General features: G+C 58.7%; 51 protein-coding genes, 1 tRNA gene and 1 pseudogene (1 of these 53 running past the window's edge). 32 read left to right on the plus strand and 21 right to left on the minus strand.

Annotation, left to right across the window (positions count from 1 at the left end; all coding sequences use genetic code 11):
• Positions 1-126: 126 nt before the first annotated feature.
• A pseudogene (locus ACXAH0_RS22225) lies at positions 127-660 on the plus strand (formylglycine-generating enzyme family protein); the annotation flags it as partial.
• Positions 661-1092: 432 nt separating this feature from the next.
• On the opposite strand, the gene ACXAH0_RS22230 reads toward ACXAH0_RS22225, so the two are convergent.
• Positions 1093-1166: transfer RNA gene (locus ACXAH0_RS22230), tRNA-Gln, on the minus strand.
• Between the two features lie 284 nt (positions 1167-1450).
• Between ACXAH0_RS22230 and ACXAH0_RS22235 the strand changes: the two genes are divergently transcribed.
• From ACXAH0_RS22235 to ACXAH0_RS22250, 4 genes are all read left to right on the plus strand, one after another.
• Positions 1451-3160, plus strand: coding sequence for a Ppx/GppA phosphatase family protein (locus ACXAH0_RS22235; RefSeq protein WP_475195126.1), 1710 nt, complete (start codon positions 1451-1453; stop codon positions 3158-3160).
• A complete protein-coding gene (locus tag ACXAH0_RS22240; RefSeq protein ID WP_475173050.1) occupies positions 3157-3864 on the plus strand; it encodes an RlmE family RNA methyltransferase in 708 nt (235 codons plus the stop codon). The genes ACXAH0_RS22235 and ACXAH0_RS22240 overlap by 4 nt, the downstream gene beginning before the upstream one ends.
• 181 nt (positions 3865-4045) lie before the next feature.
• Complete coding sequence (guaB, locus tag ACXAH0_RS22245; RefSeq protein WP_475173048.1) at positions 4046-5548, plus strand: IMP dehydrogenase; 1503 nt, start codon at positions 4046-4048, stop codon at positions 5546-5548.
• Between the two features lie 49 nt (positions 5549-5597).
• Entirely contained in the window at positions 5598-6887 is a 1290-nt protein-coding gene (locus tag ACXAH0_RS22250) for an RsmB/NOP family class I SAM-dependent RNA methyltransferase (RefSeq protein ID WP_475173047.1), read from the plus strand.
• A 188-nt stretch (positions 6888-7075) separates the two neighbouring features.
• Here the strand turns inward: ACXAH0_RS22250 and ACXAH0_RS22255 are convergent, their stop codons facing one another.
• A complete protein-coding gene (locus tag ACXAH0_RS22255; RefSeq protein WP_475195130.1) occupies positions 7076-8284 on the minus strand; it encodes a tetratricopeptide repeat protein in 1209 nt (402 codons plus the stop codon).
• Between the two features lie 250 nt (positions 8285-8534).
• Here ACXAH0_RS22255 and guaA point away from each other — a divergent pair, with 250 nt between their 5' ends.
• From guaA to ACXAH0_RS22270, 3 genes are all read left to right on the plus strand, one after another.
• Positions 8535-10091 (plus strand): glutamine-hydrolyzing GMP synthase, encoded by a 1557-nt coding sequence (guaA, locus tag ACXAH0_RS22260; protein WP_475173044.1) that lies wholly within the window; start codon positions 8535-8537, stop codon positions 10089-10091.
• Positions 10092-10164: 73 nt separating this feature from the next.
• Positions 10165-10698: a hypothetical protein gene (locus ACXAH0_RS22265; RefSeq protein WP_475195133.1), complete on the plus strand. Its 534-nt coding sequence runs from the start codon at positions 10165-10167 to the stop codon at positions 10696-10698.
• Positions 10699-10769: 71 nt separating this feature from the next.
• Positions 10770-11156, plus strand: coding sequence for a hypothetical protein (locus ACXAH0_RS22270; RefSeq protein ID WP_475195134.1), 387 nt, complete (start codon positions 10770-10772; stop codon positions 11154-11156).
• Between the two features lie 7 nt (positions 11157-11163).
• On the opposite strand, the gene ACXAH0_RS22275 is transcribed toward ACXAH0_RS22270, so the two are convergent.
• Positions 11164-11805 (minus strand): MarC family protein, encoded by a 642-nt coding sequence (locus ACXAH0_RS22275; protein WP_475173040.1) that lies wholly within the window; start codon positions 11803-11805, stop codon positions 11164-11166.
• Positions 11806-12019: 214 nt separating this feature from the next.
• On the opposite strand from ACXAH0_RS22275, the gene gyrA reads away from it, so the two are divergent.
• Positions 12020-14836 (plus strand): DNA gyrase subunit A, encoded by a 2817-nt coding sequence (gyrA, locus tag ACXAH0_RS22280; RefSeq protein ID WP_475195135.1) that lies wholly within the window; start codon positions 12020-12022, stop codon positions 14834-14836.
• A 129-nt stretch (positions 14837-14965) separates the two neighbouring features.
• Here gyrA and ACXAH0_RS22285 read toward each other — a convergent pair whose 3' ends face one another.
• Complete coding sequence (locus ACXAH0_RS22285; RefSeq protein WP_475173036.1) at positions 14966-15379, minus strand: phosphopantetheine adenylyltransferase; 414 nt, start codon at positions 15377-15379, stop codon at positions 14966-14968.
• A gap of 475 nt (positions 15380-15854) precedes the next feature.
• Here ACXAH0_RS22285 and coaD point away from each other — a divergent pair, with 475 nt between their 5' ends.
• The 5 genes from coaD (at position 15855) to tgt (ending at position 19889) form a co-directional block, all read left to right on the plus strand.
• On the plus strand, positions 15855-16361 hold the full coding sequence (gene coaD / locus ACXAH0_RS22290) for a pantetheine-phosphate adenylyltransferase (protein ID WP_475173035.1): 507 nt from the start codon (positions 15855-15857) through the stop codon (positions 16359-16361).
• A 38-nt stretch (positions 16362-16399) separates the two neighbouring features.
• The gene (locus ACXAH0_RS22295; RefSeq protein WP_475173033.1) at positions 16400-16939 is read left to right on the plus strand and encodes a peptidylprolyl isomerase; all 540 of its coding nucleotides are present in this window, start codon (positions 16400-16402) and stop codon (positions 16937-16939) included.
• A 44-nt stretch (positions 16940-16983) separates the two neighbouring features.
• The gene (locus tag ACXAH0_RS22300) at positions 16984-17457 is read left to right on the plus strand and encodes a peptidylprolyl isomerase (RefSeq protein ID WP_475195136.1); all 474 of its coding nucleotides are present in this window, start codon (positions 16984-16986) and stop codon (positions 17455-17457) included.
• Positions 17458-17658: 201 nt separating this feature from the next.
• Entirely contained in the window at positions 17659-18729 is a 1071-nt protein-coding gene (queA, locus tag ACXAH0_RS22305; RefSeq protein ID WP_475195137.1) for a tRNA preQ1(34) S-adenosylmethionine ribosyltransferase-isomerase QueA, read from the plus strand.
• A gap of 8 nt (positions 18730-18737) precedes the next feature.
• A complete protein-coding gene (gene tgt / locus ACXAH0_RS22310) occupies positions 18738-19889 on the plus strand; it encodes a tRNA guanosine(34) transglycosylase Tgt (RefSeq protein WP_475173027.1) in 1152 nt (383 codons plus the stop codon).
• A 14-nt stretch (positions 19890-19903) separates the two neighbouring features.
• On the opposite strand, the gene ACXAH0_RS22315 is transcribed toward tgt, so the two are convergent.
• Both ACXAH0_RS22315 and galU read right to left on the minus strand, forming a co-directional pair.
• Positions 19904-20341, minus strand: coding sequence for a DUF4864 domain-containing protein (locus ACXAH0_RS22315; protein ID WP_475195140.1), 438 nt, complete (start codon positions 20339-20341; stop codon positions 19904-19906).
• Positions 20342-20616: 275 nt separating this feature from the next.
• Positions 20617-21510: a UTP--glucose-1-phosphate uridylyltransferase GalU gene (gene galU, locus ACXAH0_RS22320; protein ID WP_475195142.1), complete on the minus strand. Its 894-nt coding sequence runs from the start codon at positions 21508-21510 to the stop codon at positions 20617-20619.
• 379 nt (positions 21511-21889) lie between these two features.
• Between galU and kdsA the strand changes: the two genes are divergently transcribed.
• The gene (gene kdsA / locus ACXAH0_RS22325; protein ID WP_475195144.1) at positions 21890-22735 is read left to right on the plus strand and encodes a 3-deoxy-8-phosphooctulonate synthase; all 846 of its coding nucleotides are present in this window, start codon (positions 21890-21892) and stop codon (positions 22733-22735) included.
• A gap of 137 nt (positions 22736-22872) precedes the next feature.
• The gene (gene eno / locus ACXAH0_RS22330; protein WP_475195146.1) at positions 22873-24147 is read left to right on the plus strand and encodes a phosphopyruvate hydratase; all 1275 of its coding nucleotides are present in this window, start codon (positions 22873-22875) and stop codon (positions 24145-24147) included.
• Between the two features lie 506 nt (positions 24148-24653).
• On the opposite strand, the gene ACXAH0_RS22335 is transcribed toward eno, so the two are convergent.
• The 4 genes from ACXAH0_RS22335 to ACXAH0_RS22350 all read right to left on the minus strand — a co-directional run bounded on the left by ACXAH0_RS22335 (position 24654) and on the right by ACXAH0_RS22350 (position 30405).
• Positions 24654-25325: a DsbA family oxidoreductase gene (locus ACXAH0_RS22335; RefSeq protein WP_475195150.1), complete on the minus strand. Its 672-nt coding sequence runs from the start codon at positions 25323-25325 to the stop codon at positions 24654-24656.
• A gap of 104 nt (positions 25326-25429) precedes the next feature.
• Positions 25430-26617, minus strand: coding sequence for a PleD family two-component system response regulator (locus tag ACXAH0_RS22340; RefSeq protein ID WP_475195152.1), 1188 nt, complete (start codon positions 26615-26617; stop codon positions 25430-25432).
• 260 nt (positions 26618-26877) lie between these two features.
• Complete coding sequence (locus ACXAH0_RS22345) at positions 26878-28509, minus strand: AMP-binding protein (RefSeq protein ID WP_475184640.1); 1632 nt, start codon at positions 28507-28509, stop codon at positions 26878-26880.
• A 24-nt stretch (positions 28510-28533) separates the two neighbouring features.
• Entirely contained in the window at positions 28534-30405 is a 1872-nt protein-coding gene (locus ACXAH0_RS22350; protein ID WP_475195208.1) for an extracellular solute-binding protein, read from the minus strand.
• 322 nt (positions 30406-30727) lie between these two features.
• Here ACXAH0_RS22350 and ACXAH0_RS22355 point away from each other — a divergent pair, with 322 nt between their 5' ends.
• On the plus strand, positions 30728-31282 hold the full coding sequence (locus tag ACXAH0_RS22355) for an invasion associated locus B family protein (RefSeq protein WP_475195153.1): 555 nt from the start codon (positions 30728-30730) through the stop codon (positions 31280-31282).
• 140 nt (positions 31283-31422) lie between these two features.
• Here ACXAH0_RS22355 and hspQ read toward each other — a convergent pair whose 3' ends face one another.
• From hspQ to ACXAH0_RS22370, 3 genes are all read right to left on the minus strand, one after another.
• A complete protein-coding gene (gene hspQ / locus ACXAH0_RS22360; RefSeq protein ID WP_475195155.1) occupies positions 31423-31746 on the minus strand; it encodes a heat shock protein HspQ in 324 nt (107 codons plus the stop codon).
• Between the two features lie 111 nt (positions 31747-31857).
• The gene (locus tag ACXAH0_RS22365) at positions 31858-32889 is read right to left on the minus strand and encodes an HpcH/HpaI aldolase/citrate lyase family protein (protein ID WP_475195158.1); all 1032 of its coding nucleotides are present in this window, start codon (positions 32887-32889) and stop codon (positions 31858-31860) included.
• Between the two features lie 108 nt (positions 32890-32997).
• Complete coding sequence (locus ACXAH0_RS22370) at positions 32998-33966, minus strand: lysophospholipid acyltransferase family protein (protein ID WP_475195161.1); 969 nt, start codon at positions 33964-33966, stop codon at positions 32998-33000.
• Positions 33967-34194: 228 nt separating this feature from the next.
• On the opposite strand from ACXAH0_RS22370, the gene ACXAH0_RS22375 reads away from it, so the two are divergent.
• On the plus strand, positions 34195-35148 hold the full coding sequence (locus ACXAH0_RS22375) for an AEC family transporter (RefSeq protein ID WP_475184618.1): 954 nt from the start codon (positions 34195-34197) through the stop codon (positions 35146-35148).
• A 17-nt stretch (positions 35149-35165) separates the two neighbouring features.
• On the opposite strand, the gene ACXAH0_RS22380 is transcribed toward ACXAH0_RS22375, so the two are convergent.
• Positions 35166-36389: a UbiH/UbiF family hydroxylase gene (locus ACXAH0_RS22380; protein WP_475195163.1), complete on the minus strand. Its 1224-nt coding sequence runs from the start codon at positions 36387-36389 to the stop codon at positions 35166-35168.
• Between the two features lie 214 nt (positions 36390-36603).
• Between ACXAH0_RS22380 and ACXAH0_RS22385 the strand changes: the two genes are divergently transcribed.
• The 14 genes from ACXAH0_RS22385 (at position 36604) to ACXAH0_RS22450 (ending at position 53282) form a co-directional block, all read left to right on the plus strand.
• Positions 36604-37524, plus strand: coding sequence for a DUF2182 domain-containing protein (locus ACXAH0_RS22385; protein WP_475195166.1), 921 nt, complete (start codon positions 36604-36606; stop codon positions 37522-37524).
• A gap of 184 nt (positions 37525-37708) precedes the next feature.
• A complete protein-coding gene (locus ACXAH0_RS22390) occupies positions 37709-38425 on the plus strand; it encodes a CDP-alcohol phosphatidyltransferase family protein (RefSeq protein ID WP_475184604.1) in 717 nt (238 codons plus the stop codon).
• Positions 38426-38577: 152 nt separating this feature from the next.
• The gene (locus tag ACXAH0_RS22395; RefSeq protein ID WP_475195168.1) at positions 38578-39555 is read left to right on the plus strand and encodes a quinone oxidoreductase family protein; all 978 of its coding nucleotides are present in this window, start codon (positions 38578-38580) and stop codon (positions 39553-39555) included.
• Between the two features lie 14 nt (positions 39556-39569).
• Positions 39570-40505, plus strand: a complete 936-nt coding sequence (locus tag ACXAH0_RS22400) for a LysR family transcriptional regulator (protein ID WP_475195170.1) — start codon at positions 39570-39572, stop codon at positions 40503-40505.
• A 115-nt stretch (positions 40506-40620) separates the two neighbouring features.
• Positions 40621-40971, plus strand: a complete 351-nt coding sequence (uraH, locus tag ACXAH0_RS22405; RefSeq protein ID WP_475195173.1) for a hydroxyisourate hydrolase — start codon at positions 40621-40623, stop codon at positions 40969-40971.
• A 3-nt stretch (positions 40972-40974) separates the two neighbouring features.
• The gene (xdhA, locus tag ACXAH0_RS22410) at positions 40975-42456 is read left to right on the plus strand and encodes a xanthine dehydrogenase small subunit (protein ID WP_475195175.1); all 1482 of its coding nucleotides are present in this window, start codon (positions 40975-40977) and stop codon (positions 42454-42456) included.
• The gene (gene xdhB, locus ACXAH0_RS22415) at positions 42440-44791 is read left to right on the plus strand and encodes a xanthine dehydrogenase molybdopterin binding subunit (RefSeq protein ID WP_475184576.1); all 2352 of its coding nucleotides are present in this window, start codon (positions 42440-42442) and stop codon (positions 44789-44791) included. Before xdhA ends, xdhB begins: the two co-directional genes overlap by 17 nt.
• Positions 44791-45786 carry a xanthine dehydrogenase accessory protein XdhC gene (gene xdhC / locus ACXAH0_RS22420; RefSeq protein ID WP_475195178.1) on the plus strand — a complete coding sequence of 332 codons (996 nt, stop codon included), beginning with the start codon at positions 44791-44793 and terminating at the stop codon, positions 45784-45786. Before xdhB ends, xdhC begins: the two co-directional genes overlap by 1 nt.
• Positions 45787-45862: 76 nt before the next feature.
• Positions 45863-47407, plus strand: coding sequence for an ABC transporter ATP-binding protein (locus tag ACXAH0_RS22425; protein WP_475195210.1), 1545 nt, complete (start codon positions 45863-45865; stop codon positions 47405-47407).
• Positions 47407-48495 carry an ABC transporter permease gene (locus ACXAH0_RS22430; protein WP_475195181.1) on the plus strand — a complete coding sequence of 363 codons (1089 nt, stop codon included), beginning with the start codon at positions 47407-47409 and terminating at the stop codon, positions 48493-48495. The genes ACXAH0_RS22425 and ACXAH0_RS22430 overlap by 1 nt, the downstream gene beginning before the upstream one ends.
• Positions 48488-49402 carry an ABC transporter permease gene (locus ACXAH0_RS22435; RefSeq protein ID WP_475195182.1) on the plus strand — a complete coding sequence of 305 codons (915 nt, stop codon included), beginning with the start codon at positions 48488-48490 and terminating at the stop codon, positions 49400-49402. The genes ACXAH0_RS22430 and ACXAH0_RS22435 overlap by 8 nt, the downstream gene beginning before the upstream one ends.
• A 96-nt stretch (positions 49403-49498) precedes the next feature.
• A complete protein-coding gene (locus ACXAH0_RS22440; RefSeq protein ID WP_475184562.1) occupies positions 49499-50563 on the plus strand; it encodes a BMP family ABC transporter substrate-binding protein in 1065 nt (354 codons plus the stop codon).
• A 234-nt stretch (positions 50564-50797) separates the two neighbouring features.
• Positions 50798-51301, plus strand: coding sequence for a putative pterin-binding protein (locus ACXAH0_RS22445; protein ID WP_475184556.1), 504 nt, complete (start codon positions 50798-50800; stop codon positions 51299-51301).
• A 7-nt stretch (positions 51302-51308) separates the two neighbouring features.
• Positions 51309-53282 (plus strand): putative bifunctional diguanylate cyclase/phosphodiesterase, encoded by a 1974-nt coding sequence (locus tag ACXAH0_RS22450; protein ID WP_475195184.1) that lies wholly within the window; start codon positions 51309-51311, stop codon positions 53280-53282.
• 82 nt (positions 53283-53364) lie between these two features.
• Here the strand turns inward: ACXAH0_RS22450 and ACXAH0_RS22455 are convergent, their stop codons facing one another.
• The 7 genes in view from ACXAH0_RS22455 to ACXAH0_RS22485 are tightly spaced (at most 22 nt apart) and all read right to left on the minus strand, a layout consistent with a single transcriptional unit that may run on beyond the window.
• Positions 53365-53580 carry a hypothetical protein gene (locus tag ACXAH0_RS22455; protein ID WP_475184547.1) on the minus strand — a complete coding sequence of 72 codons (216 nt, stop codon included), beginning with the start codon at positions 53578-53580 and terminating at the stop codon, positions 53365-53367.
• Complete coding sequence (locus tag ACXAH0_RS22460; RefSeq protein ID WP_475195186.1) at positions 53577-54056, minus strand: hypothetical protein; 480 nt, start codon at positions 54054-54056, stop codon at positions 53577-53579. The genes ACXAH0_RS22455 and ACXAH0_RS22460 overlap by 4 nt, the downstream gene beginning before the upstream one ends.
• Positions 54057-54060: 4 nt before the next feature.
• Positions 54061-55299 carry an agmatinase family protein gene (locus ACXAH0_RS22465; protein WP_475195188.1) on the minus strand — a complete coding sequence of 413 codons (1239 nt, stop codon included), beginning with the start codon at positions 55297-55299 and terminating at the stop codon, positions 54061-54063.
• Positions 55300-55321: 22 nt separating this feature from the next.
• Positions 55322-56122, minus strand: coding sequence for an ABC transporter ATP-binding protein (locus tag ACXAH0_RS22470; RefSeq protein WP_475184542.1), 801 nt, complete (start codon positions 56120-56122; stop codon positions 55322-55324).
• The gene (locus ACXAH0_RS22475; RefSeq protein WP_475184539.1) at positions 56119-56940 is read right to left on the minus strand and encodes an ABC transporter permease; all 822 of its coding nucleotides are present in this window, start codon (positions 56938-56940) and stop codon (positions 56119-56121) included. The genes ACXAH0_RS22470 and ACXAH0_RS22475 overlap by 4 nt, the downstream gene beginning before the upstream one ends.
• Entirely contained in the window at positions 56931-57632 is a 702-nt protein-coding gene (locus tag ACXAH0_RS22480) for a hypothetical protein (protein ID WP_475195191.1), read from the minus strand. The genes ACXAH0_RS22475 and ACXAH0_RS22480 overlap by 10 nt, the downstream gene beginning before the upstream one ends.
• Positions 57625-57671: the end of an isopenicillin N synthase family dioxygenase gene (locus tag ACXAH0_RS22485; RefSeq protein WP_475195192.1), read on the minus strand. It continues 1009 nt past the right edge of the window; 47 of the gene's 1056 nt are visible here — the last part of the coding sequence; its start codon lies off the right edge, out of view — the gene reads right to left on this strand; the stop codon is at positions 57625-57627. The genes ACXAH0_RS22480 and ACXAH0_RS22485 overlap by 8 nt, the downstream gene beginning before the upstream one ends.

Below are 57671 nucleotides of genomic sequence, written 5' to 3' on the forward strand. Positions count from 1 at the left end.
CTTCCGGCCCGGATTTCTGTCTCATCTTCGCTCCCTTGGCGGGCTACGATGTGCCAGAAATCCTCCTTAAGCAATTTCGCCGATATGTCTCATGGTTGCTGACGGGGAACACCGAGCCGTTTTGAGGGCAAGGATCGACCGGTTGAGAATGTGAGCTGGACGGACGCGCGAGAGTTCGTGTCGAATATGAAAAGCCACTTGCCCGGCATCGACTTGCAATTGCCGAGCGAAGCAGTATGGGAATACGCCTGCCGGGCAGGCACCAGGGAAAGCACCTATGCGGGCCAGCTTACGATAAATGACCAAACGTCCGACAGATCCGTTTTGGACAAGATCGCCTGGTTCAGACAAAACTCGGACGGCGAAACGCATTCGGTTGCCTTGAAAGAGCGGAATGCTTTCGGGCTTTATGACATGCTGGGCAATGTCTGGGAGTGGTGTGAGGACTATTGGCATGACAGCTATGAGGGCGCTCCAAAAGATGGCGCTGCCTGGCTTGAGCAGGCTTCTTCAGAGTCCGATGGCGAGCCGTACCGGGTGATCCGGGGCGGGTCCTGGTACGATGGGGCACGGGGCGTGCGCTCGGCGTTCCGCAACGGGGTCGAGCCGTCGAGCCGGAACGACGTTCTGGGCTTCCGCTGCGCTGCGAGGTCGGGCTGAGTTCAGGCAGGCAAGGATCCCGGGGCGCTGAACCGGGACGGTTCACGCCCTTGGGATCAACCGGGGCTCAAGCGGCGCGGAGCGCAGCTTGACAGGCATCAGAGTTTGGCTTGAGTGCGCGGAAAATTCGCGGCCTGCGGCCGCGTTGCTCTTGGACAGACCCATAGCGCAAAAGGAAAACCAGATGGATCAGAACGGCACTGAGGGGATGCCTCGAGTTCTCACGGGTGGAATCTGCTTTCGCATGCGTTTCAACCATTTTAGGCAGCGCGTGACGCTAACACATGTCGCAGATATGTTGCATGGAGTCTCCGGCACCCCCGAGAAAACGGCGGAGATCCGGGGAATTTGGCGGAAGTCGTTTGCGACATGCGCAACAAGAAATCCGACTGACTAATTTCTGGAACTTATTGATTTCATTCACGAAAGAGTTGGCTGGGGAACCTGGATTCGAACCAGGACTAACGGAGTCAGAGTCCGCGGGTCTACCGTTAACCTATTCCCCAACTTGGCCAGTTCAGATCCGGCCGCGTGACGAAGCGAGGAGCGAAACCTTCCTCAGCGCCGTCCGGTGGATCGCGTATACATCTAACGTTGTTCGATGATCAAGTGCCGTTTTCGACTTTTTTGTGAAATTTTAAAATGGCGCCCAAAAGCCGGCGCGTAAGGATGATTTCAAACGGGCGCTTTCCGACGGACTGTCAACCTGTTACAGTTTTGCCAACGACAGAACTGGCCAGAGATTCTGCGGCCCTGAGACCGGGCGCGGCTTGGCCTGAAAGGTAAAGAAGTGACTGAGTCAGGTCAGGAACCGCCCGGAACCGGGCGACGTGCCGCTGACGTGTCCGGTGAGACCAAGGCTCAAAGCGAGCCAAAGAGAGGCAACAGGCGGCGGCGCAAGCGCCGGTCTGCCCAAGAGACCAACGGGGATACGCCCGGCCAGGCACAACAGCCGGCGGCAAGTCCCCGGTCAGGAGAAATCCTGGCAGGCCTCACCCTCTCCGGACCCGTCGACAAAAGCGAGCTTGCCAAGGGGCGTCCCGGGCAAGACGGGGGGGCTTCATCCGGCCCGTCCAAACCGCGTAAAAAACGCCGCCACCGCCCTCAGGAACTGCCGCAGGACGCGTCCGCAGGCTCGGGGCTCCATGACAGGAGCGTGGCCGGTGCTTCACAGGGGCTTGCCCAAAGGACTGGTCCGGACCAGGCAACCAGCCCAAAGGGGCGCAAGGCCGCCAACCGAAGGGGCAGGCGCCGCTGGCAAGCTGGAAAAGGCAAACCGGCAGAGGGCGTGCCGCCAGAAGGCGTTGACAGCGCAACAGTACAAGTCCCGAAGGCGTCCCCGGAGACTGCAAACGGCACGGCCAGCGATCTTGCGGCCAAACCGGCCCGGAAACATCGGGACGGAGGGGCGGGTCCGGGACACCGGCGCGGCCCAGGACACCGGGCCAGGGCTAATAACGGATCGGCGCCCCTCTATGCGGCGCTTGATCTGGGCACCAACAATTGCCGTCTGCTGATTGCCCGTCCCGAAGACCGGGGCTTCCGTGTGGTCGATGCCTATTCTCGGATCGTCCGGCTGGGGGAAGGGGTTGGCTCGAACCGGCAGCTCAGCGCGGCGGCGATGGACCGGGCCATTGAGGCCCTGGCCAATTGCCACAAAAAACTGGCAGAAAAGGGGGTCACAAAGTCCCGGCTCATTGCGACCGAAGCCTGCCGGGCGGCAGAGAACGGTGCCGATTTCATTGACCGGGTGCAGGTGGAAACCGGACTGGCCCTGGAAATCGTTAACCGGGAAACGGAAGCCCGGCTCGCGGTCGCCGGATGCGCATCGCTGGTGGATCATGACGCGGATGGGGTAATCCTGTTCGACATTGGCGGCGGCTCGTCCGAGATCGTCTGGCTTGATCTTCGCAACCGCTGCGGTGCGAAGGGCTATGCGTTGACCCGCTTCATCCGGTCCTGGATTTCGCTTCCCGTCGGTGTGGTCAATCTGGCCGAGCGGCATGGCGGCGTTCATGTGACCCCGCAGATCTTTGAAGCCATGGTGGCTGATGCCGCCGGGCATCTGGCAGGCTTCGGGCTGGCAGACACCCTGTCGGAGGCCATTGGGTCTGGAAAGGTGCACATGCTCGGCACGTCCGGCACCGTTACCACTCTGGCCGGTGTGCATCTGGGATTGCGGCGCTACGACCGGCGCCGGGTGGACGGCACCTGGCTCGACGACCGCGACGTGTCCACGATGATTGATCAGTTGCGGGACATGCCGTATGAGGCGCGCGTGGAAAATCCCTGTATTGGTGCGGACCGCGCTGATTTGGTTTTGGCAGGCTGCGCGATTCTGGAAGCAATCCGCCGCAAATGGACCTGCTCCAGGCTGCGCGTGGCCGACCGGGGATTGCGTGAAGGCATTTTGACAGAATTGATGGCCGCCGACGGGGTCTGGAGCCAGAAAAGGTCCGGCAAACGTTCGTCCCGGCGGCGGCAGAGGAACAGAGCATGAGCCGTTCAAAAAAGGGATCGGGCGACCGGGGTCTGCACGTCAAGGTAAAGACCGCAGCAGGGCGCCGGGAATCGTCCACGCGCTGGCTGGCGCGCCAGTTGAACGATCCTTACGTGCGCCGGGCCAAGGCAGATGGCTACCGCTCGCGCGCCGCCTATAAACTCATCGAAATTGATGACAAGCACAAGCTTTTGAAACCTGGTTACCGGGTGGTGGATCTGGGATGCGCCCCCGGAGGCTGGTGCCAGGTGGCTGTTGAGCGCGTGAAGTCCACCTTGGATGCGCCCAAAGTGGTCGGCATTGATTATCTGGATATGGACCATGTGCGTGGCGCGACTTTCTTGAAAAAGGATTTTCTCGACGATGATGCGCCCGCGGCGCTCATGGAAGCCCTGGACGGGCATCGGCCGGATGTGGTTCTGTCCGATATGGCTGCACCGACCACCGGCCACAAACAGACGGATCATTTGCGCACGACCCATCTGTTCGAAATCGCCATTGATTTTGCCCGGCGCAACCTGGTGCCCGGCGGCTCGTTTCTGGCCAAGGTGTTCCGTGGCGGAACGGAACATGCGCTGCTGCAGGATTTGAAGCGCGAGTTCAAGTCGGTGGCGCATCTGAAGCCCCCGGCAAGCCGCAAGGAAAGCCCGGAACTTTATGTGATCGCAAAAGGCTTTCGCGGCAGCGATCTCGACCCGGATTAAACACCGGATGCGGGAGCGGACCGGAAAGGTGCCAGGCGATGTGCAAACGGCTCTTTTCATTCTGTCACCTGCATGTTATTGACCCGCGCCAACTTCTCCGGCACAGCCGACGCGACTCGCCACACGCAGACCTGGCAACAGGGACTGCGCGCTGAACTATTTTTCAAAAGGGGAATTGGCCATGGTGTCCTTCTTTGTTCCGTCTACCGGACAGCAAGCTCTGACTTTCGATGATGTCCTTCTGATCCCCGGCCATTCGGAAGTCATGCCAGGCGAGGTCGACCTGAAAACCAAGGTCACCCGGGACCTTGAGCTGAACATCCCGATCCTGTCTTCGGCCATGGACACGGTGACCGAAGGCCGCCTGGCCATCGCCATGGCCCAGGCTGGCGGCATCGGGGTTATCCACCGCAATCTGACCCTCGACCAGCAGGCCGAGGAAGTGCGGATGGTGAAGAAGTTTGAATCCGGCATGGTCGTCAACCCCCTTGTGATCGGGCCCGACGCCCCCTTGAAAGACGCGCTTGATCTGATGAAGCGCTTCGGCATTTCGGGTGTTCCGGTGGTGGAAAATGGCGGCACTGGCGGGCAGATCACCGGCAAGCTGGTTGGCATTTTGACCAACCGCGATGTGCGCTTTGCCTCCGACGACCGGCAGAAAATCCACGAACTGATGACCCGCGACAATCTGGTCACCGTTAGCGACAATGTCAGCCAGGAAGACGCCAAGCGCCTGTTGCATCAGAACCGGATTGAGAAACTGCTAGTGGTGGATGAGGACCGCAATTGCATCGGCCTCATCACCGTAAAGGATATGGAAAAGGCTCAGCTCAACCCCAATGCGTCCAAGGACGCCCAGGGGCGGCTGCGGGTCGCTGCAGCGACCACCGTTGGCACGGAAGGCTTTGAACGGGCCGAGCGTCTGATTGATGCCGGGGTGGACATGGTGGTGGTTGATACCGCCCATGGCCATTCCCAGAAGGTCCTGGACATGGTCACCAGGGTCAAGAAACTCTCCAATGCGGTTCAGGTGCTGGCGGGAAATGTGGCAACCTCCGAGGGCACCAAGGCACTGATCGATGCGGGCGCGGATGCGGTCAAGGTCGGGATCGGACCCGGCTCGATCTGCACCACCCGGATTGTGGCCGGTGTCGGCGTCCCGCAGCTCACCGCCATCATAGAATCCGTCAATGAAGCCCAGAAACAGGGTGTGCCTGTGGTGGCTGATGGCGGCATCAAATATTCCGGCGACCTTGCCAAGGCTATTGCGGCAGGCGCTGGATCGGTCATGGTCGGCTCCCTGTTGGCCGGCACCGAAGAAAGCCCGGGTGAGGTCTATCTGCACCAGGGACGATCCTATAAATCCTATCGCGGCATGGGCTCTGTCGGCGCAATGGCCCGTGGCTCCGCAGACCGGTATTTTCAGGCCGAAGTGCGCGACAGCCTCAAGCTCGTGCCTGAGGGCATTGAGGGGCAGGTGCCCTACAAGGGTGCGCTTGGCAGCGTTTTGCACCAACTGGCCGGGGGCTTGCGCGCGGCGATGGGCTATGTGGGCGGCAAAACCATTCGGGACTTCCAGGAAAAGGCCCGGTTTGTCCAGATTTCCGGTGCTGGGCTTCGCGAAAGCCACGCCCATGACGTGACCATCACCCGCGAAAGCCCAAACTATCCATCAAACGTTTGATCCGCTCATAAGGCCGGATCGCAAGGCATTTTGAAATCGAAGGTATGACATGAAAGATGGCGGACGCCTCGCGGCTGCAATAGAGGTCCTGAGTGAGGTGGATGCCCGTCACAGACCGGTTCAGATTGCCTTGAAAGACTGGGGCACCTCACACCGCTTCGCCGGTTCCGGCGACCGGACGGTGATCGGAAATCTTGTCTTTGACGCCCTGCGCAACCGGGCCTCGCTGGCCGCCCGCATGGGAGAGAACGCTCCTCGCGCGATTGTTCTGGCGACTTATGCGCTCACCTGGGACAAAGGTGTTGAGGCACTGATGGCAGCGCTCCAGGACCCTCACGCACCAGAAGCTCTGAGCACCGAGGAAAAGACCCGGCTGGAGGCCACAGACCCCGTCGAAATGAGCCCCTCTGCCCAGGCAGATGTTCCCGACTGGCTGTGGCCGGACTTCCAGTCGGTCTTTGGAGAGGCGGCGGTTGCTGAGGGCAGGGCGCTTGCCACACGGGCACCCGTGGATCTGCGCACCAACACGCTGAAGGCAGAGCGCGACAAACTGATCAAGCGGCTGTCCCACACGGGCGCAATTGGAACGGAGCTTTCCCCCATCGGCATCCGGATCGAAGCCAAGCCGGGTCTTGGCCGCATGCCCCACGTGCAAGCGGAAGAAGGCTACCGCAAAGGCTGGTTTGAATTGCAGGATGAGGCCAGTCAGCTGGCAGCGATCCTGGCGGAAGCCGCACCGGGGCAGCAGGTGCTCGACTATTGCGCGGGTGGCGGCGGCAAAACCCTGGCCCTGGCTGCAGCCATGGAGAACAAGGGCCAGCTCTACGCCTATGATGCGGACCGCCTGCGCCTTGCACCAATCCATGAACGGCTGCAACGGGCGGGCGTGCGCAACATTCAGGTCCGCGATCCAGCCAGCTCCTCGCTGGACGATCTTGACGGCCAGATGGATCTCGTCTTCATCGACGCGCCCTGCACGGGAACCGGTGTCTGGCGCCGCAGACCGGATTCCAAATGGAAACTGTCCGAAAAGGCGCTCACAGACCGCATCAACGATCAAAAACATGTACTTGTGAATGCAAGTAAATACGTAAAACCGGGCGGTCGCCTCGTCTATGTGACCTGTTCCGTTCTGGCGCAGGAGAACCAGGCCCAGGCGGACTGGTTTTTAACCCAGAACACCGCTTTCAAACCCGTCTCCGTAAGCGGGATCTGGAAGCAGCGCCTGCCGGAGAAACAAGCCCCCCGCTATGTGAGCGACACGGGCGCCATTCTGCTGACCCCCGCCTCCAGCGGAACCGACGGATTCTATGTTGCCATGTTCGAGCGGACCGCTTGACAGCGTTCATCACACGTGAAGCCCACGATCGCGCGGACTCATAGGGGCGGATATCCGCCGACACTGCTTTTGAAAAGATACGGCGCGGCAGCGCGCCGGCTTCAACAGGTTTGAAACCGTTTCGGCATTTTCGCTGACGTCTTTGATCTCCAGCCGCAAAAGGCAAACCAGTTAATAAGCGACTGGCCTTAGCTGCGGGACCGGTCCCGGCGTTGAAGTCCGAGCACATTGGGCAGTACATCGTCTTCCAGAACAGCTACAGGTTCCTTGGGCTCTGTGTATACCTCAGGGGATGGCTCTGATGTTAGCGGTTTCTGGGTCTCGTCTGGAACGTGCTGCGCTTCGGCTTCGGCGCCCCCCAAGGCCGGTGACGCGTCAACAGATAGGGACGGATTGTCCTGCCCCGGTTCCTGCGCGGCTTGCGGCTCTGAGGCAAGCAGGGCCGCTGTGAAGGCTCTGACATCGGGAGCAAGGCCTTCGCCCTTTGACAATCCGGTCAACACAGAGCGGGCCTGGACCATGTGTTTCAGGGCCGCCAGTGCAGCGCCGAGCGCGTTCAACGGCTCCGGGGTCTCCGGAGCCAGATCATGGGCCGTCAAAGCCGCGGCCAAGGCCTCGGTCTGCCGGCCGAGTTTCCGGCACAGCACGCTGCGTTTGACAAGACGCTCTGCAGACTTTGGCTCCAGCTTCAGCGCCGCATCAAGGGACTCCAGGGCGTCTTCCAGCGCCCCGGAACCGGCCAAGGCATCGGCAAGAAACTCAAGCGGTTTGGGGTCGGACGGCGCAAGCGCATGGGCCCGCAACATCAGCTCGACCACGTCCTGATAGCGTTTGCGCTGCAAAAGCACCCCGGCAAGACCCAGATAGGGTGCCAGATTTGAAGGGTCCAGCTTAAGCGCCTTTCGGTAGGCAGCGATGGCAGCCGTCGTCTGACCGGTTTTCGACTGCACTTCTGCCAGAAGCGCCTGAACCGCCGCGACCTCTGGCAAAAGTGTGACCAGCCGCTTCACCAGTCCGGCGGCCTCCTGAACCCTGTCCTGATTGAGATAGATGCTGATCAGGCCATAAAGCGCATTCCGGTTGTCCGGGTCCTGCGCCAAGACATCCTGAAAGTTCTGGACTGCAAGATCTACCTCGTTGAGCAACAGCTGACAATTGCCCAGGCTGGCGCGGGCCTTGAGATTGTCAGGTTCGGCAAAGACAATCCGGCGCAGCTGCGACTGGGCTTCATCCAGATGACCGGATTTCAGAAGGGCGGAGGCGGTGCGATAGGCAATTTCGGTATCCTGCGGCGACAGTTCCTGGGCTTTCAGGTAAGAGACAAGGGCCTTGTCAATGTCACCGGACTGTTCCAGTGCAAGGGCTTCTTCATAGGTTGAGCGCGCGGTAGCGGTCATTTTTGTTCCGGCAAACTGATGACGCGACTCATGCCCGATCCGTCAATATGGAGTTGATAACGTTTCGGTAAGCTTAGTGGAGCGCCGCTCCGGGTTCAAAACGGAAATTTCACCGTACACAGCTTGTCACCACTCCAAGACGGTTTACGGACCAAAAGGCTGTCGGTATTGCGCGAAAAATCCTGTGCGGGGTCCCTCAAAGTGTACAAACCGGCTTCAATTTGGCGGTGAACCCGGTTAGAAGCGGCCCATGACTGATCATGATCGCCTCCTCATCATCGACTTCGGGTCCCAGGTCACCCAGCTCATTGCCCGCCGCCTGCGCGAACTGAACGTCTATTGCGAAATTCACCCGTTCCAGAATGTGACTGACAGCTTTCTGGAACACTTTCGTCCAAAGGCAGTCATCTTCTCCGGAGGTCCTTCGTCGGTCTTCGCCGAGGGCGCGCCGATGCCTCCGGAAACGGTGTTTGATCTAGGTGTGCCGATCCTGGGGATCTGCTACGGCCAGCAGGTGATGATGCACTGCCTTGGCGGCAAGGTGGACCGGGGGCAGGGCACAGCCGAATTCGGCCGCGCCTTTGTGACGCCGAAAGAGGCAAAACTGCCCTTGCTCGACGGCTGGTTCCTTGAGGACAAGGAGCAAGTCTGGATGAGCCATGGCGATCACGTGAGCGAAATCGCACCAGGCTTTGAGGTCTATGGGACTTCGCCGAATGCGCCATTTGCTATCACTGCAGACCTCGCACGGCATTTCTATGCAGTTCAGTTCCATCCGGAGGTGCATCACACGCCCAATGGGCGCAAGCTCTATGAGAATTTTGTCCGTCTGGCCGGGTTTTCGGGGGATTGGACCATGGGCGCCTACCGCGAAGATGCGATTGCCAAGATCCGGGACCAGGTAGGCGCCAAGAAGGTCATCTGCGGCCTGTCCGGTGGTGTCGACAGTTCCGTGGCCGCCGTGCTCATTCACGAGGCCATTGGCGACCAACTGACCTGCGTCTTTGTCGATCATGGTTTGCTGCGTCAGAACGAGGCGGACGAGGTGGTCTCCATGTTCCGGGATCACTACAATATTCCGCTTATCCACGCGGATGAATCCGAGCTGTTTCTCTCGAACTTGGACGGCGTCTCCGACCCGGAGCAAAAACGCAAGACCATCGGCAAACTCTTTATCGACGTCTTCCAGAAATATGCGAACGAAATCGATGGAGCCGAGTTCCTCGCCCAGGGCACGCTTTATCCCGATGTGATTGAAAGTGTCAGTTTTTCCGGTGGTCCGTCTGTAACCATCAAGTCCCACCACAATGTCGGCGGACTGCCGGAAAAAATGGGATTGAAACTGGTGGAACCGCTGCGCGAACTGTTCAAGGACGAGGTGAGGGCACTTGGCCGGGAACTTGGTCTTCCGGACAGTTTCATCGGCCGCCATCCGTTCCCCGGACCGGGTCTTGCCATCCGCTGCCCAGGCGAAATCACCCGCAGCAAGCTCGATATTCTGCGCAAGGCGGATGCGGTCTATATCGACCAGATCCGCAAACACGGTCTTTACGACGAGATCTGGCAGGCCTTTGTCGCCATCTTGCCGGTGCGCACCGTTGGTGTGATGGGCGACGGCCGCACCTATGACTATGCCTGCGCCCTGCGCGCCGTCACTTCGGTCGACGGCATGACAGCGGATTATTACCCATTCTCCCATGAATTCTTGGGAGAAACGGCCACACGTATCATCAACGAGGTGGAAGGCATCAACAGGGTCACCTACGACATCACCTCTAAGCCTCCCGGCACCATCGAGTGGGAGTGATCCCGCACCGGATATGGGCTTTGAACGGCAAATCAGCTTCGTTCGAAACGGGGTGGCCAGCTAGGCAACGCTCATGGCACCATCACCGGTCAGTCTAACCCCCGATTGCAGCGCCTGCGCCTCGCTTTGCTGTGTGGTCTTTGCCTTTGATCGATCTGAATCCTTCGGGATCGACAAAGGGGCCGGAGAGGTCTGCCCGAACCTTGCGCCAACAGGGCTTTGTTCGATTTTCGAGACGCGGGAGCAAGCCGGTTTCAAAGGCTGCATCACCTATGATTGCCAGGGTGCCGGTCAGCGGGTGACCCAGGAAGTGTTTGGCGGCCGCGACTGGCGCGACGATACGGCTCTTATTCCGGCGATGGGCGAGGCGTTGTCCGTCTTGAGGCGAATCCATGCTCTTCTGGGTCTTTTGGAAACAGCCGCCAGCTTGCCCCTGGCCCCCAACCATGTATCGGCACTCACGACGCTGCAAGAGCACTTGTCTTCAGATGGCTGGACGGAACAGAGCCTGCGTGCATTTCAGCTGGAGACGGCAGAACGGGAGGTGCATTTACTATTGCGGGACCTTGCCGCCTACGTTCAGTGCCCCTCCGACGCGCATTCCTGACGGGATCGTGACTTTCGGATTCGAACAAAAGCTTCAAGGATTGGAGCGATCTGAACCCGAAAGGACCCTCGATGATCCATCGACTGACACCTGCCGCGTCCTGCGGTATTGCCCTTTCCCTGGGGCTCTCATTCTCCAGTGCCGCCGCCTTGGCAGATGATGTGGATATTCTGGCGGCCAAGGCCAGTAAGACCGGTGAAACATGGACCTTTTCGGTAACGCTGGAACATGCAGATACCGGTTGGGACCATTATGCGGATCTGTGGCAGGTGGAGACGCCGGAGGGAGAGGTTCTTGGGCAGCGCGTTCTTCTGCACCCCCATGTGGACGAGCAGCCCTTTAACCGGTCCTTGTCAGGCGTTCCCGTTCTTGAAGGACTGGATCATGTCATCATCCGCGCGCGGGACACGGTGAATGGCTTTTCGGACAAGACGTTCGAACTGGAACTGCCGGAATAAACCCGTCTTACGCCTGGACCTGAACAAGCGCCAAGACACCATCGGCCACGAACTGCACCGAGAGGGCGGCCAGAAGGACACCCAGAAGCCGGGTGATCACCAGTTGGGCGGTGTCCCCCAGGAGCCGTTCCATTTTGTCTGCCAGCAGAAACGCGCCCATGCAGCTCAGCAAAATGACGGCAATCACGCCGCCAAGTCCCACATAGGTCATGGTGTCCGGCGCCTGGCTGGACAGAAGAATGATGGCCGAGATGGTGGCCGGGCCGGAGATGAGCGGGATTGCCAGAGGAAAGATGGCGATCTCATTGACTGATCCGTGATGGCCTTGGGATTCGACCGCCTTTTCAGCCGTTTCCGCCTTGCGCTCCTGCCGTTTGCCAAAAATCATTTCTATGGCAATCAGAAACAGAAGAATTCCGCCCGCCACCCGGAAGGCCGACACCGAAATGCCCAGGACATTGAGCACGGTCTGGCCGGAGACATAGAAAACCAGCAGAATTCCGGCCGCCGTCAGTGTGGCGCGCACGGCCACCCGGCGCCTGTCCGCCGCGCTCATGCCGGCGGTCACAGCCAGGAACATCGGGGCCAGACCGACCGGGTCAATCGTGACAAAAAGCATGGCAAATGCGTTGATGAAATAGTCCAGCATCCAGTGCTCCCGCTTTGCTTTTCCGCCTCCGGGCAAGAGGTGATTCCAGTGCTTTGGCTGCGAGGGCAGCACCGTTCTGCCAAATCATTTTAGCCGCCTGTGTACAGAGGTCATAACATATTGATATTGAACACAGAATACTTAGGCGGAAAAAGGCTGCGAATTTGGTGCAAAGCCTTGAATCGGCTATAAAAGAAGCAGCTATAACAATGAAATGAGTTCATCCTTGGCTGACCAGGACAACAGCACCCCTTCTGACGGTTTGCCGTCCGATATCAAACCGGTCTCCATCGTCGACGAAATGAAGCGCAGCTATCTCGATTACGCAATGAGTGTGATCGTGTCCCGCGCGCTTCCCGATGTCCGCGACGGGCTGAAACCGGTCCATCGCCGCATCCTCTATTCGATGCATGAAAACGGCTATGAGTGGAACAAGCCCTACCGCAAGTCGGCCCGTGTGGTCGGGGATGTGATGGGTAAATACCACCCCCATGGCGACAGCGCGATCTATGATGCCCTGGTGCGGATGGCGCAGAACTTTTCGCTGCGGCTGCCGCTGATTGACGGGCAGGGCAATTTCGGCTCCATTGACGGTGATCCGGCCGCGGCCATGCGCTACACCGAGTGCCGCCTGGAAAAAGTGGCTCACAAGCTTCTGGACGACATCGACAAGGAAACAGTCGATTTTCAGGAGAACTACGATAATTCGGAAAGCGAGCCCGTTGTCCTTCCGGCAAAATTCCCCAACCTTCTCGTTAACGGAGCAGGCGGCATCGCCGTGGGGATGGCGACCAACATCCCGCCGCATAATCTCGGTGAAGTGATTGATGCGGCCATCGCCATTATGGAAAATCCAGCGATGACCTTGGCCGAGCTGATGGACATCGTCCCAGGCCCGGATTTCCCGACCGGGGGCACGATCCTGGGCCGGTCCGGCATCCGCAATGCCTATGAAACCGGGCGCGGATCCATCGCCATGCGGGCGAAGGTCGACATCGAAGAGGTGCGCAAGGACCGCAACGCCCTGATCGTTTCGGAAATCCCGTATCAGGTCAACAAATCGACCATGATCGAGAAAATCGCCGAACTGGTGCGCGATAAGCGCATTGAGGGTATTTCCGACATCCGCGACGAGAGTGACCGCTCCGGCATGCGGGTGGTGATCGAATTGAAACGGGACGCGGTGCCCGATGTTGTGCTGAACCAGCTCTACCGTTTCAGCCAGCTGCAGACCTCGTTTGGCGCCAATATGGTGGCCCTGAATGGCGGCAAGCCGGAGCAGATGAACCTCTCCGACATGCTCACCGCCTTTGTCGCTTTCCGGGAAGAAGTGGTTCAGCGGCGCACCCGCTATCTGCTCAAGAAAGCCAGGGACCGGGCCCATATCCTGGTCGGCCTTGGCATTGCTGTTGCCAATATCGATGAGGTTATCCACCTGATCCGCACCGCACCCGATCCGGCAACCGCCCGGGCGCAATTGATGGAGCGGGACTGGCCAGCCCATGATGTCGAACCGCTGATCCAGCTGATCGACGATCCCCGCCACAAGGTTCAGGAAGACGGCACCTACAAGCTGTCGGAGGAGCAGGCCCGGGCCATTCTGGATCTGCGTCTGCAACGTCTGACAGCCCTTGGCCGCGATGAAATCGACGACGAGTTGAAGAAGATCGGCGCCGAGATTTCCGATTATCTGGACATTCTGCGCTCCCGTGCCCGGATTCAGGAGATCGTCCGCACCGAGATGCTGGAGATCAAGGAAGAATTCGCGACACCCCGGCGCACGGAAATCGTGGAAGGCGGCGCGGATTTTGATGATGAAGACCTGATCCAGCGGGAAGACATGGTCGTCACCGTCTCCCATGGCGGCTATATCAAACGCGTGCCGCTGGCTACTTACCGGGCGCAGCGCCGGGGCGGCAAGGGCCGGTCCGGCATGGCAACGAAGAACGAGGATTTCGTCACCCGGTTGTTCGTGGCCAACACTCATACGCCGGTTCTGTTCTTCTCCTCCAGGGGCATTTGCTACAAGATGAAAGTCTGGCGTCTGCCGCTTGGCGGCCCGACGTCACGCGGCAAGGCTTTGGTCAACATGCTGCCTCTGGAACAGGGCGAACAGATCACCTCCATTCTGCCGCTGCCGGAAGATGAGGACACCTGGGCAAATCTTGATGTGATGTTCGCCACCGTGCGCGGCACGGTCCGGCGCAACAAACTGTCCGATTTCGTCAACATCAACCGGAATGGCAAGATCGCCATGAAACTGGACGAAGGCGACGGCATTGTCAGTGTCGACACCTGTTCAGAACATGCGGACGTCATGCTGACCACAAATTCCGGCCAGTGTATCCGGTTCCCCGTCACGGATGTGCGTGTTTTTGCAGGCCGCAACTCCGTCGGGGTGCGTGGCATTCGTCTGGCTGATGAAGACCGGGTCATCTCCATGCAGATCCTGCATCACATCGATGTGGATGCCGAGGAGCGGGCTGCTTATCTGAAGCTCTCCAGAGCCATGCGCGGCGAAACCGACGAGAATGGCAATGGCGCCGATGAAGACGGTGTCGTGGCTGGAGATCTGCCTCAGGAACGCTACGCCCAGATGAGCGCAGCTGAGCAGATCATCCTAACGGTTTCGGAAAACGGTTATGGCAAAAGGACATCGTCCTTTGAATACCGAGTGACGGGCAGGGGTGGCAAAGGCATCACGGCCATGGCTGTGAACGACCGCAATGGTGGGCTGATCGCCTCCTTCCCGGTCGAAGACAGTCATCAGATCATGCTGGTTACCGATGGCGGCCAGTTGATCCGCTGTCCGGTCGACGGGATCCGGATTGCCGGGCGCGCCACCCAGGGTGTGATTGTGTTCAAGACCGCCTCAGATGAAAAAGTGGTTGCCGTTGAAGGCATCTCGGAAGTCGACGACGAGGATGATCTGCCCGAAGGCAGCGAAGAAGGTGGCAACGCTGAAGGCAATCCGGACGACGGGACCCAGGAGGCTGGAGATGGCAGCGGACCCGAAACACCCGAGAGTTGAGCAGCCAGCGCTGAGACCAAGGCGCTGAAGACGGCAACAGCGGCCAGAGAAATCTGCGCCGCTGTTTGTCGTTCTGGGAGGTCTGTTTGGATGACCTTGCCGCGTTCTATGGTTTCAGACAGGTTTGCACTAGTTGGACGGATAGCGCGCCAGAATGGTCTCATTCACGGTTGGAGTTGCTTTCTCAACTGTCACAAAAGACACCGTACGGACTTTACCCGCACCGGTCAGGGCGGCGGCGCAGTCGTCGCTCCATGCACCCCAGGTCTGGGCTGCGCAGTTTTTCGCACGTGCCTTGCCATGTACCCGGTCCGTTTTGGTCGATGCAAGGCCTTGGGTCGCCAGACTGGTCAGGCCTTCCGCATGAGATGCATTGCTCGGGTGCAGAGTGATCAAACCGGCTGCAATCACAGTGGCCAGCGCAACAACAAAGATGGCCACCATCTTGATCTGCGAAGACGGATGAAACGCCTTGCCTTCGAATTGAAACGAGTGCCCGTTTGCCTCACGCTTGTGTGCGGGGATTGTCTTGAAACTCCTCATGGTCCTGGCTCCTGCTCACGCCCTTGTTTCGATGCGTGCACCTTGGACCAGCTCTGTAAAGTGAGATGTGATCGCCATCACAAAAGTGCGCCTGTCGCCAAAGCCACCTGAAAGCCGGCTGTTTGCAGCCGCTTCCGCCCACAAAACTCTAACCACGGCGACAAGACAATCCGGATGCATCCCGTTCAGGAGACCCGAGAGAATGTGGACCAGACTTGTCTTCGGCAAAGGCCGTGCATGGGCTGCCTGTTGGCAAGCTGACAGACAATCGGCGAGACACCTGCAAAATTTAACCGGCAGACGGCATACACTGGATGACAGCTGAAGAAATAGATCCTTTTGGTTGACAACGTCGCCGCCACCCTGGCCTGGCCATGCCGGATAATACAGTTCCTTGTGAGTGTGCACGGCAGAGACAGATATTCTCTTTGGGTTTTTCTTGTCGCCGGTTCACATGGAGGGTATGGAATTGGCCATGACACGCATTGCGCTCTATCCAGGGTCTTTTGATCCGGTGACAAACGGACACATGGATATTCTCCATCAGGCACTGGCCCTGGCGGACAAGGTCGTGGTGGCGATTGGCATTCACCCCGGAAAATCGCCGCTGTTTTCCTTTGAAGAGCGCGTCGGCCTGATCCATGCATCCGCCGAAGCGGAATTTGCCGCAGATGAAGCCCGGCGGATCGAAGTGATTTCCTTTTCAAATCTGGTCATAGACACGGCCCGGGAGCAGGGGGCGGCCTATCTCGTGCGCGGACTTCGGGACGGCACGGATCTGGATTACGAAATGCAGATGGCCGGGATGAACGCCACCCTCGAACCCGATATTCGCACCGTGTTTTTGCCAGCTTCGCCCAATGTCCGCCACATCACCGCCACCTTGGTGCGTCAGATCGCCAAAATGGGTGGCGAAATTGCCGCCTTTGTGCCGGCGCCGGTGGCGGACCCTGTGCGCGAACGCGCCAGACCCGCGCCGTGAACACATTGCTTTTCTGTTCTGACAATCAGGAGTTTCCAGTGTCTCGCATACTCGCTCTTTGCTCGCTTCTGGCGGCACTACTGATCCTGCCGGCCGTGACAATGGCCCAGGCTGCCGATCTTGAAAACACGCTATATCTCGATCTCAAGGATGGACGTGTCGTCATTGAGCTGCGCCCGGATCTTGCCCCCAAACATGTGGAGCGGATCAAGAAACTGACCCGGGAAGGGTTTTACGACGGCATTGTCTTTCACCGGGTGATTGACGGTTTCATGGCGCAGACCGGCGATCCGACCGGTACCGGAATGGGCGGCTCCGATCTGCCCGATCTAAAGGCGGAATTTTCCAAGGCGCCGTTCAGGCGCGGAACCCTTGGTATGGCCCGCGCCGCCAGCCCGGACAGTGCCAATTCCCAGTTTTTCATCATGTTCAATGACGGCGACTGGCTGAACGGCCAATACACTGTTTTCGGGCAGGTCGTTGACGGGATGAAATATATCGACAATATCACCCGCGGCGAGCCGCCTGCGAATCCCGACAAGATCATCAAGATGCAAGTCGCCGCAGACACGCAATAACACCGATATCACTGGCCCGTTTAAAAGACCTCAAGGAGTACGACATGGCCGAAATCAAGGATGCTGAACACACCCTTCTCATGGAAACGAGCCAGGGCTCCGTTGTGATCGAAATGAAACCGGACCTGGCACCCGGCCACGTGGCCCGGATCAAGGAGCTGGTGCGGGAGGGCTTTTACGACGGTATTGTCTTTCACCGGGTGATTGATGGGTTCATGGCCCAGACCGGCTGCCCGCAAGGCACCGGCACGGGTGGCTCCGGCCAGAAACTGAAGGCCGAATTTAGCAAAGAAAAACATGTGCGCGGCACCTGCTCCATGGCCCGTGCCATGGACCCGAATTCCGGCGACAGCCAATTCTTCATCTGCTTCACCGATGCACCCTGGCTAGACGGTCAGTATACGGTCTGGGGCAAAGTGATCGACGGCATGGACAATATCGACAAGATCAAACGCGGTGAGCCGGTCTCCAATCCGGACAATATCGTGTCTTTGAAAGTCGCTGCCGACGCAGCCTAAAGACAAAAGATCCTGACGTTTCAAACAGCGCGGAGGGCTTCTTCGCGCTGTTTTTGCTTTCAAAAGCCGCCCCTTCAAGCGGCTCAGCGGTTGACCGCCTTGTGTTGCGCCTTTAAGAGCCGCTCACTGGCTGCCTGGCAAATTGCAGACTTGGCCGCTTTTGGTCCACCAGCCTCTGAAAATTCGATTGGCATCTGCCCCATGCGCGTAGACGATTTTGATTTTGAGCTTCCCAATGAGCGCATTGCGCTGCGGCCCGCCCGGCCGCGCGATGCGGCCCGCATGCTGGTGGTTCGGCCCGGAGACGCAGCCCCCTTGCGCGACGCAGGTGTGCGGGATCTTCCAGCCCTGCTGCAGCCCGGAGACGCGCTTGTCTTTAACGACACGAAAGTCATTCCGGCACAGCTGGAAGGAAAGCGGCTGCGCGCTGACATCAGCGCAGGGATCAGCCTGACCCTTCACATGCGCACCGGTCCGGACCGCTGGCGCGCCTTTGCCCGACCGGCAAAGAAATTGCAGCTCGGCGACAAGCTGGTGTTCGAGGGACCCAAAACGTCTCTGACGGGGGAAGTTGCGGACAAGACGGACAGCGGCGAAATCCTGATTCTGTTCGACGCCTCAGGGCCGCAGCTGGATGAGGCCATCGCAGCTGTCGGCCACGTGCCGCTCCCCCCCTATATTGCCCATAAACGGTCTGAAGACGCTGAAGACCGGCGCGACTACCAGACAATCTTTGCCACGAAGGACGGGGCTGTGGCCGCTCCGACAGCCGGGCTGCATTTTACCCCGGAGCTCCTGACAGCCCTTGATAAACGCGGAATCGAACGCCACCGGGTCACGCTTCATGTGGGTGCCGGCACCTTCTTGCCCGTCAAGGCGGACGACACCAGCGACCACAAGATGCATGCCGAATGGGGGCAGGTGCCGGAAGAAACGGCAACAGCCCTTCAGGCGGTCAAGGCACGGGGCAACAAAGTCGTCAGCATCGGTACGACCTCCTTGCGGATCCTTGAAAGCGCTGCGCAAGAGAGCGGTCACATCGTCCCCTTTGCAGGGGAGACTTCGATTTTCATCACGCCCGGCTACCGGTTCAAGGTCATCGATGCCTTGATGACCAATTTTCACCTGCCCAGATCAACCCTGTTCATGCTGGTGTCGGCCTTGTCAGGCCTGGAGACAATGCGCCAGGCCTATGCCCATGCCATTCAGCAGCACTACCGGTTTTACAGCTATGGCGATGCGTCTTTGCTGTTTCCCAAGACGACGCCCTGAGGACCCTCATGCCTGAAACTCAAAAGCAATTCGGCTTCAAACTTCTGGCCAGGGATGGCATGGCGAGGCGCGGCGAGATCACCACGCCCCATGGGGTGGTGCGCACACCGGCCTTCATGCCTGTTGGAACCCAGGCAACCGTCAAGGCCATGTATCCGGGACAGGTGCGGGAGACCGGCGCGGACGTGGTGCTGGGCAACACCTATCACCTGATGCTGCGGCCAACGGCAGAGCGGGTGGCCAAACTAGGCGGCCTGCACACCTTCATGAACTGGCCGCATACGATCCTCACCGACAGCGGCGGGTTTCAGGTCATGTCCCTGGCACAGCTCCGGAAACTGGATGAAGATGGTGTCCGGTTCCAAAGCCATATTGACGGGCGCAAATACCATCTGACTCCGGAACGGTCCGTGGAAATCCAGGGGCTTTTGGGCTCAGATATCCAGATGCAGCTGGATGAGTGCATCAAGCTCCCGAGCCCGAAGGAAGAAGTGCAGCGGGCCATGGAACTGTCGCTCAGGTGGGCCGAGCGCTCAAGAACCCAGTTCGAGGCCATGGGCGGTCCAGCGAAGGGGCAAGGGCTCTATGGCATTGTGCAGGGCGGAGACCAGCCGGATCTGCGTATCCGTTCAGCGGAAGAACTCGGTAAGCTTCCCTTTGAAGGCTATTCGGTGGGCGGGCTGGCGGTGGGCGAACCGCAAGAGGTCATGCTGGCCATGCTCGACATCACCACCCCTGTCATGCCTGAGGACAAGCCGCGCTACCTCATGGGCGTGGGAACCCCGGACGATCTTCTGGAAAGCGTGAAACGGGGGATAGACCAATTCGATTGTGTCATGCCCACCCGGGCCGGACGCCACGGGCTGGCCTATACCCGCTATGGCAAGGTGAACCTGAAAAATGCGCGCCATCAGGAAGATCCGCGCCCACTGGACGAACTCAGCGACTGTCCGGCAACCTGCACCTACAGCCGTGCCTATCTGCACCATCTGGTGCGGGCTGGCGAGGGCCTTGCCGGGATGCTGCTCACCTGGAACAACATCGCCTATTACCAGCAGTTGATGAAGGGTATGCGCGAAGCGATCGAAGCCGGCACGTTCGAGGATTTCTATGCCCGGACCAAGGAAGACTGGGCCCGGGGCGACATTCCCGCACTCTGATCCGTCTGAAAGCCTCAGGCTGCAAACCCGTCGGATTTGGTCAGGTAGCAGCCTGAAATGCGCCAGCTGCCGTCATCCTGTTGCTCGAAACTATAGAGCGCGAGCCAGTTCTGACCCTTGGGTCCCACCACATAGACTTCCTGGGTTGGGCCAAACTGGGTCATTTTGGAGCGTCCGAAGGTGACGCTTTTGGGGTTATAGACCGGCTGATAACCTTGCCGGACCATTTCCATGAAGAGTTCGGGGGATTGAAACCGCTGTTTCAGTCCATTGGTGGCAAATGAAAAGGCGGCACGGGCATTGCCCGAAGCAAAGGCGCTCATCTGATCCTTTATGATGGATTGAAACGTCCGGCTATCCACCTTGTCTTCAGCCAGGCCTGATCCGCACATCACCAGCACCGCAACGGATGCGCCTGCCAGGATCTTCCGCAAATGCTTGTACACCGCCATTGCCGTCTCCTTTTCAAAGGTTACTTGAAAAGTTTACGATGATTGCAGGCATGCGGATCGAAAAGCTTGGCTTTATCCACCATTGTGACCGCTTAAATTTCAGACTGTTTATGCTGAAAAACCAGTCGTTTTTAAATTCACCTCGTAAGTTCTTTGACTTAGCCGGATCATAATAGATCCTGCCGGGACAGAAGGCCATCTTGCAGAACGGCATGAAAACGGCCGGACTGACGGATCAGTCCGGCCGTTTCTTTGAAAGAGGGTCAGAACCCTTCTTATTCAGCGGCCAAAGGCTGCTGAATCATGCCCTGCATGAACGGCACCAGCTCTTCGGCAAGTTTGGGATCGTCCATTCCGAAAGCAATGTTTGCACTCAAGAACCCGGCCTTGTTGCCACAATCGTAACTGCGGCCTTCAAACTTCAGGGACGAGAAGGCCTGCTTGGACATCAGAGAAATCATGCTGTCGGTGAGCTGGATTTCCCCACCGGCGCCGGTTTCCTGACTGGCCAGAAGCTCGAAGATTTCCGGCTGCAGAATGTAGCGGCCCGTGATCATCAGGTTGGATGGTGCAGTTCCCGGGGCCGGTTTTTCAACCATGTTGGAAATCCGGCTGGAATTGGCGTTGATCGTTTCGGCCAGCTCAACAATGCCGTATTGATGAGTCTGATCTTCGGGAACTTCTTCCACCGCAATGATGTTGCCCCCCGTCTGATCATAAAGATCAACCATCTGCTTCAGGCAGCTCACCTTGGATTTAATGATCACATCGGGCAAGAGGATCGCGAAAGGTTCCTCCCCGATAATGTCCCGGGCGCACCAGATGGCATGACCGAGTCCAAGTGGGGCCTGCTGGCGGGTGAAACTCGTGGAGCCGGGCTGAGGACGGTGCTTTTCAAGCAGCTCCAGCGCGGCCGTCTTGTTGCGCGCCTTGAGCGTATCCTCCAGCTCATAAGCCATGTCGAAATGGTCTTCGATCACATGCTTGTTTCTACCGGTAACGAACACAATGTGCTCGATTCCGGCCGCCCGGGCCTCATCGACAACATATTGAATGATCGGCCGGTCGACGATTGTAAGCATTTCCTTGGGCACGGCCTTTGTGGCCGGCAAAAATCTGGTGCCTAGCCCGGCGACAGGCAAAATGGCTTTACGAATGGGCTTGTTCATATCAGGCCTTTCGATACTGATTGGCAAAGGTCACTCCCCCAATCTGGTCACAAACTGACCTTGGGGACAATAAACTCAGGGTTCTTGGCAGGTTTAGATCAGCACCGGGACACCCAAAATGGGATCACGGTTAATTTCAACATGGCATTACCCCCGCATAGTCAACCATGGCAGCCTAGCATGAAACTATGGCAAGTGTGTGAGATAAGCCGGAAAGTATCTGATTACAAAGACTTTTAAACGTTTGAAACAAGTTTCATCCTGGCAACAGAGCTGCGGTTGCAGCGTACGCAAAAGAAGGCTATGGAACACCCAATTGGTGCCGAGCGGCAATTGGATACACGGACGGTCACCGCCGTCGAGACATGCAAGGTGAGGAATGGCCGAAGCAAACCGCATTGTTGCAGTTGGAAACGTCTCTTTTGACAATGAAGCGCCGTTCAGCCTCATCGCCGGGCCTTGCGCGCTGGAAAGCAGAGCCCACGCGCTTGAATGTGCTGCCGCCATCAAGGAAATTACCGGAAGGCTCGGCATCAAAACCGTCTACAAATCCTCCTTTGACAAGGCCAATCGGACTTCCTTGAGCGGAGGACGCGGAGTGGGGCTGAAGGAAGCCCTTCCGATCTTCGCCGAAATACACGAGACCTTTGGAATGCCTGTGGTGACGGATGTCCATTCCGCAGAGCAATGTGCGCCCGTCGCGGACGCAGTCGACATGCTTCAGATCCCGGCCTTTTTGTGCCGTCAGACAGATCTCCTGATCGCTGCCGCCCGCACCGGCAAGGCCGTGAATATCAAGAAAGGGCAATTCCTGGCCCCCTGGGACATGAAAAACGTTCTGGCAAAAGTCACCGGATCCGGAAATCCCAATGTGCTCCTGACCGAACGGGGAGCGAGCTTTGGATACAACACCCTCGTCAGCGACATGCGCGCTCTGCCCATCATGGCGGAAACAGGTGCCCCGGTTGTCTTCGACGCAACCCATTCGGTTCAACAGCCGGGCGGGCAGGGGGGCTCGACCGGCGGTGACCGGACGATGGTGCCGGCTCTGGCCCGTGCGGCGGTGGCTGTCGGCATTGCCGGTCTCTTTATCGAAACGCATCCGGACCCTGACAAGGCCCCGTCTGACGGGCCCAATATGGTGCCGATGCATCAGCTTGAAGATTTGCTGCGCAAGTTGCAGGCCATTGACGCCGTGGTCAAGACGACACCAGCTGCCAGTTAAGTTCAGAACCATGCCGCCGCGCGGGTTTTCAGGGAGCTGAAAGGCTCCAATATCAACACCGGCGCGCCGGTCCATCATGTGCAGGCCTTTCCGCCGGCGCTCAGTCTATAAGGTCCATGCGACAGGGGAGTTTTTCCATGACCGCCATCATCGATATCGTCGGACGTCAGATTTTTGACAGCCGCGGCAATCCGACTGTTGAAGTCGATGTCTTCCTGGAAGACGGTTCATTCGGCCGGGCAGCGGTCCCCTCCGGCGCCTCCACCGGCGCCCATGAAGCGGTCGAGCTGCGCGATGGCGGTGACCGCTATATGGGCAAGGGGGTTGCCAAGGCGGTGGAAGCCGTCAACGGCGAAATTTTTGAAACGGTTGGCGGTTTGGACGCCGAGGACCAGCTCCAGATAGACCAGGCCATGATCGGTCTGGACGGAACAAGCAACAAGGCGCGCCTTGGCGCCAATGCCATTCTCGGCGTGTCCCTGGCCGTTGCACGGGCTGCGGCCCAGGCATCCGGCCTGCCACTTTACCGCTATGTCGGAGGCACTTCAGCCAGAACCCTGCCGGTTCCGATGATGAACATCATCAATGGCGGCGCCCATGCGGACAATCCGATCGATTTCCAGGAATTCATGATCATGCCGGTGGGCGCAGACTCGTTCGCTGACGCAGTGCGCATGGGCTCGGAAATCTTCCACACCCTGAAGAAATCCCTGAATGCGGCTGGCCACAACACCAATGTGGGAGACGAGGGCGGTTTCGCCCCCAATCTGGAATCCACGGATGCGGCCATCGGGTTTGTCATGACAGCCATCGAAACCGCAGGCTACAAGCCGGGTGAAGATGTGTATCTTGCTCTGGATGCTGCCTCGACCGAATTCTTCAAGGACGGAAAATACGTTCTGGAAGGCGAAGGCAAGACGCTCGCACCTGAAGAAATGGCCAAATATCTCGGGGATCTTGTATCCCGCTATCCGATTATTTCCATTGAAGACGGCCTTGCAGAAGACGACTGGGATGGCTGGAAAGCCACGACGGATCTGATCGGCAATACTTGCCAGCTCGTCGGCGACGATCTGTTTGTCACCAACTCCGAGCGCCTCAACAAAGGCATCGATCTTGGGGTCGCAAATTCCATTCTGATCAAGGTCAACCAGATCGGCACCCTCTCAGAGACCCTCGACGCTGTCGAAACTGCCCATAAAGCCGCCTATACCGCCGTCATGTCGCACCGCTCGGGGGAAACGGAGGACGCAACCATTGCTGATCTGGCTGTTGCGACCAATTGTGGTCAGATCAAAACCGGTTCTCTGGCCCGCTCCGACCGGCTCGCCAAATACAATCAGCTGATCCGGATTGAGGAAGAACTCGGGCCGCAGGCAGTCTATGCCGGCCGCTCCGTCCTGAAGGGCTAAAGCCCCGTCCCGTCTCGGCCAAAGATGCCCGATATGAAAAGCCCCGCTCCGGCGGGGTTTTTTTGCCTTTTGCATCGCTGGCCGCAGCTCGGGCAGATGGCGTAGACTTGACGAAGCCAGAAGATTTGGCGCCAGAACGATGGATCATACCAATCAAATTCGATAGAGACCTACTTGATGGCATTTTCCAGCTTGCAGGCAAGGCGCGGTGTGCAAGATGGCCTTGGTTGGCCGTTCAGACATCGCAACACCGTCAGACGGGTTGGAAAACACAACCAAAGGCTGCTGCCCGCCCCCTTTCGATCAGAGAATCGTTCGCTCGTGAACAGACCAAAAAGCTCTAGCCGCTGTAAGAGCGATCAGCTATGAGACCTCATGCGCCAACGGATAAGAAGCGGATGATCTTGTTGCAGATCTTGCCCTATATCCGTATTGCGCCTTGATCTGTGCTTCGCCGAAAAACCTCCAACACCGGTCAGATCGGTCTCTATCAATTGTGGATGGTATTACTCCATCCCGGCATCCGGATCGGTGCGCGTCTCTTGCGCATGCAGGATGGCGGCTGCAAGGGTTTCCGCCTTCTCTGCCCCTGCCAGCACGAAACGGCCGTCAATAATGAAACAGGGTACGCCTGAGACGCCCATCTCCTGTGCCTTTGCGATTTGAGCCTCGGTCTTGTCCAGATCCGTGTCCATCTCCAGCAGCTGCTCGACCAGGTCCGACTGCATCCCGGCCTCTGCGGAAATCCGGACCAGGGTCTCCGCCTGTGTCAGATCTTCCCCTTTGACGAAATAGGCATGGAACAGCCGTTCCACCACATCATGTTGCACATCATCAGCACGGGACCACAGGATCAAACGGTGGCAGTCCAAGGTGTTGGGCGAGAGTTTGATGGCGTCGAAGGCGAAATCAATACCGTCCTCCCGGCCGGCCTCCCGGATCCGGCTGTAAACCTCTCTGGACTGGTCCGGTCCGCCGAATTTGTCGTTCAGATATTGCTGCCGGTCCTTGCCTGTACGGGGCAGGGTGGCATCCAGCTGAAACGGGTGCCAGCGCACCTGCACAGGCACCTGAGGCAAGGATCTCAATGCCGCATCCAGCCGGCGTTTGCCGATATAGCACCAGGGACACATGACATCCGATACCACATCAACCGTCAGCGGAGGCGTTTCATTCATAGAAGATCCAAGCGTTGTTCACGGCCAAGCCCGTTGGCCAAAGTTATGATATTCCCCATTCTTGACCTTACCAAAGCCAACAGGAAACAGAGGTATCTTGCCGGCTAATGGTCCCGAACGGTATGGCTCAGGATCGAATGGATGCGTTTCTGGAGCCGCGCCGTGCCGGCTTCGTTCTTCAGAACGGCCACCGGCCCGACATCCTTCACCAGGCACACAAGATCCTCGTCCCTGCTTGTGGCATCCGCAATCGACAGCAATGTGGCATGAATCTCCTCAAGATCATCGTCTGAGGCCACTTCGATGCCGAAATTGTCCGGCTGAAGCCGCATCTCCCACAAGTCCAGCCCGCGCACAGCCAAAGCTTTGCTGCAAGTCTCAAGATAGCTTAAATAATCTTCCGCTTGAAGACCGCCTTCGGCAATTTGCCGGCGCAGCCAAACTTGACTTTCTGCCAGGACCTTGTCCGCCAGGCGGCGGCGTTTGCCGAATTTGATCGCTGCCGTGATCCGCTGCACCAGGGTTTCCGTGCGGTTATCGCCAACGAGAACATCGGAGGCACCGTTGCGGAACAAAAGCGCCGTGTCTTCCTCGCTCTCACAGACGGCCAGAACCGGCAACCCTGCAAAGCGCGCGTCCCGGCGGATCTGCTGGATCGCTTCAATGGCATCGTCAAACGACGCATCAATCACAACCGCGTCGAACGCCCGCATGGCCATGAATTCCACCGCCATCTTGCCATCAAACGCGCCAACCACCTCGACCTTCTGCGCCCCGGCATCTTGCCACTCCAAAAAGCGGCCACTGACCCCAACCACCATCAGGCTGCTGGTTCCCGAATGGTGCGGAGCAGATCCAAAGCCCGGGATGCGGCCGAAGATCGAGCGCCGCAGCTGCGCTTCCTCAGACCGCATCAGGGCGCGCTGATGAATACAGATAAGCATCAGTAAAACGTCATCCGGAACAACCCGGTCGATGATCGCCGTTGCCGACACTCCGTCAGGGAGAACATCCTGGCCATCGGTCAGAATGTAAAACGGCACCTCACAGGGCAGCAAGGAGGAGCAGCAAATCAGCCATTCAAAAAACGGGCCGCGGGCCTCCATCTCAAGCGAGGCGATATCGACGACGATGGCGGCAGGCAACGCTGTGGGCAGCTGGCTTTCCCGTTCATACATGTCAAGAAGCGAAATATCGAGATCTTCCGGCCCCCCGGATTGGATGCTGCGCCTGGGACGCCGCCCTGCATACCAGTAAGGTCCGCGCCACGACAGTGACGTTTCATAATCCATGCCCAATCCCCATAAGGCACCCGCTGTTTTCGATCCGCAAATGCGCAGTCCGCAAAGGAAGTTAAACAAAAGCCATTTAACGGACGCTCCAAAAAGCTCAATATTGAAAATCAAACCTTTTGAATGGTCACATACCCCACCAGACCGTCCGAGCAGTCTAAAACATGATGCGTTCCTGTGAACGCAAAAAACGACACGAGCGCTTTGATCCTGATCACCTTTTTGTTGCCGGGCCGTTTCAGGCCGGGCAGATGCCAGGTTCAGGCGACCGCGGCCGGAAGTCTCTGCGTGCGCATCGTCAATTTATCCCGGCAAATGGTTCCGTCGGCATTGCGCGGCAAGGATTGCAGGATCAGTACCCGATGCGGGATCTTCGCAAGATCCACGCCCTCCGCATCCAGGTAGGCAAAAAACGAAGCCGCATCCGGCACATTGGTGCGCTCCGGCACAAGGGCCGCATACATGCGCGCACCCAGAACCGGATCTTCCACGATGAAGGCCGCAGCCTCGCGAATGCCCGGATAGCTTGAATAAATTACATCAATGGTTTCAAGATTGCCTGTTCCGAGCGCATAGACACCAGGAATGCCAAATCCGGCAATCCCCCCATCTACCCGTTCCACCTTGATATTGGTGTTCAAGAACCCGGTGCCTTCCCAGCGGACCCGGCGCTGATCCCCGTTCAGCGTATGCCATCCGACTTCCGGAACCATTGGTCCCTTGACAAGAAGGGTCTGAGTTGGATCGTCGCTCTCTCCGGTAACGTCAATTTCCAAAAGGGCTGGCCCGCTTTCACACCCGTTCGGCCCGCTATGCTTTCCCAGCGCAGTGGCCTTCATCTTGGCCGACGGTCCGCGCGCCTTGGCAACAAGGGCAAATTCGTCGGCAATCTGAACGTCCACCAGCCTGCGGCGCGCCACAAAGGTCGTCGGGTGGGGGGCCGAGATGTTCCAGGCAGCCAGAACCGCTGTATCCGAGCTTTCCAGTTTGCGGTCCAGCGTTTGAGCCAGCGGCCCCGGCGTCAGCACCACATCAGCTGCAATGTCGTTGGCATGAGCCGCCAGATTTGCCAGAGAGGTAGGATGGTGCAGATGAAGCGTGCTGCCGGTCATCAGGAACGGCACCAGTCCACCGCCTAGCCCGGTCAAGCCGCTCAGTGAATAGGGAAGCAGCAAGGAGCTGCCATCCTGGATATGCGCTTCATTCACGATCATCTGGGACGCTGCCATCCAGTGATTGTGACACCGGCTGACAGGCACATTTTCCTCGCCGCTGCGGCTCCAGCAAATGGTTGCGGTATGATCCGCCGGATCGGGGCGCTGCTGCGGGGTGAAAACCAGATCGTCTCCCATTTCGGCGAGCATCGGCCCTAACTCGATCAAACCATCGGGCACTTCCTTGCCAAGGCCAAATACAAATCTCAGGGAAAAAAGCTCTGCTGCCACATCGCGTGCGGCGGCCCCCACATCCCGGGTTTCCACTCGGTCGGCAGCGATAAAGCCTTTCGCGCCGATGGAATTGAGAGCCTCGACAACATTTTTCTGGCGCCAATGCAGCGGCAGGGGAGAGATGATCAGGTCTGCCCGCAAGGCCGCAAGCACCGCCACAACCGTATCGACGGTGTTGGGCGCCTGCACACCGATGACATGGTCCGACGACAGCCCTACCGTGCTGAAAAAAGCGGCCAGCTTGTCGATTTCCAGATCGGCTTCCGCATAGGTCAGACGACGCGGCTCGCCGCCGGTCCATTTGGCCCTGTCGGGCGCATCCACCAACGCAAGCCGGTCAGGATGGGCCTGTGCAGTTTTTCGGAAGAGTTCGTCAAGCGGTACATCGGACCAGGCTCCGCTTTCGTGATACTCGTTGATCAGATGGTCTTGGGTGACTTTCATATCTTTCTTGGTCCATTGGTCCGATTATTGAGCGGTCGCTGACCACCAGGTGTCAAATTCGTGTCCGTAAAGGGAATGATGCTGCGGCGGCTGAACCCTTTTCCAGTGGGCGACCCAATCCGCAGACACATGATAAAGCGGCACCGCATAGGCGCCGGAAATCAGGACCCGGTCAAATGCCCTGACCGCGTCCACAAACGCTTCCCGGCTGCGTGCGCCGACAATCGCATCAATCAACGCATCAATGGCCGGTTCCCGGGCGCCAACAAAATTGAAGGACCCCTTGGCGTCCGCGGCTTTGGTGCTCCAGCGCCCATATTGCTCTGCGCCGGGAGAAAGAGACGCGTTCCAGGTGTTGAAAACCATGTCGAACTCGCGCTTTGTCCGGCGGTCCTCAAATTGAGACGGGTCAACGCTGCGCACACTTGCCTTGATGCCGAGTAGCTCAACCGTCCGGTCATAGGCCAGGGCCAGCTTTTCCTCATCTTCATTTTTGGCAAGAATTTCAAAGGCCAGCTGTCGGCCTGTCGTGTCGTTGATAAGCTTGCGTTCCTTGAGGCTATATCCGGCGGCCTTGAACTGGGCGAGAGCGGCCCGTAGCACCTTGCGGTCCCGCCCGGAGCCATCCCCATTCGCCGGCCGCCAGGTTCCGGCCAGCACATCCGGATCGACCGCACCGGGGAAGGGAGCTAGCAACTCCATTTCCCGCTCGCTCGCCGGACGGCCAATCGAGGAGAGCTCGGAATGGTCCCAATAGCCGGCGGTCCGCGTGTAAAGGCCAAAATAGAGGTTGCGGTTCACCCACTTGAAATCGAACAGCATACGCAAGGCCTTGCGCACTCTTACATCGGAAAACTGTTCCTTGCGGGTGTTGAAGGCAATTCCCTGCATTGGCGCGGGCACGCCGCGCGGGATCTCCATCTTGACAACGTCGCCGGAGGTGGCCGCCGGAAAATCGAAACCCTTGGCCCATCTTGCCGGGTCCCGGAAATTCAACGCATCAATCAGCCCCTTCTTGAAAGCTTCCTGAAGGGTTGTCTCGTCCCGGTAATACTCGACCCGGATCTGATCGAAATTGTCGAAACCCGCTTTCAACGGCAGGTCTTTCGCCCAATAGTCCGGGTTTTTCTCGTAAATCACCTGACGGCCCGGCGTGATCTCCTTGAAGACATAGGGTCCGGATCCGATTGGCGGCGTCAGGGAAGATTTGTCGAAATTTTCTGCATCCGTGTGCTTTTTGGAGAACACCGGCGCCAGAGCGATCAGCAGGGGAAGCTCCCGGTTGTCACCGTTTTCAAACACCAGCTTCAGGCGGTTGGGCGCAGTCACTTCCTTGGTTTTGATAGATGCATACCAGTTCCGGTAGGGCGGACGTCCCTTGTCCCGGATGATGTCGAGGGAAAAAATGATATCGTCCACCGTCACAGGCGTTCCGTCGGAAAAGCGCGCATTTGGATTGAGTTCAAACTCTATCCACTCCCGGCTTTCGGGCATGCGGACCCGTTGGGCAATCAGGCCATAAAGTGAAAACGGCTCCGCATAGGAGCGCACCATCAGGCTTTCCAGAATATTGTTGCCGAATAGCCGTTCCCGAACCCCTCTTGCGGAGGTCCAACCCCCTTGAACAATAAAGGAATTGAGGCTGTCGAAGGTGCCCTGGACACCAAGCGTCAAGATGCCCCCCTTGGGAGCGTCCGGATTGGCATAGGGAAAGGGTTCGTCAACGCCAAGGGCAGGGGATCCATGCATGGAAACTGCATGGGTCCAGGGAACGGTTTCATCGCTCGCCAGGGCCGGTCCGGCGCCCGCAAAAAGTCCCGCGCAGACGAGGGCAAGCCCCCGCAGCCCGAGGCGCAGGGGGCAGGTGTGAGAGGCTAAAAACGCTAACAAACGCATCACCATTGCCGGAAAGTTCCTTGATTCTCAGAGCCGAGGGTAACACAAGGCCAGCCCGAACGCGCCCGTAACAAGTGCCAAAGACCGAGATATTCAGATTTGAATCGAACCCGATCGATGCGTTGCAAATCGGTCACCCTCTCGCCTCAATTCGATGCGTTACCTGCGTTTTACGGATCTTAGGTTCGAACGGGCCTTGCGGATATGATCCGGATGGCTCAGAACAACGCGAAGATTTCGCATACGCACGATTGAGGACGTTTCGATGACGAGTGTTTTGAAAAGAGGATTGTTGGGATGCGCAACGGCGGCATTCGTAGCCTTGTCTTCTTTTGCAGCTGCTCCAGCAATCGCTCAGGAAGCTAAAAGCCCCTGGACGAAGGCATGTAACACCAATCCGAATACGAAGAAGGAAATCTGCTTCATTTCGATTGAGTTGCGCACCAATACCGGTCAGTTCCTGAGCAACATCGCAATTCAGGAAGTCGCCGGCGAAGCCCGTAAGAAGCTGCTCGTGGCCGTGCCCGTCGGTGTGTTGCTGCAGCCGGGACTGCGCATCCAGATCGATGACAGCAAGCCTGTGACAGCCAAATACAGCATCTGTGCACCCAATGCCTGTTACGCCGAAATGGCGATTGACGACACGTTCATCAATGCCATGAAACAGGGTGGTGAAATGCGGGTTGCGCCGTATAACCAGCAGGCCAAGGAAATCGTCTTCAAGATGACCCTGGTTGGCTTTACCAAGGTCTATGACGGTGCGCCGATGGATGTCGGCGAGCTGCAGAAGCGTCAGGAAGAACTGCAGAGCGAGTTGCAGAAGCGGGCCGATGAAGCCCGCCAGAAGCTGATCGACGCGCAAAAAGCGAGCGAATAAACGCTTCGAAAGTGATGCGTTGGAGCAGTTCTCTTATCTAGGGGATTGCTCCTGGCGCTTCGGATAAAACAAAAAGGCCGGAACAAAGTGTTCCGGCCTTTTCTGGTTCTAAGCGATGGTAACAGAGGGCAAAACGCGCGTCAGTGGATCTCGACGCTGCGCGGCACATAGGACCCGTCAGTCTGTTCCTCAAAGATCTCTTCCACCTGCGGATGGCGCACGGGTTCTCCCGTCATGTCCGGCTCCAGATTCTGTTCGCTTACATAGGCGACATATTCCGTCTCCTCGTTTTCCGCGAGAAGATGATAAAAAGGCTGGTCGCGCACAGGCCGCACGTCCTCAGGAATGGCGTTCCACCATTCTTCCGTGTTGCTGAATGTCGGGTCAACATCGAAAATAACGCCCCTAAAGGGGTAAATCCGGTGCCGGACGACCTGACCAATTCTAAATTTTGCCGTTCGCATGGATACTTGTCCGCCTACTGCATGCAATGCCGGGATACCGTGTCAGCATCCTGCTTGCAAGCACTGTAAAGCAAAACACTATACAAGAGGCCTTGCGAAATTCTAAAACCTCTAGTGTGTGGCCGATTCGCCATCCTTGGCCTCAACCAGCTTAGCCAGATCAACAATCACCTTGGCCTGTTTCCAGGTGGCATCATCCTGCATCTTCCCGTCAATCATCACAGCACCCGTGCCATCGGGCATGGCATCAAGGATCTGCCGGGCAAAGGAAACTTCCTCCGGATCCGGCGAAAAGACCTTTTTGGCAATCGCGATCTGACTGGGGTGCAGCGACCAGGCCCCCAGACATCCCATCAGGAACGCGTTGCGGAACTGGCCTTCGCAGGCATCCGGATCGGAAAAATCTCCAAAGGGCCCATAAAACGGCTTGAGGCCGAAAGACAGGCAGGCATCAACCATCTTGCCAACCGTGTAGTGCCAGAGGTCCTGCTGGTAATGTGTCCGGGCGCCGGACCCGTCCGCATCAGACAGAACCGCATAGTCGGGATGACCACCGCCGACGCGGGTCGTTTTCATCCCCCGGGAGGCGGCCAGATCCGCCGGCCCGAGGCTCATGCCATGCATGCGCGGGCTGGCTCCTGCAATGGCCTCGACGTTCTTCACCCCTTCGGCAGTCTCCAGAATGGCATGAATAAGGATCGGTTTTGACAAACCCGCCCGGGCTTCCAACTGGGCCAGAAGCTGATCAAGATAGTGAATGTCCCAGGGACCTTCCACCTTGGGCAGCATGACAACATCCAGCTTGGCGCCAACAGCCCCGACAATCTCCTGAATGTCGTCCAGAAACCAGGGGCTATTCAGGCAATTGACGCGGGTCCAGAGCCCGGTTCCGCCAAAGTCGTTTTCCCGCGCCATCTGAATGAAGCCTTGCCTTGCATCGGTTTTGGCATCCGCGGGGATGGCGTCTTCCAGATTGCCAAGCAAAACATCCACCTGATCGATCAGCGCCGGCACTTTCGAACGCATCTTCTCAATATGCGGTGGAACGAAATGGATCATCCGCTCAAGCGCAACTGGTATCTCGCGAAAGGGCTCAGGAGCCCCAATGGCCAGGGGTTTGTAAAATGCGCTCGGGGTTTTCATGAAACTGCCTTCCTCCTCCAAAACAGGCCAGCAGGCCCGTTCTAGCTATAGCGCTTATGCTGCGCTGCAACCATCCCCCGATAGGCGAATGCGGAAATGGGCTGCCGTTCAGGAAAGGCGGCTACGGGACTTGGCGGCCTCTCTTTCGGCCTGCCGTCGGGCAATGCTCTTGCCGGGCGGGGCCCACTTCTTGTGGATCCACATCCATTGGTCCGGATGCTCGCTGATCCAACCCTCGAAAATCTCGTGAAAGCGGGCTGTCGCGACCCGGATGTCCTCTTGCCGGTCGTCTGTCTTCGGCACGGTTATTGCCTTGGCCTCCACCCGGAAATGCACTCCCGTTGTGCGCACCACACGGCCGACGACGATGGGCACATCGCAGGCCCTTGCAAGGGACGCTGGAAAGGCATTCGCATAGGCCATCTGGCCAAAGAAAGGCACCTGAATACCGCGGGCTTCCCGAAGGTCGCCCATCATGGCAACGACTCCGCCATTTTTAAGGGTCGCCAGGATTTTCCGGGCAGCTTCATGCCCCTTCGACAACAGCCCCCCCTGATAAAGGTCTTCACGCAACTCCCGCAGCGCCTTGTCCGCTTCCGGATTGCGCAAGGCCTGATAGACACCGGTTATCTTGACGCCGCGCTCAACGGCGGGCTGCACACACAATTCCCAATTGCCGCTGTGAAACGATACCATAAGGCAACCATGTTTGCCTGCCAAAACATCCGAGGTGACCGCATCCGGCACTGCTTCAAACCGGTGCGGCTGCTTCAAAAGCCGGTCAATATGGAAAGTTTCCGCCGTAACCCGCCCGAGATTGTCCCACATGCCGCGCACAACCGCCTCGCGTTCCTGCGCGCTCATGGACGGAAAAGCCAGTTCCAAATGCGCAAGTGCGCGCTTGTGACGGGCATTGAAGGGGGCAAACAGACGCCAGGCGCGCCCCATCAGAAAGGAGGCGACGTCAACAGGAATAAGCCGGAACAGAAAGATGGCTGTCTTAAGGGCAATGCCTTCCAGCCTGTTCTGAAACGCGAGGCGCTTTGGCTGCTGTAATTGTCTTTTTTTTCGCGTCATATCCCAACGGATGCTTTCAAAAACTGCGCACAAAGACCGGTTGTTGCGCTCCAAGGGAACGAGTGCGCCCACTTCCCCCCTTGCGGGACCCGTCCAGACCTGATTGGAATGCGAACCTGCTCAGTTGCTTCGCAAGACACGGGTCCCATATCCAAGCTCTCCGCGAGATGCAAGCATCTTGAGCTGGTCAAACCTCTTACTGACCATCACACGAGCTCTGGAAGTTGCATGCTGGACGTTATCTCTCTGGCTTTACCGTTTTTTGGAATGATCCTTTTAGGATTTGGCGCTGGAAAGCTGAAGGACCTGCCGGAATCCGGTCTGTCCTGGATGAATTTTTTCGTCGTCTATCTGGCATTGCCCGCCTTGTTTTTCCGGCTCTTGTCCGAAACCCCGTTTGAAGAATTGGCCAATGTGTCCTTCATTGCGGCCACCACCTTCACAACCTACATCGTATTCACGATTTCCTTTTGCATCGGAGTGATCGCCACCCGCGGCAGCATTGCAGAATCCACCATTTTAGGCATTGCCGGGGCATATTCGAATGTCGGCTATATGGGGCCAGGCCTGACGCTGGCGGTTCTGGGAGAACAAGCGACAGTCCCAACAGCCCTGATCCTGACGTTCGACAATGTGCTAATGTTCATTTTGGCGCCGTTGATGATGGCGCTTGCTGGGTCCAGAAATGCGTCTTTGTCCGCGACGTTCAAGCAGATCGCATTCAAGATCTTCACCCACCCGTTCATCCTTGCCACCATTGCCGGGGTCTCTGCGGCCGCCTTTCACCTGCGCCCGCCGGAGGCCATATCAACGCTGCTTCTATATCTGAGCAATGCGGCCGCGCCTTGTGCCCTCTTTGCCATGGGAGTGAATATTGCGCTGCGTCCCCTCGGACGCATCCCGGTGGAGCTGCCGATCGTGCTGAGCGTCAAACTGCTCCTGCATCCGATCCTGGTCTTCCTGCTGATGAGCTGGATCGGGGGCTTCGATCCGAACTGGATTGCAACGGCTGTGTTGATGTCGTGTCTGCCACCGGCCACCAACGTCTTCGTGCTCGCCCAGCAATATGGCACCTATATCCAGCGCGCTTCCAGCTTTGTGCTGATCGGAACGGCCGTCTCGATCGTCACCGTCACCGGCTTCATCTGGGCCATCACGACCGGCGTCCTGCCGATTCGCTAAAGGCCAACGGGCGGCCGTTAGCCGCCAGCGCCGAGGCGGGGAAGGGTCTGCCGCAACCCAGATCCCGGCGCCAGGCCCTCCCGCATCAGCAACCGGCGGAACGGCCCGACCCTGCCGGCCAGATACATGCCGGTGCTCCGCGCCAGTTGCACAGGCAGGAAGGGGGTCAAAAGCGACCGGTTCAATATGTCGACCCCGTTTGTCCTAACGCGTATATCGCGCCGGCGCTTGTCTTCATAAGATGCCAGAACGGCCGGGGCTCCGGGATCCAGATCCCTCGACCGGGCCCGGGCAACGACCTCCACCACATCCAGAATATCCCGGATCGAGAGGTTGAGACCCTGCGCACCGATTGGCGGGAACACGTGGGCCGTTTCCCCGATCAGGACCAGCCGGGGGGCGGACAGCTTTGTGGCCGTCAAACCCGATAGCGGAAAGCTCTGCACATCCGACGCCAGCTTAAAGGCGCCAAGGACCGAATGGGCGCGTCTTTCAAGATCACGTTCCAGATCTGCAGGTACCATCTCCATTATCTTGCGGGCGCCTTCCGCGCTTTCAACGCAGACAATTGAAGACTTGCGGCCGGGAAGGGGCACGAGGGTAAAAGGGCCCGTTGGTGTGTGGAATTCGGTAGAGATCTGCTGATGGGGCAGGCGGTGTTCGACATTCAACACCACCGCGACCTGGGGGTAGGACCAGGTGCGTACCTCAATGCCCGCCGCCGCCCGCAACACGGACTTCCGGCCGTCTGCTGCGATAGCCAGACGCGCTTTGACCACCTTGCCGGACGCCGTTGTGATTTCGGCAAAGTCCTGAAGATAACGCACGGACGCAGCCACATCGGTATGGATTGTCAAATTGGACTGGTGCGCGCTTTTTTCATCAAGAGCAGCATTCAGATCATTGTTCAAGATATTGAAACCAAACTCTTCAAGACCGAGTTCAGCCCCATCGAAAACAACTTCCGGCGCACGGAACAGACGCTGCGTGTCATCGATCATGCGCATCTTCTTCAGACTGGCTGTCTTTGCTTGCAGCCCGTCCCAGACACCAATTTCGTCAAGGAGCGCAATCGAATTTTGCCACAGGGCGGTTGTGCGCCCGTCAGTTTGCCCAACATCAGGCGCAACGAGACACACCGATGCGCCCAGTTGCGCCAGTTTCAAGGCTGCGATCCGTCCGGCCGGACCGCCCCCGACAACAACAATATCGTGGACGGTATCTTGGTTCTTCTTGGGCATGGCATTGACCTGAGTTGGGTGTATCCGTCAGAGACGTCTGTCCGGGAAAGTGCTCTTTTAGACCAGGAAATCAACGGGACCAAACCGCACAGGGGCGTCGTGGCGGAAAAACGGAGGGGATGCCCCGGTCCATGCGCCAGATCAAAGCCAGGCCTCAAAAAACATGCTTCGGTCTTGGCCTGCGCAGCACACCAGCCACGTCAGACAGACCAAAATGACTTTTGTTCCATCCGATTTTGAAAAGCCGGCCCCGCACCGGACACGCTCCGAAACAGCTCAGGCCTGGAGTTTTCTGCTCCTTTTGGCTGGCGCCCTGTCGGTTCTTGGATGGTCCTACCTGGCCGCGATGATCGCCGACATGATCCCGTCCATGGATATGGCAGAAGCCGGCCCGGGCATGGGCCTCTTCAACACCTTCAACCTGTTCAATGGGGTGCCAGCAGAGGCACGGGCAGCGCTGGCAAGCCTGTGCCTGCCCACCAGCGCGACATTCGGCATGCCGTCCCAGGCCATGACTGCCCTCGACCTTCTGAAGGTCTTCCTCATGTGGGGGATGATGTCGATTGCCATGATGGTGCCGACTGCGTTGCCCATGCTGCGCGCCTATTTCAAGGCACTCGTGGCAAACGGGAACCCGGGCAAACAGGCACTGCTGCCATCCGCCGCGGCTTTGATCGGATATCTGACGGTCTGGCTGGGGTATGCCCTGGCCGCAACCTGCGCCCAATGGGCGCTTCATAAGGCCGGCGGCCTGACAGACATGATGGCCCCGGCCAGCCTCGCGCTGACAACATCGGTCCTGTTCGCCGCCGGGCTCTACCAGTTCACGTCGGCAAAACGGGCCTGCCTTGCAAGATGCTGGTATCCGCGCTGGGTCTTTGCCCCCTCAGAAGACAGGACACCTGCCTCAGCCGGATATGCCGAAGGCCTCGTGCAGGGCTGGGCCTGTCTCGGCTGCTGCTGGGCGGTCATGACGGTCATGTTTGCTGTTGGTCTGATGAATGTGCTCTGGATCGCGATCCTTGGCCTGATCATGGCCTTCGAAAAGGCGCTTCCAAGCCGGGCCCTGCCGCTGGCGATCGGTATCTTTCTTCTGCTCTGGTCCGGATTTCTGGCCGCATCGATCTATTTCTGATCAAGACACCCTGTTTTCTTGCTGAATCACAAGAGGGGCTGTTTTTTAGGTTCACACTGTCATACGTTTGCAATATTAGTCCCCCTGCGCGGCAGCATGAAGCTTAGGCGGGGAAAAGCACATTTTGCTTGAAACCGGACACGAATACGACCTGCGCCGTGTTCTTTGAGTGTGAGGATACCTCGTGACGGACATTACCCCGGGCAAAACAGCGCCCGAACCCGCTCTGTTTCTGATCCATGTCCTTACGGCATCCGGCGCACCGATAGCGCTGGTCGCTCTCCTGGCGGGGGCTCAAGGAAATTGGGCTGAGATGTTCGCCTGGCTCGGCCTTGCCTTTTTTGTCGATGGAATTGACGGTCCGCTCGCCCGCCGTTTTAACATTGCCGAACGCCTGCCACGATGGTCTGGCGCCTCACTCGATTTTGTCATCGACTATGCCACCTATGTTTTCCTGCCGGCCTTTGCCCTGTCTTGGAGCCTGATGCTGACACAGCCCTGGAACTGGATCTGCGGCGGTCTGGTCGTCTTCACCGGCGCGCTTTATTTCGCCGATAACGGCATGAAAACCCCGGACGGATCATTCAAGGGCTTTCCGGCTGGCTGGAACCTGGTTGTTTTCGGGCTGATGGTGATCTCCCCGTCCGAAGCCTTCACCATTGCGGCTGTCCTGCTCTGCTGTGCCTTGACCTTTGCCCCCGTGCGCTTTGTGCATCCGGTGCGTGTGCGCCGCTGGCGGATGGTAACGCTACCGGTCACCTTGCTGTGGATGGGCCTTGCAGCGCTGGCGATTGTCAACGGCATGGTGCTTAGCGGCCCGTTGACGCTTCTGTTTACCCTGGCCAGCCTCTACCTCTTTTCGGTCTCTGCGGTCCAGCAGCTCATTGACCGGGTGGATTGAGGCGGACCGCTTTTTCTCAACATCAGATTTTAGGCACGGGGCTATTCGCCGCGGTCTGAACTTATTACTGTTCGGCAACGCTCTGGAGCCTGCGCCGCTCCAAAGATATCGATAGGTCACAAATAGAGGCAAAAAGCCTCCTGGAGGTTGGAATGATTCAGGCAATCTGTGTGCATGAGACGGGTGGCCCTGGCGTGATGCGCTGGGAACAGATTGAGGTCGGGCAGCCGGGCCCGGGAGAAGCGCGCATCCGCCACACGGCCATTGGCCTGAACTTTATCGACACCTATTTCCGCTCCGGGCTTTACCCGTCCCCGTCCGGCACGCCATTCACGCCGGGCAATGAAGGGGCGGGGATTGTTCAGACCGTGGGCGAGGGCGTTGACCATATCGCCCCCGGAGACAGGGTTGCCTATGTGGGCCCACTTGGGGCCTATGCCCACGAGCGGCTCGTGCCTGCGGACCGCCTGGTGAAAGTCCCGGATGGCATCGATGACAAAACCGCCGCAGCCATGATGCTGAAGGGCATGACTGCCCAGTATCTTCTGCGCCAGACCTACAAGGTCGGCCCCGAAACAACCCTTTTGTTTCATGCTGCAGCAGGCGGCGTCGGCCTGATCGCCGGGCAATGGGCTGCCCATCTGGGAGCAACGGTGATCGGTACAGCAGGCTCTGAGGAAAAGATCGCGCTTGCCAAGGCCCATGGCTACCAGCACATGATCAACTACCGGACAGAGAACTTCGCCGACCGGGTCACGGAAATCACGGGCGGTAAGGGCTGTGACGTGGTCTATGACTCGGTCGGCAAGGACACCTATCCGGGATCTCTGGATTGCCTGAAACCGCGTGGCCTGTGGGTCAGTTTCGGCCAGTCCTCCGGCCCGATCGAGGATTTTAATCTTGGGCTCTTGGCCCAGAAGGGCTCTTTGTTCGCAACACGTCCGAGCCTTTTTTCCTATGCGGGAACCCGAGAGGAACTTGAGGCCTGCGCGCAGGACCTATTTGACGTTGTTCAAAAGGGCGTTGTTAAGATCGGGATCAATCAGGAATACCGGCTCGCGAATGCCGTTCAGGCCCATGAGGACCTGGAAGGCAGACGCACCACCGGAACAACTGTTTTGGTCCCCTAAAGGCCCGAAGGACCATGCTCTCGGCCCGCGTTCAGGACCTGTCACGCAATCTCTACAGCCCGGCCATGCGGTATTTCATGGCTGCGGCCCGGGCCGGGTCGATCCGCGCGGCTTCGCGCGAGCTGAATGTGGCGTCCTCGGCGGTCAACCGTCAGATCCTATGGCTGGAAGAAGCGCTCGGCCTACAGCTCTTCGACCGGGTCGGACGCCGCATCCGCCTGTCCCAGGCCGGAGAGCTTCTGCTTGCCCATGTCCGGCGGACCTATTCGGACTTTGAAGGAACGGTTGCCGAACTTGACGCCCTGAAGGGCCTCAGGCGCGGCACCGTTTCGATCGCGGCCGTTGAAAGTGTCTCCGAAAAGCTGCTGCCCGCCGTGATCAGCGACTTCCGTAAAAGCTACCCAGGCATCCATGTCAATGTGACAATTGCTTCGGCGCAGGAGGCTGCCGCCAAGGTTGAGGCTGCCGAAGCCGATGTGGGCTTCACCTTTGATCCCCCGGAGACGTCAGCGCTGACGATAGCCTTTCAGCACGACCTCGTCATCGGCGCCCTGATGCGGCCCGATCACCCGCTGGCGGAGGCAAAGACGCTGAGCCTTGCCGACTGTCTGAAATACCCGGTGGCGCTGCCCTCGGAAGGCCTGTCCCTGCGCACCCGGCTTGACCTGGTGCGCGACCGAATACCGGGCGTGTCGAGAACCTATGTGGAAGCCAACTCCCTCCGGTTGATGCGCGCCCTGGCGCGGGAACAGGATGTCATCGGGTTTCAAACCCAGATCGGCTGCGAAGAGGACATTGCCACAAAGGCCCTGATCTTCAAGCCCTTGAACGATGCGCCGCTGCAGGCGGACAGACTGTGTGTCGTGACCTCTTCGTTGCGGGCGCTTGCCCTGGTGCCGGCCATGTTTTTCGACCACGCAGTGCTCGCCCTGAAAGACCACTTGCCTTGAATTGATGCCAAAATGGCAACATAACGACCGCAAATGAACGCTTTGGTTCTCGGCCGTTTTAAGGCACATTTTTCATGACAAGATGCAGCCAGGCGCTGCGTGAGGGAGATACTTGATGGGGCGTTTGACGACGCATGTACTGGACACTGCTCTCGGAAAGCCTGCACAGGGCCTGAAGATCGAGCTATGGGCCTTTACGGAAGAGCCGGCCTTACTGGCCACACACAAGACGAATGACGACGGCCGGGTCGACGGCCCTTTGCTGGAGGGCCAGGCCTTTCTGACCGGCACCTATGAATTGCGCTTTTTTGCCGGAGACTATCTCAAGATGACGGGGCAGGATCTGCCCGAGCCCCTGTTTCTGGACATCGTTCCGGTCCGCTTCGGCATTGCTCAGGCGGATAGCCATTACCACGTGCCTCTGCTTTTGTCGCCATTTGGCTATTCCACCTACCGGGGGAGCTGATTGATGCGCGACACGATCCGATTTTTGAAAGCTGGCCAGATCGTTGAACTGGAGTCTGTCGGCCCAACGGAAACCCTGCTGGATTACCTGCGTCTCCGGCGTGGCGAAACCGGAACCAAGGAGGGCTGCGGCGAAGGCGACTGCGGCGCCTGTACGGTTGCCCTGGGGCGGCTGATCGACGGCAAGCTGGTCTACCAGCCGGTCAACAGCTGCATCTTGCTTCTCGGCATGATCGATGGTGCGGAACTTGTCACCGTGGAAGATCTTGTTCAGGACGAGCGGCTGCATCCGGTTCAGGCGGCCATGGTGGATCTCCATGGCTCTCAATGCGGCTTTTGCACCCCCGGCTTCATCATGAGCCTGTTCACGCTCTACCATGCCGAAGGGGTCGAAAAGTCCCGCCGGGTGGTGACAGAATGGCTTGCAGGAAACCTGTGCCGCTGCACCGGCTACCGGCCCATCGTGGATGCCGCGATCCAGTCGTGCTTTGACATTGCCGATGATGCCTTTTCCTGGCGCTCTAACGAAACCCGGGAAAAGCTGCAACAATTGGCCGACAGCCGGGACATTTTCATCGGCACAGGCGACAGCTTCTTTTCTGCTCCGGCAACGCTGGACGGATTGGCAGCACTCTATGGACAGAACTCCGGAGCCACACTCGTGGCCGGTGCGACCGATGTGGGCCTATGGATCACCAAACATCTCAAGGACCTGCCCAAAACCATCTGGCTCGGGCGCATTGAAGGTCTTGACCGGGTGGAGGAAAGCCCGTCCGGTGTCCTGATGGGGGCAACAGCCACCTATGCCACAACGGAAGCCGCCATGTCCCGGCTGTCGCCCGACCTCGGCGACTTGTGGAAACGCATCGGATCCAAACAGGTCCGGGCCTCTGGCACCATTGGCGGGAATATCGCGAACGGGTCTCCGATCGGCGACACGCCGCCCGCTCTGATCGCCCTTGGAGCCACTCTGGAGCTTCAGGCACTTGATGGCTCACGCGCACTGCCGCTTGAAGACTTCTTCGTGGCCTATGGCCAGCAGGACCGCAGGGAGGGGGAATTCGTGACCGGGCTGTTCGTGCCGCGCCTCGCCGCGAACCAGGCCTTCCGCTGCTACAAGATTTCCAAACGCTTTGATCAAGACATTTCAGCGGTCATGGGTGCCTTCAAGATGACCCTTGAAGATGGCACCATCGTTGCTGCCCGCATTGCCTATGGCGGCATGGCAGGAACCCCTATGCGCGCAGCCCATGCGGAAAGAGCCTTGACCGGGGCAAGTCTGGAAGACCCCGCCACCTGGGGCGCGGCCATGCAGGCGCTTCTGTCCGATTTCAGACCATTAACCGACATGCGGGCCAGCGCGGAATACCGGATGGAAACCGCACGGGCCCTGCTGGCAAAGGCGCTGATGGAGATCAGCGGCACAGCGCCTGAAGATGTCCGTGTCCTGAAACAGCGGGGGGCAGGCCATGACCGCGCCGCTTGAGCCTGCTGTCACTGAGACCGCGTTGAAAGACCCGCCATTGAAACATGTGCGCAAGGCGCTGCCCCATGACAGCGCGGCAAAACATGTCACGGGCACGGCAACTTATATCGACGATATTGTGGAACCGTCCGGCACGCTTCATGTGGTGCCGGGCTGGGCCCGCAACGCTGTGCGCGGGGAAATCCGCTCGCTGGATCTTGAAGACGTCAAGGCAACGCCCGGCGTCGTGGCCGTTCTGACAAGCGCCGATATTCCCGGCACCAATGACTGTTCGTCAGCCTTCGGAGATGACCCTGTTCTGGCTGAGAACGAGATCCTCTTTTTCGGTCAGGTCATGTTCGCTGTTGTGGCATCCTCCCGCGAAACCGCCCGTAAGGCAGCCTTGAAAGCCCGGATCGATGTTACGGCGCTGACGCCGATTTTGACCGCTGAGGATGCGGCAGCCTCAGACACGACGGTCCTGCCGGATTACCAATTCCGGCGCGGATCGCCGGAAACCGGACTGCAGGCGTCCGAAGAGGTTCTGAGCGGCAGCTTGCAGATCGGGGGCCAGGAACATTTCTATCTCGAAGGGCAGGTCGCCATGGCCATCCCCCAGGAAGATGGCGGCATGCTCGTGCATTCCTCCACACAGCACCCGACCGAGATACAACACACGGTCGCCAAGGTCCTTGGGGTGCCGGATGCCGCCGTGACGGCGGAAGTGCGCCGGATGGGCGGTGGCTTTGGCGGCAAGGAATCCCAGGCCAACCAATGGGCGGCCTTGGCGTCTCTTGCCGCGCGCAAGACCGGCAAGGCCTGCAAGCTGCGCCTTGACCGGGACGACGACATGATCATGACCGGCAAACGGCATGATTTCAGGGTCAATTGGAAGATCGGCCATGACGGTACGGGCAAAATCCGGGCGGTAGACATGGAGTTTCTGGCAAGATGCGGCTACTCCGCAGACCTGTCTCTGGGCGTCAATGACAGAACCATGTTCCACGCCGATTCCAGCTATTTCTACCCCGATGCCCTGATCCGCTCGCGGCGCCTGCGCACCGATACCTGTTCCAACACGGCCTTCCGTGGCTTCGGCGGCCCGCAAGGCATGCTGGCCGCAGAGCGGATGATCGATGCACTCGCCATACGCCTTGGCCGGGATCCGCTTGAGATCCGGAAACTGAATTTCTACGACGGGGAACACAACACCACGCCCTATGGTATGCCGGTTGAGGAATATGAGGTCATGCATGATCTCATCTCCAAACTGGAAACACGTTCAAACTACTGGGCCCGCCGGGAGGAGGTGGCTGCCTTCAACGCCTCCAGCGCAGTGCTCAAGAAAGGCTTGGCGCTGACGCCGGTCAAATTCGGCATTTCCTTCACGCTCAAACACCTGAACCAGGCCGGCGCGCTGGTGCATCTCTATACGGATGGCTCGGTTCACCTGAACCATGGCGGCACGGAAATGGGGCAGGGGCTGTATCAGAAGGTGGCCCAGGTCGTGGCCGAAGAATTCGGCGTTACTCTGGACAAGGTCAAAATCACGGCGACCAACACGTCGAAAGTGCCCAACACCGGCCCGACGGCCGCCTCTTCCGGCACCGATCTCAATGCCATGGCGGCCAAACGTGCCGCCGGTGAAATCAAGGGCCGCCTGATTTCCTTCCTGTGCGAACAGCACCAGTGCAGCGCCGATGTCATTCATTTCGGCGACAACAAAGTGCTGGTCGGAGAGAAGAGCTACACTCTTCCGGAAATCGCCAAACAGGCCCATATGGCACGCATCCAGCTCTCCCATGCCGGGTTCTATGCAACACCCGGCATCACCTGGGACCGGGACAGTGTCAGTGGCCGTCCGTTCTACTATTTCGCCTTTGGCGGTGCCTGCGCTGAAGTCACCATCGACACCATGACCGGTGAAATGACAGTGGACCGGGTAGATATCCTGCATGATGTTGGCCATTCCCTGAATCCGGCCATCGATCTTGGCCAGATCGAAGGCGGCTTTGTTCAGGGCATGGGGTGGCTGACGACGGAAGAACTGGTCTGGGATGAAAACGGCCGTCTGCGCACCCACGCACCGTCCACCTACAAGATCCCGGCGGCCTCCGACGTTCCGGACGATTTCACCGTTGAGCTTTATGAAGGCGACGGCAACCCCCAAGACACTGTCTACCGCTCCAAGGCGGTTGGCGAGCCGCCAGTCATGCTGGCAAATTCCGTCTTTTGCGCCATCACCGATGCCATCGCCAGCCTGAGGCCCGGAACGGTTCCGGCTCTGGACGCACCGGCAACGCCGGAAGCCATCATGCGGGCAGTTCAGGATATGCGCCGGAGACGGGAGGCCTGATGGCGGTTTGGGGTCACATTGCCGGATGCCTGGCCAAGGGGAGGGCCTGCGCCCTGGTGACCATCGTTGACGTTGATGGATCAACGCCCCGGAAAGCGGGAGCCCGCATGGTTGTGCGCCCGGATGGCGGGTTTTTCGGCACCATTGGCGGTGGCACCTTGGAATTTGAATCCATAAGAAAGGCCACAGCCGCTGCTGCAAAGGCTCAGCCAGGCCTTGATCTGCACTCCGTTTCACTCGGGCCGGATCTTGGCCAGTGCTGCGGCGGACGGGCGCGTATCGCAATTGAGGTCCTGACAGCCGATGCCCTTGAAAGCGCCCAGCTTTTCGCAGAACGTGAAGCATTGGGAACGCGTTTCGGAACCGTTACCGATCTGGTTGACGGGGTCCCCGCAGCTCGCGGTTTGTCAGAGACAGCTCCGGACCGTGCCTTTGCCCCGTTACGATCACCGGACGGCACGTTGATCCAGCTGTTGCAGCGTTTTGGGGAGGACCGCCAGCCTCTGGTCCTGTTCGGCGCCGGTCATGTGGGCAAGGCCCTGATCCTGGCCCTGGCGCCGCTGCCCTTTACCGTAACCTGGATCGACAGCCGGGCAGAGCAGTTTCCAGGACCGGTGCCCGCCAATGTCACCAAATGCTGCGTCGAAACACCCGCCAAAGCGCTGGACCGCGCCCCGGACGGCGCCTTTGTTCTGGCCATGACCCATTCCCACGCGCTGGATGAGGACATCATGGCGGCCGCATTGCTGTCGCAGCGCTTTGCCTATTGCGGCGTCATCGGGTCAAGAACCAAGAGGGCCCGTTTTCTGAAACGGCTGAAAACCCGGGGCCTGGACGAGACCCTGGTATCCTCCATGGCGTGCCCCGTTGGCAGACCCAGCATCCGGTCAAAGCATCCGGCCGCCATTGCTGCCGGTATCGCCTGTGATCTTCTAGAGCGCAGCGAAGCCGCTCATCAACAAGCCGTTGCGCCATCGGGGGTTGCACAAACATAACTCATGGTCAATAAGGCGGCATCCGCTCGGGGGACAGGTATTGGACACAGACGTTTCAGAACAGGCCGATAGCAGCATATCACCCGCGAGGGCCGCAGGCGAAGCCCTGCTTGAGGCTAAGGGGCTGACCAAACGGTTTGGCGACATTCTGGCCAATGACACGGTGGATCTTGTGATCAACAAGGGCGAAATCCACGCGCTTTTGGGGGAAAATGGCGCCGGAAAGTCCACTCTTGTCAAAATGTTCTACGGCTCCCTGGAGCCTGACGCGGGAAAGATTTCCTGGGCTGGCCGTGCAGCCGAAATCCCCAACCCGGCCGCCGCACGGGATCTTGGCATCGGTATGGTGTTCCAGCATTTCTCGCTGTTTGAAGCCCTGAGTGTTGTCGAAAACATTGCCCTTGCCCTGCCAAATCCGGGCAAGATGAGCAATCTGGCCAGGAGGGTCGAAGCTGTCTCGCGGGACTATGGGCTGCCGCTCAACCCCACCGACATCGTGGCCGATCTGCCGGTCGGCATACGCCAGCGGATCGAGATTGTGCGCTGCCTGCTGCAGGAGCCCCGCCTGGTCATCATGGACGAACCGACCTCGGTTCTGACACCACAAGAAGCCGATCAGCTGTTTCTGACCTTGCAGCGTCTGGCTTCCGAAGGCTGCGCGGTGCTTTACATCAGCCACCGGCTGGAGGAAGTGCAGCGTATCTGCCACCATGCAACGATCCTGCGCCATGGCCAGGTGGTCAGCGAATGCGATCCGGCCAAAGAAACGCCCGCAACGCTGGCCAGCATGATGGTGGGCGCCGAAATTGCCTCGGTCAGTTCCAGGGACACCGCCCCTAATCCCGGCGGAACCCGGCTTTCCCTGCAGGGATTGGGCGCACCGGCGGCTACGCCCTTCGCCACACCGCTCACGAATATCTGCCTTGACCTGAAGGCCGGGGAGGTCGTCGCAGTCGCGGGAGTCGCGGGCAATGGCCAGGGCGAACTGTTTGACGCCATTTCCGGGGAAATGCCGGTCGCATCCAACATGATCCATCTGGACGGATCCGCCTGTGGCAAAAAATCCGTAACCTGGCGCCGTCAGAACAATGCAGCCTTCGTGCCGGAAGAGCGGCTCGGCCACGGTGCGGTGCCGGGCATGAAACTCTCCCACAACGTTGTTCTGACCCGCCACAGCACCGGCGACGGCCTCAAGACCGGCGGCTTTGTGTCCGCCAGCCAAGCAGCCAAACTGGAGCAGCGGATTAAGCAGGCCTATGACGTGCGCATGTCGCATAGCGATCCGGAGGCACGGTCCCTGTCGGGCGGCAATCTGCAGAAATTTGTTGTCGGCAGGGAACTGGACCGCAAGCCCGGTGTTCTTGTGGTCAACCAGCCGACCTGGGGCGTGGATGCGGGGGCGGCCGCCTTGATCCGGCAGGCCCTGATCGATCTGGCCCGCTCCGGGTCTGCCGTTCTTGTGATCAGTCAGGATCTGGACGAAATTTTCGAGATTGCGGACCGGATTGCCGTGATTTCGCGTGGATACCTGTCGGAGGCCGAACCTGCCTCCGGCATGACCCGTGAACGGGTGGGCCTGTTGATGGCCGGGGGCGCAGAAGCCCAAGAGGAGGTGGCCTGATGCGCCTGGAACTGGTCAAACGCAAGGAACACAGCCGCCTGATGACGCTCCTGTCGCCGCTGATCGCAGTTGCGCTGACCGCCCTGGCTGCTGCAATCATTTTCTTAATATCCGGCAACAATCCATTGATTGGACTTTATAAATTCTTTTTTGAACCTTTGACGCAAGCGTGGTCCCTTGAGGCGACCATCGACAAGGCAACCCCCTTGATCCTTATCGCTTGCGGACTGTCCGTCTGCTATCTCTCCAACAACTGGAACATTGGCGCGGAAGGCCAGTTTGTTGTCGGGGCCCTGTTCGGATCGGTACTACCGATCCTGTTTCCCTCCTTTGAAAACGCTGCAACCTTGCCACTGATGCTGGTCTTCGGTGCTCTTGGTGGCGCGCTCTGGGCGCTGATCCCGGCCTATTTGAAAATCCGCTTCAATACGAACGAGATCCTGACAAGCCTGATGCTGGTCTATGTGGCCGGTTTGCTTCTGGACTATCTGGTGCGCGGTCCCTGGCGGGATCCCGGCGGATATAATTTTCCAGAATCCCGGCTCTTTTCCAATGCCGCTACGCTGCCGGATCTCTTTGGCGGCGCCGTGAGCCTGTCGGCCCTGGTGACTGTCAGTGTCGTGATTGTGCTAGCGGTGGTGCTGGCCAGGACCCTTAAAGGGTTCGAAATCCGCGTCATGGGCGAGAGCCCCAGAGCCGGCAGCTTTGCAGGCTTCTCCGCCAAGCGCCTGACCCTGTTTTCCTTTGCGCTTGCAGGTGCTCTGGCGGGTCTTGCCGGCACAATGGAAGTCTCCGGCGCGCTGAACCAGCTGCTACCGACGATTTCACCCGGCTATGGCTTCACGGCAATTATCGTTGCCTTTCTGGGACGCCTCAATCCCGTCGGCATTCTGATTGCCGGATTCGTGCTCGCCCTGTCTTATATTGGCGGGGAGGGGGTGCAATCCTCCATGGGGGTGTCCAACGAGATCGCCAGCGTCATTCAGGGCCTGCTGCTGTTTTTCGTGCTTGCCTGCGATACGCTCATTTTGTACCGCATCCGTTTCGTGCATCGGCGCGCGCAGTCCGGGGAGGCCACCCATGCTTGAAGCTGTTTTGCTGACGGTCATCACCGCCGCAACACCGCTCCTGATCGCCGCCATCGGGGAACTGGTGGTCGAACGGTCCGGTGTTCTCAATCTGGGCGTGGAAGGCATGATGATCATGGGCGCCGTGATCGGTTTTGCCGTCGCCAACCAGACCGGCTCCGGCACACTGGGGATCGTGGCGGCCATTGCAGCGGGTATGGCAATGTCTGCACTGTTCGGCTTTCTTGTTCTGGTGCTGGTGGCCAACCAGGTCGCAACCGGCCTTGCCCTGACAATCCTGGGCATTGGCCTGTCCGGGATGATCGGCGAGGCTTTTATCGGGGTGCCGGGCCTCAAACTACCGGATCTTTATATTCCTGGCCTGTCTGAACTTCCCTTTGTCGGCCCGGTCCTGTTCCAGCAGGACGTCATTGTCTATATCAGTTTTCTACTGGTCGCCCTGGTCGCCTATGGCCTGTTCCGTACGCGCCTTGGTCTGGTGCTGCGTGCGGTTGGCGACAACCATGGCTCTGCCCATGCACTTGGCTATTCAGTCATCAGCATCCGCTTTGCGGCCATCCTGTTCGGCGGCGCCTGCGCAGGACTGGCCGGAGCCTATCTTTCGCTGGCCTATACCCCTCAATGGGTGGAAAACATGACCGCCGGACGGGGCTGGATTGCGCTCGCCCTGGTCGTGTTTTCCTCCTGGCTGCCGCTGAGGGTCGTGATTGGTGCCTATCTGTTCGGCGCCGTCAGCGTGCTCAATCTCCATGCCCAGGCCCTGGAATTCGACATTCCCTCGCAACTGTTGTCGAGCTTGCCCTATCTTGCAACAATTCTAGTTCTTGTGCTGATTTCCGCAAACCGCAGACTGACGCTCGTGAATACACCCGCCTGTCTTGGCAAGCCCTTTGTACCTGACCGGTAAAAGCCCGCCTTCCGGTCCGGCCGGCTTCCAGAGGCGATCCTGGAGCGGCTCGAATTGAAGATCGCAAAAGAAAGACTGAACAACAGGGGAAACCAAATGAAGTCACTCTTGAAAGCAACCGCCGCCGCCTTGGCCTTTGCCGCTGCAGGGTCTGCGGCCCACGCAGCCGATGTGAAGGCCTGTTTCATTTATGTCGGTCCGGTCGGCGATTTCGGCTGGTCCTATCAGCATGACCAGGGCCGCCTTGATGTGGAGAAACACTTTGGCGACAAGGTCGAGACCGCCTATCTGGAATCCGTGCCGGAAGGGCCGGATGCCGAGCGGGCGATCGAGCGCTTTGCCCGCGAAGGCTGCAACATCATCTTCACCACTTCGTTTGGCTATATGAACCCGACGCTCAAGGTCGCAAAGAAGTTCCCGGACGTGAAATTTGAGCATGCGACCGGCTACAAGACAGCCAAGAATGTCGCGACCTACAACTCGAAATTCCATCAGGGCCGCTATATCATCGGCCAGATCGCCGCCAAACAGTCCAAGACTGGTGTTGCGGGCTATATCGGCTCTTTCCCGATCCCGGAAGTGGTCTCCGGCATCAATGCCTTCCTCCTGGGCGCTCAATCCGTCAATCCGGATTTCAAGGTCAAGGTTGTGTGGGTGAATTCCTGGTTTGATCCGGGCAAGGAAGCGGACGCGGCCAAGGCCCTCATCGATCAAGGCGCGGATATCATTTCCCAGCATACGGATTCCACAGCACCGCTTCAGGTGGCTCAGGAACGCGGCGTTCATGGGTTTGGCCAAGCGTCCGACATGATCAACTTCGCCAAGGATGCACAATATACAGCCATCATCGACGACTGGGGCCCCTATTACATCGAGCGCGTGCAGGAAGTGATCGACGGCACCTGGGAATCAAAGAGCACCTGGGCAGGTCTTGCTGAAGGCCACGTGGTCATGGCGCCTTACACGAACCTTCCGGCCGACGTCGTGGAAATGGCCAAGGCCACCGAAGCCAAGATCAAGGACGGCTGGGAGCCTTTCACCGGCCCAATCACCAAGCAAGACGGCACCGTGGCCGCTGAAGACGGCGTTACGCTGGACGATGGCGCAATCCTTGGAATGAACTGGTACGTTCAGGGCATCGACGACAAGCTGCCTGAATAAGCAGGTCACCGGTATGCGAGACCGGCCCGGCAACCGTTGCCGGGCCGGTCATAACTTTGAACGACAAAAGCCATTTGGCAGCAATTGGATGGCTTGCAAAGATAAGTAGAAAATCATATTTCTTCAAAGCGATAAATTTATTACACTCTTTGCATCACTTAGAAGCCACTCATTTCAAATTTGCGCGCGGTCTTGTGAAAGGGACACGCAGCATCCGTAACAGGATCATAGGTTGTGTTTGACAAAATCCCGGCAGTCCAAGCCACGCTGGCTGTTTTGTTGCTCACCCTCATAAGTGCACAGTACCAAGCACAGGCCCAGGATCTGGACAAGATTGTCCTGACCGTTTCCGGCAAACTCAAACAGGCCCATCCGATTGACTTGTCTCTCCGCATGCTGGAGCAGATGCCTCACAAAACGATTGTGACAACGACCCCTTGGCAAGACGGTCCCATTAGCTTTGAAGGCGTGCCCCTGGACGAGTTGATGCATCAGGCCGGAGCGGAAGGCACCGAGGCGGAATTCATCGCGCTCAACAACTATCGGTCCGTCCTGCCGATCCAGGACTTTAGTGCATTTGGTCCGATCCTTGCCTACAAGATGAATGGCTCTTACATGAAGATCCGGGACAAGGGGCCGCTCTTTGTCATTTACCCCTTTGATGACCGGCCCGAGCTGAAGACAGAGATCTATTTTTCCAGGTCTGTCTGGCAGGTCCGCTCAATCGTGATCGAGTGAAGCGACCATGAAACTTCGGCTTCATCCCTGGCACATGGTGTTTCTGGCCAGTTTTACGGTCACCATTTTAGTGTTCTGGACCTATTTTTACACGTCCTTCAGCCAGGACCGCACCCACAAACACTCGCTCGAATATGACACGGTCTGGTCGGCCGCCAACGGACGGAACGAATTCTCTAGATTTGCCGCTTCTGCCGCACGCTATCATCTCACCGGTGCACAGCGCGATCTGGAAGAGGCCGAGATCAACTATGAGATCCTGCTCGGGCGGTTGAATACCTGGGGATCCGGCGGCTTCAAAAGCCTGATTGCCAATTCGGACGGGCTGAACCGGGAATTCGAGGCGTTGAAAGGCGCTGTTGCTTCTCTGGCCCCCATCGCCGAGACCCTCAAACAGGGGGATTCGGACGCCTTTGAGCAAACCATGCGCGGCATCCGCGACAAGGTAGATGTGATTGCCGGACGCTCCTATCAAACCAGTGTAGAGCGTTTTTCCGCAGAGCGACGGACGATCCGGGATCAACTGATCACAGAAAAGCGTTTTGTGTTTGCGTTGCTGGTGCTGGCTACAGCCCTGATGGCGGTCATCATGCGCCAGAACTGGGGGCTAAGGCACGCCAATGACCGGATTGCGGGAGATGCGGAACGCCTGTCTTATGTGGCCAAACACGATGCCCTAACGGATATTGCCAACCGCTGCCTAGTCGAAGACCGGCTTAGGGAAGCCACCGATACCCTCGCGGACAGCGAGGTCCTTGTGGCGATCGCACTCGACCTGGACGGTTTCAAGACAATCAACGACACACTCGGCCATTCCGGCGGCGATGCGCTGCTCATTGCCCTGTCCAAGCGGCTGGTGGCCTTTACTCAGTCTCTTGCCGGTCACAACCTGGCCGCACGGGTCGGCGGCGATGAATTCCTGATCCTGCTTCGTTGCGCGAAAGTAGATCTGGCCCTGGAAGACACGATTGTTGCGCTTACCGAACTGTTCGCCAACTCGATTGAGACGCGGATCGGAAGTTTTCTCGTGGGCACCTCTATCGGCTATGCAACGGCCCACACAAGAGACGAGATCGGCAATGTTGTGCTCAACGCGGATCTGGCCCTGACACAGGCCAAGGCCGCCGGACGCGGCTCGGCCATCGCCTTTTCCGGCCCCATGCGGACCCAAATGGAACGCCGGCTGCGGATTGAACGCGATTTACCTGCAGCTCTCGAATGTGGCGACATCGAACCGCACTACCAGCTTCAATACAACATGATCACCGGTCAGCCGGTGGGGCTTGAAGCGCTGGCCCGATGGCATCATTTCGAGCTCGGCCCGATCTCTCCGGTCGAATTCATCCCGATTGCCGAAGCCAGCGGAGACATTCTGGCGCTTGGGCGTCTTATGCTGAAGAGCGCCTGCCGGGATGCGGCACTGCTGCCATCCGATATCAGCGTCGCGGTCAATTTTTCCATGATCCAGTTTCTCAATGACGACATGATCGATCTGGTCAAATCCGTCCTTGAAGAGAGCGGGCTGGCACCCCACCGGCTGAAACTGGAGGTCACCGAAAGCATCATCATGCGCAATGTCAAGACTGTATCCGAGATCCTGTCGCAGCTGCAGGCCCTCGGGGTCAGGATTTCGCTGGATGATTTTGGTACGGGCTATTCCGCCCTAAGCTACCTGTGCACCTTGAGTTGGGACGAAATCAAGATCGACCGGTCCTTTGTCCGGGCCTGCGAGGAATCGGCCAAAGCCGTCAACATTATCGGCGTCATGCAATCCATGGCGAACAAAATGCAGGCGGAACTGGTCGTGGAGGGGCTTGAGACCCCGGAACAGGTTCTTCTGTTCAAGAAGCTTGGCTGCCTCTACGGGCAGGGGTTCCATTTTAACCGGCCAAGTCCCTTCCAGGATCTGAGCGAGACCCTGGAAGCCGCAAATTCAAACAAGACAGGCACAGCTCCAGAGCCCGAACCAGCGCTTTCCTGAGAACTCGACGCGCTCGAAACCGGCGCTTTGGGCGGATACCGCCCCAATGGGCCCTCAAACGACACAGGTATGGCTTGTCAGATCAGCGCCGGGACGCTTTGCGCACCCCTTTCTGAAGCTTTGACAGGACAAACGCCGCACATGCAGCCCCCGCCAGAAGCATGGCTCCATGAAAGGGCGAGGAAACAAGGTGCTGGACTGCGGCAGCCCAGCCGGTCAGATGCTCATGGGAACCAGCATGGGCAAAGGCGGGCGTTGACACTGCTGTCAGCGCCAGAAAGCTGAAAAGCCTTATCATTCGTCGATATCTCCTGCTTTGAGACGGGTTGCCAAAATCTCGATCAGATCGACATCGAGCCGTTCTGTCAGCGATACATAAGTGAATGTCATAGTTTCGCGCTCGCTCACCATGGTTCCCGGGAAGGGCATATAAACGAGTTCCCGGGATGCAAAGGCTGGCGACGCTGTGCCGATCTGCCAGTTCGAACTGATCCCGGCATCCACCAGATGCTGGATCAGGCCATCAGATCCGGGCCGGTGAAACGGCACCCCGGCAAGGCGCAGATAGCTTGTCTTGTCGGACGCTGAGCGGAAGCCGTCGATAAAGCTCGTTGCAAGGGCCTGCAGTTCATCCGCCCGTTCCGCGTCCGAGGCCCCATGAACATGGGAATGGAGATGATCCGGCCCCGCGTGATTGTGGCCATGCAGATGCATGTGGGGATCGTCATGAGGATGCGTATGGCTGTGGCTGTGGCTGTGAGGATGGTCGCTCATGGGATCACACAACCTCCGGACCGGCGGGAATGGTCACCGGTTTGTCGAGAATTGCCTTATGCGAACCCATCTTGCCATGGGAGACCAGCGTTCCGAGCACATCCACAATCACACGGGTGGCCAGAAGGGCGGTGATGTCCGAACAGTCGTAGGGCGGCGAGACTTCCACAACTTCCAGCCCGCAGATCCCTTCCTTGGCCACCAGCGAGACCAGCTCCAGGGCTTCGCGGGGCAGGAAGCCGCCCGGTTCCGGCCAGCCGGTTCCCGGAACAAACCCGCAGTCGACGCTGTCGATATCAAAGGAAATATAGACCGCATCCGCGTCTTTCCAGGCCAGCTCAAGCGCCCTGGCCGCCGTTTCAGCAAGGCCAAGCTCTTCCACATCGCGCATTGTGAAGATATTGGTGTTGCGCTCGCGGGCGACTTCCACCCCTTCACGCGGCACCTGCCAGCCGCCAATGCCGATCTGCACCAAATTGACCGCAGGAACATTGACCAGATCGGTCGCATGGAACCACGGGGTCGTGTGCATCCGCTCATCCAGATCCTTTTCCTGAATGTCGATATGCCGGTCGAAATGCACAATCCCGATCCGTTTCGAGGTGCATTGTGCGATGCCGCGCACACAGGGAAACCCAATGGAATGGTCGCCGCCGATCATGATCGGCAGCGCGCCGGAAGACGCCACATGGGAAACGGCCCTTGTGATCTGATCAAAGGTCTTCTCGATATTGGCAGGGATCGTGAAAATATCGCCGACATCGCAGAGCGTCATCTGCTCGCGCAGATCCACCCCCATTTCATAGTTATAGGGCGTATAAAGCGCGGAAATCTTGCGCACCCCTTGTGGCCCGAAGCGGGTGCCGGGCCGGTAAGTCGTGCCCCCGTCAAAGGGAATTCCGATGATTGCCGCATCATAGGCCCCGACTTGGGTCACATCTTCCACGTAAGGCGCCTTCAAAAAGGTGTTGATGCCGGCATAATGCGGCAACTCCCCGCGGGCAAAAGTCGGAATGGACTTGTCGGTGAGGCTGTCAGAACCGGTCAGCCCCATCCGGAGCGCCCAGGCTTTTTCCTTCTCCCAGGCAGCGGAGGGCAGGGCGCCTTCCTTTTCGGCGGCCTTCCAGCCCCTGAGTTGCAGCTTGTCGAAATCCGGATGGTGCTGGCGCCGGGAATGGCCCCTGCCGGTTGAACCTGCGGCCCTGTGCCCGGTGGCGCGGCCAAATCGATCGAAAATGTCCATGGTCGTTTTCCTCTGAAATATCCTAGTGTTTTGACGGGAACTGGCCGCGCAGCGCGCCCGCAAGCTCCTCCGGAACCTGGTCCGGGCGACTCTTCTGCGGACTGAGTGCAAGGTCATAGGTGATGGTGGCGCCATAGGCCTGAGGCGCCTGTGGGTCGTGGCGGGTCTTGTCAAAAACCAACAGCCGCGTACCCAGCTTGAAAGCCTCGTGAATATCATGGGTGACCATGAAGACGGTCATGCCCGTTTCCTGCCACAGGCTGAGCAGGAGGTCGTGCATATCGAGCCGAATGCCCGGATCAAGCGCCCCGAAGGGTTCGTCCAGAAGAAGCACATCGGGCTTTTTGACCAGAGCCTGGGCAATGGCGAGCCGCTGTTGCATGCCACCGGACAGTTGCGCCGGGTATTTGGTGCTCGCGTCTGTCAAACCGATCCGCTCCAGAAGCTCATCAAGCTCAGAAAGCGCTTTTCGGCGGGCTGCCCCGAAGAACCGGCCGGTCAGCGGGGCGGTGGCAAATTCTGCCCCGAGGATCAGGTTTTCAGCAACCGACAGATGGGGAAAGACCGAGTATTTCTGAAACACAATGCCCCGGTCCGGGGTCGGTTCGCCAGGGAGCGGGGCGCCGTTCAAAAGGATATTGCCGCGGCTCGGGTGCTCCTGGGAGAGCAGCATGCGCAGAAAGGTGGATTTGCCGCAGCCGGAGGCGCCGACAATGGTGCAAAACGCCCCTTGTTCCACATTCAGGTCCACCCGCTCCAGGACAGGAATACCATCATAGTCTTTCCAGACATTGGCAAAGGACACGGCCGCAGGCTTGCTCACAGGCTGTCTCCTTCAAGATGTTTCCAGCTAAAGACGGCGCGTGACAGGCTGCGCAGCAGGTAGTCCATGGTAAATGCAAGCAGGGTTATCCAGGCGACATAGGGAAGAATGATGTCCATCGCCATATAGCGGCGCACCAGGAAAATCCGGTAGCCGAGCCCTTCTGTTGAAGCGATGGCTTCCGCCGACACCAGAAAGATCCAGGCCGGGATGAGGCCGATCCGCAGGGCAACAACAGCTGCGGGCAGCACATTAGGAATGATAACCCGTGCCGCGATCTGCCAGCTGGAAGCCCCCAGCGTCTCCGCCTTGATGACCAGTTCCCTTGGAATGTCCAGCGCCGCCTGGGCGAGGGACCGGGCCATGACCGGGGCGGTTCCCACCACAATCAGCCCGATTTTTGCCGCTTCTCCCAGCCCCAGCATAATGAACAGGATCGGCAGAACCGTGATAGGCGGGATCAGCGAAAAGGCCGAAATGAACGGGGCAAGCGCTGCCCGTCCATAGGGCAGGATCCCCATGATCAGACCGGTCAGGAGCGCGAGCCCGGTTGAAATAACAAGTCCGGCTGCAATCCGGGCAAGGCTCGCCAGCGTGTCCTTCCACAAGAGCAGCTCGCCGTTGCGCCGGTCCGGCTCAAACGCCATTTTGCCCATGGCGGCCATCATCTTTTCAAGGGAGGGCAGCAGCCTGTCCGACGGGTTTTCCGCCAGCCGGGCTTCACTGGCCACCGTATAGAGCACGATCACCAGAACAAAGGGCAGAAGGCCCAGTACCAGGGCGGTCACTCGGTCCGGTTTCCGGTTGATCAGGCGCATTGTTTCTCCGTTTCCAGATCATCGAGGGTCCGGCCTTCCTTCCAGGGATGTGTCGCATGCCGGACCACCCAGCGCCCGCCTTCGCGGCGGCACAGGCACAGCTCAAGCGCGGCGAGCCACATCAGGTGATCCCGGCTTTGCTCTTCAAGGCCCTCATATGCGTCGATGCCCGGAGGCGCTGGCGGCCTTTTGGTGAGGGCAACGGCGAAAGCACCCGACTGAAGAAAGAGGCCCGTTTCTGACAGGCGAAGGGCCGGGGCTGCACACCCGTCCGGTTTTGACCCGTCCACAAGGCTCCAGTGTTCCAGATAGTCTTCGCCAATCCCCATCTCGACAAGGAGTTTGCCGCTGTCAAACGCCATGCGCGCCACATCCAGGCCGGTGCCGGGTTTCAGATCATGCAGCCGCAACCAGGTGCAGATCCCGCCCTCAACACGGGTGATCCCGTAAAAGGCCTCCTGTCCGGCGAGAAAACGGAGCTGATCGTCGTCGCACGCCTTCAGCGAGGTGATGCCAGAAAAGTCGGGACGCTCCAGGGGGATGCGCAGATCCGCATGATAAAGGGCTGTCTGAAGCCAGAACACCCGGGCCGGGCGGTCATTGGTCAGGACACCGGGGCCACGCCGCTCCAGGAGCGTGCGTTTCCAGAGGCCTTGCCAGGCGAGCGGAAGCTCAGGCAAGGTCTCAAACATTGAGCGCTGCCTTCTGCCGAGCTTCCTGGCCAAAGGAGG

The sequence above is a fragment of the Roseibium sp. AWQ4_290 genome (assembly GCF_056160985.1).

Coding starts and splice junctions, on each gene's coding strand:
- ACXAH0_RS22240 (WP_475173050.1), top strand. CDS start 3,157: ATGAGCCGTTCAAAAAAGGGATCGGGCGACCGGGGTCTGCACGTCAAG.
- guaB (WP_475173048.1), top strand. CDS start 4,046: ATGGTGTCCTTCTTTGTTCCGTCTACCGGACAGCAAGCTCTGACTTTC.
- ACXAH0_RS22250 (WP_475173047.1), top strand. CDS start 5,598: ATGAAAGATGGCGGACGCCTCGCGGCTGCAATAGAGGTCCTGAGTGAG.
- ACXAH0_RS22255 (WP_475195130.1), bottom strand. CDS start 8,284: ATGACCGCTACCGCGCGCTCAACCTATGAAGAAGCCCTTGCACTGGAA.
- guaA (WP_475173044.1), top strand. CDS start 8,535: ATGACTGATCATGATCGCCTCCTCATCATCGACTTCGGGTCCCAGGTC.
- ACXAH0_RS22265 (WP_475195133.1), top strand. CDS start 10,165: ATGGCACCATCACCGGTCAGTCTAACCCCCGATTGCAGCGCCTGCGCC.
- ACXAH0_RS22270 (WP_475195134.1), top strand. CDS start 10,770: ATGATCCATCGACTGACACCTGCCGCGTCCTGCGGTATTGCCCTTTCC.
- ACXAH0_RS22275 (WP_475173040.1), bottom strand. CDS start 11,805: ATGCTGGACTATTTCATCAACGCATTTGCCATGCTTTTTGTCACGATT.
- gyrA (WP_475195135.1), top strand. CDS start 12,020: ATGAGTTCATCCTTGGCTGACCAGGACAACAGCACCCCTTCTGACGGT.
- ACXAH0_RS22285 (WP_475173036.1), bottom strand. CDS start 15,379: ATGAGGAGTTTCAAGACAATCCCCGCACACAAGCGTGAGGCAAACGGG.
- coaD (WP_475173035.1), top strand. CDS start 15,855: ATGACACGCATTGCGCTCTATCCAGGGTCTTTTGATCCGGTGACAAAC.
- ACXAH0_RS22300 (WP_475195136.1), top strand. CDS start 16,984: ATGGCCGAAATCAAGGATGCTGAACACACCCTTCTCATGGAAACGAGC.
- queA (WP_475195137.1), top strand. CDS start 17,659: ATGCGCGTAGACGATTTTGATTTTGAGCTTCCCAATGAGCGCATTGCG.
- tgt (WP_475173027.1), top strand. CDS start 18,738: ATGCCTGAAACTCAAAAGCAATTCGGCTTCAAACTTCTGGCCAGGGAT.
- ACXAH0_RS22315 (WP_475195140.1), bottom strand. CDS start 20,341: ATGGCGGTGTACAAGCATTTGCGGAAGATCCTGGCAGGCGCATCCGTT.
- galU (WP_475195142.1), bottom strand. CDS start 21,510: ATGAACAAGCCCATTCGTAAAGCCATTTTGCCTGTCGCCGGGCTAGGC.
- kdsA (WP_475195144.1), top strand. CDS start 21,890: ATGGCCGAAGCAAACCGCATTGTTGCAGTTGGAAACGTCTCTTTTGAC.
- eno (WP_475195146.1), top strand. CDS start 22,873: ATGACCGCCATCATCGATATCGTCGGACGTCAGATTTTTGACAGCCGC.
- ACXAH0_RS22335 (WP_475195150.1), bottom strand. CDS start 25,325: ATGAATGAAACGCCTCCGCTGACGGTTGATGTGGTATCGGATGTCATG.
- ACXAH0_RS22340 (WP_475195152.1), bottom strand. CDS start 26,617: ATGGATTATGAAACGTCACTGTCGTGGCGCGGACCTTACTGGTATGCA.
- ACXAH0_RS22345 (WP_475184640.1), bottom strand. CDS start 28,509: ATGAAAGTCACCCAAGACCATCTGATCAACGAGTATCACGAAAGCGGA.
- ACXAH0_RS22350 (WP_475195208.1), bottom strand. CDS start 30,405: ATGCGTTTGTTAGCGTTTTTAGCCTCTCACACCTGCCCCCTGCGCCTC.
- hspQ (WP_475195155.1), bottom strand. CDS start 31,746: ATGCGAACGGCAAAATTTAGAATTGGTCAGGTCGTCCGGCACCGGATT.
- ACXAH0_RS22365 (WP_475195158.1), bottom strand. CDS start 32,889: ATGAAAACCCCGAGCGCATTTTACAAACCCCTGGCCATTGGGGCTCCT.
- ACXAH0_RS22370 (WP_475195161.1), bottom strand. CDS start 33,966: ATGACGCGAAAAAAAAGACAATTACAGCAGCCAAAGCGCCTCGCGTTT.
- ACXAH0_RS22375 (WP_475184618.1), top strand. CDS start 34,195: ATGCTGGACGTTATCTCTCTGGCTTTACCGTTTTTTGGAATGATCCTT.
- ACXAH0_RS22380 (WP_475195163.1), bottom strand. CDS start 36,389: ATGCCCAAGAAGAACCAAGATACCGTCCACGATATTGTTGTTGTCGGG.
- ACXAH0_RS22385 (WP_475195166.1), top strand. CDS start 36,604: ATGACTTTTGTTCCATCCGATTTTGAAAAGCCGGCCCCGCACCGGACA.
- ACXAH0_RS22395 (WP_475195168.1), top strand. CDS start 38,578: ATGATTCAGGCAATCTGTGTGCATGAGACGGGTGGCCCTGGCGTGATG.
- ACXAH0_RS22400 (WP_475195170.1), top strand. CDS start 39,570: ATGCTCTCGGCCCGCGTTCAGGACCTGTCACGCAATCTCTACAGCCCG.
- uraH (WP_475195173.1), top strand. CDS start 40,621: ATGGGGCGTTTGACGACGCATGTACTGGACACTGCTCTCGGAAAGCCT.
- xdhA (WP_475195175.1), top strand. CDS start 40,975: ATGCGCGACACGATCCGATTTTTGAAAGCTGGCCAGATCGTTGAACTG.
- xdhB (WP_475184576.1), top strand. CDS start 42,440: ATGACCGCGCCGCTTGAGCCTGCTGTCACTGAGACCGCGTTGAAAGAC.
- xdhC (WP_475195178.1), top strand. CDS start 44,791: ATGGCGGTTTGGGGTCACATTGCCGGATGCCTGGCCAAGGGGAGGGCC.
- ACXAH0_RS22430 (WP_475195181.1), top strand. CDS start 47,407: ATGCGCCTGGAACTGGTCAAACGCAAGGAACACAGCCGCCTGATGACG.
- ACXAH0_RS22435 (WP_475195182.1), top strand. CDS start 48,488: ATGCTTGAAGCTGTTTTGCTGACGGTCATCACCGCCGCAACACCGCTC.
- ACXAH0_RS22440 (WP_475184562.1), top strand. CDS start 49,499: ATGAAGTCACTCTTGAAAGCAACCGCCGCCGCCTTGGCCTTTGCCGCT.
- ACXAH0_RS22450 (WP_475195184.1), top strand. CDS start 51,309: ATGAAACTTCGGCTTCATCCCTGGCACATGGTGTTTCTGGCCAGTTTT.
- ACXAH0_RS22455 (WP_475184547.1), bottom strand. CDS start 53,580: ATGATAAGGCTTTTCAGCTTTCTGGCGCTGACAGCAGTGTCAACGCCC.
- ACXAH0_RS22460 (WP_475195186.1), bottom strand. CDS start 54,056: ATGAGCGACCATCCTCACAGCCACAGCCACAGCCATACGCATCCTCAT.
- ACXAH0_RS22465 (WP_475195188.1), bottom strand. CDS start 55,299: ATGGACATTTTCGATCGATTTGGCCGCGCCACCGGGCACAGGGCCGCA.
- ACXAH0_RS22475 (WP_475184539.1), bottom strand. CDS start 56,940: ATGCGCCTGATCAACCGGAAACCGGACCGAGTGACCGCCCTGGTACTG.
- ACXAH0_RS22480 (WP_475195191.1), bottom strand. CDS start 57,632: ATGTTTGAGACCTTGCCTGAGCTTCCGCTCGCCTGGCAAGGCCTCTGG.